38 protein-coding genes are annotated in these 43642 nt (G+C 69.3%); 17 read left to right on the top strand and 21 right to left on the bottom strand.

Annotated features, from left to right (window positions below; genetic code table 11):
* Positions 1-71: 71 nt before the first annotated feature.
* Positions 72-1106: an NAD(P)H-dependent amine dehydrogenase family protein gene (locus AC559T_RS26330; RefSeq protein ID WP_112104749.1), complete on the bottom strand. Its 1035-nt coding sequence runs from the start codon at positions 1104-1106 to the stop codon at positions 72-74.
* A 337-nt stretch (positions 1107-1443) separates the two neighbouring features.
* Between AC559T_RS26330 and AC559T_RS26325 the strand changes: the two genes are divergently transcribed.
* A complete protein-coding gene (locus AC559T_RS26325; protein WP_498870434.1) occupies positions 1444-1905 on the top strand; it encodes a DUF4190 domain-containing protein in 462 nt (153 codons plus the stop codon).
* Between the two features lie 108 nt (positions 1906-2013).
* Here AC559T_RS26325 and AC559T_RS26320 read toward each other — a convergent pair whose 3' ends face one another.
* From AC559T_RS26320 to AC559T_RS26300, 5 genes are all read right to left on the bottom strand, one after another.
* Positions 2014-2667: a DUF1361 domain-containing protein gene (locus AC559T_RS26320; RefSeq protein ID WP_112104751.1), complete on the bottom strand. Its 654-nt coding sequence runs from the start codon at positions 2665-2667 to the stop codon at positions 2014-2016.
* Positions 2668-2723: 56 nt separating this feature from the next.
* Positions 2724-3164 (bottom strand): ArsR/SmtB family transcription factor, encoded by a 441-nt coding sequence (locus AC559T_RS26315; protein ID WP_235013592.1) that lies wholly within the window; start codon positions 3162-3164, stop codon positions 2724-2726.
* On the bottom strand, positions 3161-3622 hold the full coding sequence (locus AC559T_RS26310; RefSeq protein ID WP_248830015.1) for an SRPBCC family protein: 462 nt from the start codon (positions 3620-3622) through the stop codon (positions 3161-3163). The genes AC559T_RS26315 and AC559T_RS26310 overlap by 4 nt, the downstream gene beginning before the upstream one ends.
* Positions 3623-3747: 125 nt before the next feature.
* Positions 3748-5979: a catalase/peroxidase HPI gene (gene katG / locus AC559T_RS26305; RefSeq protein WP_498870433.1), complete on the bottom strand. Its 2232-nt coding sequence runs from the start codon at positions 5977-5979 to the stop codon at positions 3748-3750.
* Between the two features lie 84 nt (positions 5980-6063).
* Complete coding sequence (locus tag AC559T_RS26300; RefSeq protein ID WP_498870436.1) at positions 6064-6498, bottom strand: Fur family transcriptional regulator; 435 nt, start codon at positions 6496-6498, stop codon at positions 6064-6066.
* 331 nt (positions 6499-6829) lie between these two features.
* Here AC559T_RS26300 and AC559T_RS26295 point away from each other — a divergent pair, with 331 nt between their 5' ends.
* The 4 genes from AC559T_RS26295 to AC559T_RS26280 all read left to right on the top strand — a co-directional run bounded on the left by AC559T_RS26295 (position 6830) and on the right by AC559T_RS26280 (position 9878).
* The gene (locus AC559T_RS26295; RefSeq protein WP_498870432.1) at positions 6830-7711 is read left to right on the top strand and encodes an SAM-dependent methyltransferase; all 882 of its coding nucleotides are present in this window, start codon (positions 6830-6832) and stop codon (positions 7709-7711) included.
* A 52-nt stretch (positions 7712-7763) separates the two neighbouring features.
* Positions 7764-7961, top strand: a complete 198-nt coding sequence (locus AC559T_RS26290) for an HAD family hydrolase (protein WP_498870435.1) — start codon at positions 7764-7766, stop codon at positions 7959-7961.
* Positions 7962-8043: 82 nt separating this feature from the next.
* Positions 8044-9045 carry an NAD-dependent epimerase/dehydratase family protein gene (locus AC559T_RS26285; RefSeq protein ID WP_112104755.1) on the top strand — a complete coding sequence of 334 codons (1002 nt, stop codon included), beginning with the start codon at positions 8044-8046 and terminating at the stop codon, positions 9043-9045.
* 269 nt (positions 9046-9314) lie between these two features.
* Positions 9315-9878, top strand: a complete 564-nt coding sequence (locus AC559T_RS26280; protein WP_498870431.1) for a dihydrofolate reductase family protein — start codon at positions 9315-9317, stop codon at positions 9876-9878.
* 28 nt (positions 9879-9906) lie between these two features.
* On the opposite strand, the gene AC559T_RS26275 is transcribed toward AC559T_RS26280, so the two are convergent.
* Positions 9907-10764, bottom strand: coding sequence for an acyl-CoA thioesterase (locus tag AC559T_RS26275; protein WP_071064666.1), 858 nt, complete (start codon positions 10762-10764; stop codon positions 9907-9909).
* Positions 10765-10988: 224 nt separating this feature from the next.
* On the bottom strand, positions 10989-11423 hold the full coding sequence (locus AC559T_RS26270; RefSeq protein ID WP_235013594.1) for a PH domain-containing protein: 435 nt from the start codon (positions 11421-11423) through the stop codon (positions 10989-10991).
* A gap of 2496 nt (positions 11424-13919) precedes the next feature.
* On the opposite strand from AC559T_RS26270, the gene AC559T_RS26265 reads away from it, so the two are divergent.
* A complete protein-coding gene (locus tag AC559T_RS26265; protein ID WP_498870430.1) occupies positions 13920-14132 on the top strand; it encodes a hypothetical protein in 213 nt (70 codons plus the stop codon).
* On the opposite strand, the gene AC559T_RS26260 is transcribed toward AC559T_RS26265, so the two are convergent.
* Together AC559T_RS26260 and AC559T_RS26255 are read right to left on the bottom strand one after the other, a co-directional pair.
* Positions 14125-14997 carry an alpha/beta fold hydrolase gene (locus AC559T_RS26260; protein ID WP_112104760.1) on the bottom strand — a complete coding sequence of 291 codons (873 nt, stop codon included), beginning with the start codon at positions 14995-14997 and terminating at the stop codon, positions 14125-14127. The genes AC559T_RS26265 and AC559T_RS26260 overlap by 8 nt on opposite strands.
* Positions 14994-15416: a helix-turn-helix domain-containing protein gene (locus tag AC559T_RS26255; protein WP_498870429.1), complete on the bottom strand. Its 423-nt coding sequence runs from the start codon at positions 15414-15416 to the stop codon at positions 14994-14996. Before AC559T_RS26255 ends, AC559T_RS26260 begins: the two co-directional genes overlap by 4 nt.
* 168 nt (positions 15417-15584) lie before the next feature.
* Between AC559T_RS26255 and AC559T_RS26250 the strand changes: the two genes are divergently transcribed.
* Positions 15585-16106, top strand: coding sequence for a MarR family winged helix-turn-helix transcriptional regulator (locus tag AC559T_RS26250; RefSeq protein WP_112104762.1), 522 nt, complete (start codon positions 15585-15587; stop codon positions 16104-16106).
* 169 nt (positions 16107-16275) lie between these two features.
* Entirely contained in the window at positions 16276-17238 is a 963-nt protein-coding gene (locus AC559T_RS26245) for an NAD(P)H-dependent amine dehydrogenase family protein (protein ID WP_498870428.1), read from the top strand.
* A 21-nt stretch (positions 17239-17259) separates the two neighbouring features.
* Here the strand turns inward: AC559T_RS26245 and AC559T_RS26240 are convergent, their stop codons facing one another.
* Positions 17260-18630 carry an MFS transporter gene (locus AC559T_RS26240; protein ID WP_112104770.1) on the bottom strand — a complete coding sequence of 457 codons (1371 nt, stop codon included), beginning with the start codon at positions 18628-18630 and terminating at the stop codon, positions 17260-17262.
* Positions 18631-18892: 262 nt separating this feature from the next.
* Between AC559T_RS26240 and AC559T_RS26235 the strand changes: the two genes are divergently transcribed.
* Positions 18893-19576: a TetR/AcrR family transcriptional regulator gene (locus AC559T_RS26235; protein WP_112104771.1), complete on the top strand. Its 684-nt coding sequence runs from the start codon at positions 18893-18895 to the stop codon at positions 19574-19576.
* A gap of 415 nt (positions 19577-19991) precedes the next feature.
* On the opposite strand, the gene AC559T_RS26230 is transcribed toward AC559T_RS26235, so the two are convergent.
* Positions 19992-20990 (bottom strand): 2-hydroxyacid dehydrogenase, encoded by a 999-nt coding sequence (locus AC559T_RS26230; protein ID WP_498870427.1) that lies wholly within the window; start codon positions 20988-20990, stop codon positions 19992-19994.
* A 401-nt stretch (positions 20991-21391) separates the two neighbouring features.
* Positions 21392-22240 (bottom strand): NAD(P)H-binding protein, encoded by an 849-nt coding sequence (locus AC559T_RS26225; protein WP_131627874.1) that lies wholly within the window; start codon positions 22238-22240, stop codon positions 21392-21394.
* Between the two features lie 87 nt (positions 22241-22327).
* Between AC559T_RS26225 and AC559T_RS26220 the strand changes: the two genes are divergently transcribed.
* Together AC559T_RS26220 and AC559T_RS26215 are read left to right on the top strand one after the other, a co-directional pair.
* Positions 22328-22810, top strand: coding sequence for a MarR family winged helix-turn-helix transcriptional regulator (locus AC559T_RS26220; protein ID WP_200835146.1), 483 nt, complete (start codon positions 22328-22330; stop codon positions 22808-22810).
* Between the two features lie 31 nt (positions 22811-22841).
* Entirely contained in the window at positions 22842-23411 is a 570-nt protein-coding gene (locus AC559T_RS26215) for a hypothetical protein (protein WP_498870426.1), read from the top strand.
* Between the two features lie 137 nt (positions 23412-23548).
* On the opposite strand, the gene AC559T_RS26210 is transcribed toward AC559T_RS26215, so the two are convergent.
* Positions 23549-25075 carry a DUF2252 domain-containing protein gene (locus AC559T_RS26210; RefSeq protein ID WP_498870425.1) on the bottom strand — a complete coding sequence of 509 codons (1527 nt, stop codon included), beginning with the start codon at positions 25073-25075 and terminating at the stop codon, positions 23549-23551.
* A 128-nt stretch (positions 25076-25203) separates the two neighbouring features.
* Positions 25204-25551 (bottom strand): carboxymuconolactone decarboxylase family protein, encoded by a 348-nt coding sequence (locus AC559T_RS26205; protein ID WP_071064698.1) that lies wholly within the window; start codon positions 25549-25551, stop codon positions 25204-25206.
* A 256-nt stretch (positions 25552-25807) separates the two neighbouring features.
* Here AC559T_RS26205 and AC559T_RS26200 point away from each other — a divergent pair, with 256 nt between their 5' ends.
* Positions 25808-27190: a hypothetical protein gene (locus tag AC559T_RS26200; protein WP_498870424.1), complete on the top strand. Its 1383-nt coding sequence runs from the start codon at positions 25808-25810 to the stop codon at positions 27188-27190.
* Positions 27191-27242: 52 nt separating this feature from the next.
* Here the strand turns inward: AC559T_RS26200 and AC559T_RS26195 are convergent, their stop codons facing one another.
* Positions 27243-28505: a diacylglycerol/lipid kinase family protein gene (locus AC559T_RS26195; protein ID WP_498870423.1), complete on the bottom strand. Its 1263-nt coding sequence runs from the start codon at positions 28503-28505 to the stop codon at positions 27243-27245.
* A 738-nt stretch (positions 28506-29243) separates the two neighbouring features.
* On the opposite strand from AC559T_RS26195, the gene AC559T_RS26190 reads away from it, so the two are divergent.
* Complete coding sequence (locus tag AC559T_RS26190; protein ID WP_235014276.1) at positions 29244-29963, top strand: hypothetical protein; 720 nt, start codon at positions 29244-29246, stop codon at positions 29961-29963.
* Positions 29964-30171: 208 nt separating this feature from the next.
* On the opposite strand, the gene AC559T_RS26185 is transcribed toward AC559T_RS26190, so the two are convergent.
* Positions 30172-30873: a TetR/AcrR family transcriptional regulator gene (locus tag AC559T_RS26185; protein WP_498870422.1), complete on the bottom strand. Its 702-nt coding sequence runs from the start codon at positions 30871-30873 to the stop codon at positions 30172-30174.
* A 102-nt stretch (positions 30874-30975) separates the two neighbouring features.
* Here AC559T_RS26185 and AC559T_RS26180 point away from each other — a divergent pair, with 102 nt between their 5' ends.
* The 3 genes from AC559T_RS26180 to AC559T_RS26170 all read left to right on the top strand — a co-directional run bounded on the left by AC559T_RS26180 (position 30976) and on the right by AC559T_RS26170 (position 34489).
* Entirely contained in the window at positions 30976-32010 is a 1035-nt protein-coding gene (locus AC559T_RS26180) for a zinc-dependent alcohol dehydrogenase (RefSeq protein ID WP_112107610.1), read from the top strand.
* 111 nt (positions 32011-32121) lie between these two features.
* Positions 32122-32934 carry a sugar phosphate isomerase/epimerase family protein gene (locus AC559T_RS26175; protein WP_498870421.1) on the top strand — a complete coding sequence of 271 codons (813 nt, stop codon included), beginning with the start codon at positions 32122-32124 and terminating at the stop codon, positions 32932-32934.
* Positions 32935-33094: 160 nt separating this feature from the next.
* Positions 33095-34489 carry a nitrate/nitrite transporter gene (locus AC559T_RS26170; RefSeq protein ID WP_498870420.1) on the top strand — a complete coding sequence of 465 codons (1395 nt, stop codon included), beginning with the start codon at positions 33095-33097 and terminating at the stop codon, positions 34487-34489.
* Positions 34490-34537: 48 nt separating this feature from the next.
* Here AC559T_RS26170 and AC559T_RS26165 read toward each other — a convergent pair whose 3' ends face one another.
* The 3 genes from AC559T_RS26165 to nirB are packed head-to-tail and all read right to left on the bottom strand — an operon-like array spanning position 34538 to position 38615.
* On the bottom strand, positions 34538-35689 hold the full coding sequence (locus AC559T_RS26165; protein ID WP_498870419.1) for a uroporphyrinogen-III synthase: 1152 nt from the start codon (positions 35687-35689) through the stop codon (positions 34538-34540).
* Positions 35686-36078 (bottom strand): nitrite reductase small subunit NirD, encoded by a 393-nt coding sequence (gene nirD / locus AC559T_RS26160; protein ID WP_498870418.1) that lies wholly within the window; start codon positions 36076-36078, stop codon positions 35686-35688. The genes AC559T_RS26165 and nirD overlap by 4 nt, the downstream gene beginning before the upstream one ends.
* Positions 36075-38615, bottom strand: a complete 2541-nt coding sequence (nirB, locus tag AC559T_RS26155; protein WP_498870417.1) for a nitrite reductase large subunit NirB — start codon at positions 38613-38615, stop codon at positions 36075-36077. Before nirB ends, nirD begins: the two co-directional genes overlap by 4 nt.
* Before the next feature lie 246 nt (positions 38616-38861).
* Here nirB and AC559T_RS26150 point away from each other — a divergent pair, with 246 nt between their 5' ends.
* Complete coding sequence (locus AC559T_RS26150; RefSeq protein WP_498870416.1) at positions 38862-42968, top strand: bifunctional nitrate reductase/sulfite reductase flavoprotein subunit alpha; 4107 nt, start codon at positions 38862-38864, stop codon at positions 42966-42968.
* Here the strand turns inward: AC559T_RS26150 and AC559T_RS26145 are convergent.
* Entirely contained in the window at positions 42962-43411 is a 450-nt protein-coding gene (locus AC559T_RS26145) for a Tgt2/MlaC family protein (RefSeq protein WP_160144307.1), read from the bottom strand. The genes AC559T_RS26150 and AC559T_RS26145 overlap by 7 nt on opposite strands.
* Between the last annotated feature and the right edge of the window lie 231 nt (positions 43412-43642).

Raw genomic sequence — 43642 nt, 5'->3', positions numbered from 1 at the left:
GGGTGGCGGCCCACGCCCCCGTCGCCTGGCGACGGCCCCGGAACGGGGCTCGTCGCCAGGGTGGGCAGCTGTCAGTGGAACAGGCCGCGCGATCTTCCCAGCGGAAGGTCAAGGTGCGTCTGAATGCCGGGTGGGGCCGCGACGACGTCGTGGATCATGTTGACGACTGACATCGCGGTCCAGGTCTGGCCGGGATGGGCCGAGCCGCCGGACGGATTCGCTTCGATCGTGAACGTGGTGGCCGGCTCGCCGAAGAACTCGACGATGTACCGACTCGCGCCGTTCACGATCTCCGGAGTGAGATCGTCCGCCATCTTCCACTTCGATTGGAAGACGATCGCGGAACGCCCGTCGACGACCGCTTCCCAGCGCCGGCACATTCCCGCCACCTTGCCGGTCGGGATGACCCCCGAGGCGACGACGAGGTCCTCGTCGCTGACGGCAACCGTGAGGCCACACTCGTACCGGTCGACCGTAAGGCCGAGGCCTGCGGCCAGCAGGCCGATGGACTGGCTGTACGCGTCCAGGGCGAGCCGGTGCGTCCGATGGGCCTCGTCCGGGTCCCGCCCGAACCCGAAGGCTGTGAGCATCTCGCTCGCCGGCGCGCCGCTGAAGTCGACCACCTCGGTCACGACCACCTGGTCGAGGCGGCTGTGCAGCCGGGAACCGACGAGCGCGAAGATGTCACCGACGAAACCCGGGTGGATGCCACCGGCGTGGAAGCTGGTCCCGCCCGCCCGGCAGGCCGCCTGTAGCCGGATCGTCTGCTCGTCGTCCGGCCGCGGGAACGTGAAGCCCAGCGGTGTGACGACGTTCTTCCCGGAACGCAGGAGGGCCTCGAGGTCGTCAAGGTCGGGCCGTAACGGCGCGTAGTGCACGCAGTCGGCGTCGATGGCGAGGAGCTTCCCCTTGTCCGTGGTCGCTGTGACGCCGAGCGGGGCGATCCCGGCGAGATCGCCCGCGTCCGCACCGTCCTTTGCCGCGGAAGTCGTGTAGACACCGACCAGCTCGAACGCGGAGTTGGCCGCGAAATGACGAATGGAGATCTGGCCGATACGACCGGTGCACCACTGAACGACACGTACGGGGCGCGACGGGTTGACCATTCGGTCGCCTCCTTCTCGAAGGGTGCCAGGCTGCGGCGGGAACACCGGCCCTCATGGTGTCAGAACAGGCCCTGCGCCGAACGTGGCCGAGCGGCACGATCACGGCATGCCGGGTCGTCCACGCCAGGGCCGCGGGCCATGCGGCAGGCGTGACGACATCCGACCGTCGCGCTCCGCCCGCACCCGCAGCGCACCCAGGGAGATCCGGCTGCTCTCGGCGGTGTCCTTCCGAATGCGATGTCGTGGGTGAGTCCGGCGGTAAACCGGGTAGGAGCTGTTTCAGGTCCGGCCGCACCGGCCCGACGCCAGCAGAAACCGTGGAGAGAACGGAGTCGTGATGACGAGGCCGACAACGGTCCACAACACCGGGAATCCCCAGGTCACAGGCGACAGCCCCTACGCGCCGCCAATGCCGGAGGCCGGTCGGAACCCCACGCCGCGGGCCGGGCACAATGCCACTGGCCAGGCTGCCCCGCAGGGTGCGTACCCGCAGCCATCGGCTGACCAGAGCGGTTATCTGCCGTATCCGGAAAACGGACAGACGCAGGCGCAGTTCGGCCGCCCGCCGTACCCGCACGGCCCCGGCCCGGCTGGTGAAACCTCTGGTGTCCGCACGCTGTGGATCCTGGGATTCGTCCTGGGCGCGGTCGGTGTGCTGTTCCCGGTCGCCGGAGTGGCCGGCATCGTCTGCGGCGCGGTGGCCTGGAGCAGGCGAAGCAGCCGGGGGAAGGCGGCGACAATCGTGGCGATCGCCGGGACGGCGATCGGTCTCGTGATCGGGATAATGCTGTACGCGTGATACACGGCCGCCTCCCCCTGCGCGACGCGGCGGTCCGCCTCCTGACAATCGACGACGCCCGAGCCGGATTCACCCGGCCCGGGCGTCGTCGTCTCGCCAGCCGACAGGTCACAGGACGCGCAGCAGGCGGGCTCCGCGCAGGGCGGCGTCCCAGGCGGCTCCGGCCACCGCCCTCGTCACGAAATGGCCGATCCAGACCACCAGAAAGGTGGCCAGGATCAGGATCGGCGCCCAGCTCCAGGACAACTGGAGGACGATCCGCTCGAACGTGCCGTGCGGGTCGACGACCGGTTCCCAGCTGTTCAGCCGGGCCCACCGCCCCAGGAAGATCCCGACGGCGCACAGGGCGTGTGCCGCCACGGTGACCCGGCCTTGCCACTCCGCCCGGCCTACGCGGCCGAGATACCGGCGCAGGCCGGCCAGTGACAGGTAATAGGCGAGGAAACCCGACCCGATGAACACCGCGTAGACAGGCAGCACCGCGGTCACCACGGGACCGTCGCCGCCCGCCACCAACACATCGTCCCGTAGATGGACGAGGTCGGTCACAACGTACGGGGCGTTGGGCAGGAACAGCGCGAACAGCACGAGCCCGGCCCACCACAGGGGCGAACGCGGCGGATGCCGGTCGGCGCCACCCAGGAACAGTCCGCAGGCCAGGACGACCGGAGCCCAGGCCAGCAGGGTGTTCCACATCATCCACCGCGCGTTGCCGCGGACGACCTCAGTCAGACTCGGCGCCACCACTTCCAGCACACCCATGGTTGCATTGTGCGTATCAGGCGCACCCGAGCGGCCGCTTTCACGGCCGCCGCGGGCTACCGGTGCTCGTTCTCCTCCCTGGCATGGCCCGGACGGAGCATGTCCCCTGCCTGGTGAGCAGGGCCGTCCTCATGATCCTCGAAGACGACGGCGCGTTGGGTGCGCTGGATCGACTCGGCGATGTGCCTGATCCGCTGTAGTCGGGCGTCCCACGCCGACCCGACGGACGACAGCTGGGCCACCGCGCGGGCGAGCTGGGCGCCGTCCACCCGATACTGCTTCTCCCGGCCTGCCGGGGTCGCGTGGACGAGGCCGACCCGGTCGAGGACGACGAGGTGCTTGGCCACCGCCTGGCGGGTGACCGGCAGCCGCTGGCTCAGCGTGGTCGCGGTGCCGTGGCCCTCGCTGAGCAGCAGGTCGAGCATCCGGCGCCGGGTCGGGTCCCCGATCGCGGACCAGAGGTCGTCGTCGACGTTCTCGGCCACGGCGGTTCTCATGGCCGCAGCTGAAGCGTCGCGACGTACGGCGCGAGCCGCGGCAGGTAGAAGTCCCAGCCGGTGACGTGCTCCTGGTACTGCTGCTCGAGGACGGCGACCTCCCAGCCCATCTCGCGGAAACCGGTCTCGGTCATCCGGAGCACCGTCCCGGCGCCCGACGGGGTCAGCTCGAAGGTGACCAGAAGCGAGTTGCCCTCCACCGCGGCCTCGCCGGCCGGGTGCGTCCAGCGGAACGAGAACGTCCGCGGCGGTCGGGCGTCGACGACGGTGAACGCCACCGCCGTCCCGCCGGCATTGCAGTCACCGAAGACGATCTGCCCCGTCGAGCCGGGCGTCGGCTCGTAGCGGGCGTCGTCCGGCCACCACTGCCTGAGGTGATCGGGGCTGCTCACCACCTCGAAGACGATCTCGGGCGCCGCCTCGACGTAGATCTCCCGCTCGATTGTGCCGAGTTCCATGACATCCTCCTGCAACGTTTGGTTGCTCGTCAGGTTACCCGGCAGGGCGACATCCAGCAACCATCGGTTGCTTCTCGCCTCGACGGCCGCCTGGGTGGCCCGGCGGGGCCACCCAGGCGGTGGGATCAGGCGAGGTCGTAGCGGTCGAGGTTCATCACCTTGACCCAGGCCGCGACGAAGTCGCGTACGAACTTCTCCCGCGCGTCGTCGCTCGCGTACACCTCCGCGAGCGCACGCAGCTCGGAGTTCGAGCCGAAGACGAGGTCGACGCGGCTGCCGGTCCAGGTCAGCTCGCCCGTGGCGGCGTCGCGGCCCTCGAAGACGTTGTCGTCCTCGCCGCTCGGGCGCCACGTCGTGCCCAGGTCGAGCAGGTTGGCGAAGAAGTCGTTGGTCAGCACCCCGGGCGTCGCGGTGAGGACCCCCAGCGGTGACTGCCGGAAGTTCGCCCCCAGCACCCGCAGGCCACCGACAAGGACCGTCAGCTCGGGGGCGCTCAGGGTCAGCAGGTTCGCCCGGTCGAGCAGCAGGTACTCGGCCGGCAGGCGCTGGCCCTTCCCGAGGTAGTTACGGAACCCGTCGGCGGCCGGTTCGAGCGCCGCGAACGACTCGACGTCGGTCAGTTCCTGGGACGCGTCGGTCCGTCCCGGCGTGAACGGGACCTCGACGTCGAACCCGGCGCCGCGGGCGGCCTGCTCGACGGCGGCACCACCGGCGAGCACGATCAGGTCGGCGAGCGAGACCCGCCTGCCGTCGGTCCGGGCGGCGTTGAACTCCTCCTGGATGCCGGTCAGCGTCCCCAGCACCGCCGCCAGCCGGTCCGGCTCGTTGACCTCCCAGCCGCGCTGCGGCTCAAGGCGGATGCGCGCGCCGTTGGCACCGCCGCGCTTGTCACCGCCACGGAACGTCGAGGCCGACGCCCACGCGGTCGCGACCAGCTCGGAGACCGACAGGCCCGACGCGAGGACCCGGGCCTTCAGCGCGGCGACGTCCGCGGCGTCGACGAGCTCGTGGTCCACCGCCGGCACCGGGTCCTGCCACAGCAGCGTCTCGGCCGGGACCTCCGGGCCGAGGTAGCGCGCGACCGGTCCCATGTCGCGGTGGGTCAGCTTGAACCACGCCCGGGCGAACGCGTCCGCGAGCTCGTCCGGGTGCTCCAGGAACCGCCGGGAGATCGACTCGTACACCGGGTCGAACCGCAGGGCGAGGTCGGTCGTCAGCATCGTCGGGGCGTGGCTCTTCGCCGCGTCGTGGGCATCGGGGACGGTGCCGGTGCCGGCGCCGTCCTTCGGCTTCCACTGGTAGGCCCCGGCCGGGCTCTTCGTCAGCGCCCACTCGTAGCCGAAAAGCGTCTCGAAGAAGCTGTTGTCCCAGCTCACCGGGGTGGGAGTCCAGGCGCCCTCGAGCCCGCTGGTGATCGCGTCCGCGCCCTTGCCGGTACCGAAGGCGTTCTTCCAGCCGAGGCCCTGCGCCTCGAGGGGGGCACCTTCGGGCTCCAGGCCGACGTTGTCCGGGTCGCCCGCGCCGTGGGTCTTGCCGAACGTGTGGCCGCCGGCGATGAGCGCCACCGTCTCCTCGTCGTCCATCGCCATGCGGCGGAACGTCTCGCGGATGTCGCGGGCCGCGGCCAGCGGGTCCGGGGTGCCGTTCGGGCCCTCCGGGTTGACGTAGATGAGGCCCATCTGGACCGCCCCGAGCGGATTCTCGAGCTCCCGGTCACCGGTGTAGCGCTCGTCGCCGAGCCAGGTGGTCTCCGGACCCCAGTAGACGTCCTCGTCCGGCTCCCAGACGTCCTCGCGGCCACCGGCGAAGCCGAAGGTCGTGAAACCCATCGATTCCAGGGCGACGTTGCCGGCGAGAATCATCAGGTCTGCCCAGGAGAGCGCCTGGCCGTACTTCTTCTTCACCGGCCACAGCAGGCGGCGCGCCTTGTCCAGGTTCCCGTTGTCCGGCCAGCTGTTGAGCGGCGCGAAACGCTGCTGCCCGGCGCCGCCGCCGCCACGGCCGTCGCTGATGCGGTAGGTACCCGCGCTGTGCCACGCCATCCTGATCATGAACGGGCCGTAGTGACCGTAGTCGGCCGGCCACCAGTCCTGCGACGTCGTCAGCACCTGCGCGATGTCCCGCTTGACGGCGGGGAGGTCGAGCGTCCGGAACGCCGCGGCGTAGTCGAACTCCTCACCGAGCGGATTGGCCACCGCGGGATTCTTGGCGAGGATCTTCAGGTTGAGCCGGTTCGGCCACCAGCCGCGGTTCCCGCCGCCCTGGGTGGGATGCGGGGCCCGCTCATGCGCGACCGGGCAGCCGCCACCGCTTTCCTCGTTCAGTTCGGAAACAACTGTCTCGTGATTCTCGGACACAGGATCCTCCGTCGTTGGCGGATCAGCAGCGGATCGAAAGCGGACAGGGACGGATCAGGAACGGTCTGGACGGATCGGAAGGAGTCAGGTGCGGTCAGGGGCGACTCGGGGGCGGTCAGGCGTCGCCGGTGGGGAGCAGTCGGGGCACCGGCCCCAGTAGAAGACCTCGGCCTCGTCTATCGAGAAGCCGCGGTCGTCGGACGCGGCCAGGCAGGGCGCCGAGCCGACCGCGCAGTCGACATCGGCGATGGCACGGCAGGACCGGCACACGACGTGATGGTGGTTGTCCCCCACCCGCGACTCGTAACGGGCCACCGAGCCGGCCGGCTGGATACGCCGGATCAGGCCGGCCGTCGCGAGAACCCGCAGCGAGTCGTACACCGCCTGGTGGGACACCTCAGGAAGCTCCTCGCGCACGGAACCGACGATCGAGTCGGTGTCCGCGTGCGGATGCGCGTAGACCGCCGTCAGCACCGCCACCCGCGGACGGGTGACGCGCAACTCGGCCCCGCGCAACATCCGCTGGAACTCCTCCGCCGTGGCCACCACCACATGGTCACCCGTTTTCTGGAACCAGTCAAGAAAACCAGAAAGTAACCAGGGCACCACTCCAAGTTCCCGATATGCTCCCCGCTACAGGACCCTGGCCCCGGCGCCGTGGGCTCGAAGCAGGTGCGCGAGCCTCTGAGCTGGGCGTTTGCGGTGACCCGAGCCACCAGATGCCACGATGCGCCACAGTTCGTCTCGAATGCGTAGTATTCGGCTGTCTGACGCCACCGTCCCCGCCCGGAGTACCGATCAGCGGTGTCCAGCGCGATGCCCCGACGGATGCTGGAAGGACCGAGAGTAATTGGCCAAGAGCGGTTTCCCCGGAGACAGGTCGTGGGACTTCAAGTCGGTCACGACCAGCGACACGGTCCAGGGCTTCAACGGTGAGCCGGTCGACCTGCGCACCGACGTCGCCCACATCGCCCGGGTCTACGACCACTGGCTCGGCGGGAAGAACAACTTCGCGGCCGACCGGAAAGTGGCGGAGGCGGTCATGGCCGCGATGCCCACGGTCACCGAGAGCGTCCGCGCAAACCGCTCTTTCCTGCGCCGCGCCGTGAACCTGCTCGCCACCGAGCACGGCATCCGCCAGTTCCTCGACATCGGCACGGGCCTGCCCGCGGCCGACAACACCCACGAGGTGGCCCAGCGCGCCGCTCCGGACTCCCGGATCGTCTACGCCGACAACGACCCGATCGTGCTCGCGCACGCCCGAGCGCTGCTCACCAGCAGCCCCGAGGGCCGCACGGCCTACGTGCACGGCGATGTCCGCCAGCCGGCCGAGATCCTCGCCAAGGCCGCCGAGACCCTCGACTTCACCCAGCCGATCGCCCTGATGCTCATCGCGGTCATGCACTGCATTCCCGACGAGGACGATCCGTACGCCATCGTGCGCACCCTGACGGATGCGATGCCCCCCGGCAGCTACTTCGTCCTCACCCATCCGATCCCCGCGACCGACGCACCGTCCGGCGACGTACCGGCCGAGGATCTGGCGGCGGCGTACGCCCTGATGCGGGAGGCGTCCACCGGCAGTTTCCACGCGCGGACAGCGGATCAGATCACCCGGTTCTTCGACGGCTGGGAGCTCCTCGACCCCGGCGTCGTCCTCGCGACGCAGTGGCGGGCGAACGAGCCCGAATCCACCGTGATCCGGGTCGGCATCGGCCACAGGCCGGCCTGACGCGCTCGTCGACCGAGACACAGCCGCGCCGGATTCACGCAGCCCGACGCGGCTGCTCGGGCTGCCCCCCGACGCCGTGCTCCACATCGGCGACTCGCTGACCTCCGACGTCGCCGGCGCCCACACGCTGGGCATCCCCACCATCTGGGTCAACCGGTCAGGACGGCCCCGCCCCGCCGACCTGACCTCGATCGCGGAGGTCGGTGCCCTCACCGAAGCGCTCCCGCTGCTGCAACAGGCGCGCTGGTAGCGCGCCGCGGCGACAATGGGCCCAGGGAAGGCAATGGGCGCAGGGGAAATGGGCCCGAGGAATGCGGAAGGGTGGTCATTTCATGGTCGGCACACACCTGGTCATGGGAGCGAGCGGTTTCCTCGGTTCGCACGTCACACGGCAGCTCGCGGAGCGCGGCGACGACGTCCGCGTGTGGATTCGCCGATCCAGCTCCACGCGGGCTTTCGACGACTTACCGGTGCAACGTTGCTATGGCGAGCTGGTCGACGACGCGGCGATCCGCGAGGCGATGCACGGCGTCGACACCGTGTACTACTGCGTCGTCGACACCCGGGCCTGGTTGCGCGATCCGGCGCCGCTGTTCGCGACGAACGTCGACGGCCTGCGGCACGCACTGGACGCGGCGCTCGAAGCCCAGGTGCGGCGCTTCGTGTTCTGCAGCACCGTCGGCACGATCGGCCTCTCGCCGGACGGCCGCCCGGCCGACGAGAGCGTTCCGCACACCTGGGAGCACCTGGGTGGGCCGTACATCCAGGCGCGCGTCGCCGCCGAGAACCTCGTCCTGCGCTACTGCCGTGAGCACGGGCTGCCGGGGATCGTCATGTGCGTGTCGACGACCTACGGAGCGCCCGACCACGGCTCCCCGCACGGCCGCATGGTGTCCGACGCCGCGAAGGGCAGGCTGCCGTTCTACTTCGGCAATGCGGCGATGGAGGTCGTCGGCATCTCCGACGCCGCCCGCGCGTTCCTGCTGGCCGCGGAGAAGGGCCGCGTCGGCGAGCGGTACATCATCAGCGAGCGTTACATGACCTGGAAGGAACTGGTCACGACGGCGGCCGAGGCCGGTGGGGCGAAACCGCCGCGCTTCGGGATCCCGCTCACCGTGATGAAGGCTGTAGGCCGCCTCGGTGACGTGGCGGGGCGTGTGCTGCGCCGCGACGTCGTGATGAACAGCGTCAGCACCCGGCTCATGCACTTCATGCCGCCGCTCGACCACAGTAAGGCCACCCGGGAACTCGGCTGGGATCCGTCCCCGACACCGGATGCCGTCCGCGCGGCCGCGAAGTTCTACCTCGAGCAACAGCACCAGACCGGCCGCTGACGGTAGGGGGTAGGCCCCGGTCTGGCGCGTTCCGGGAGCGAAGGCGAGGTTGCGGGTGCGGCTCCGTCCAAAGCGGGCTGCGGGAACCTGGGTCCGCCCGCCACGGCCACGGGACGGAGTTGTCCCGGGCGCCCGTCGTCATGCTGTGGCTCGGCACCGATGAGTTCCGTGCGCTGGGTCGGTCCAACCAGAGCACACACCGGGGTGGACGGCACGGCCGCGAGCGAGGCGGAGCGGGACGTCCACGACATGGCTGAGGAGAGTTCAGGATGCGCACACTGATCGTGACCGCTTTCGTGTCCGTCGACGGAGTCATGGAAGCGCCGGGCGGGGAGGCGGGGTACCGCAACACCGGCTGGACCTTCAAGGACATCGACTTCGACCCCGCCGCCTACGAGATCAAGGGCCGGGAGCAGGAGGAGACCACGGCACTGCTCCTGGGACGGACCAGCTACGAGGCCTTCGCCCCGGTCTGGCCGACGATGGACGACTTCGCCGGCTACAACGCGATGCCGCGGTACGTCGTGTCCAGCACGCTCACCGAGGACGACTCGCGGTGGCCGGCGACGATCCTGCGTTCCGTCGACGACGTCGCGAAGCTGAAGGAGACCGAGGGCGGCCCGATCGCGGTGCACGGCAGCGCGACGCTGGGAAAGAGCCTCGCCGACGCCGGGCTGGTCGACCGTTACCACCTGTTGGTGTTCCCGGTGCTGCTCGGCGCGGGAAAGCGGCTGTTCAGCGAGGCCGACAAGGACAAGACCATGCTGAAACTGGTCGAATGCGACGCCTACCCGAACGGTGTCCAGAAGCAGGTGTTCGAGGTCGTCCGCTGACCCGGCGCCCACCGGCGGCGGGCGGGCCTCAGCGGCGGAACAGGCCGACCTCCTGGATCGCGGAGGCGACGAGCAGGCCGTCCCGGGTGAAGAACATGCCCCGGGAGAGGCCTCTCCCGCTGTCGGCGCTCGGGCTGTCCTGCGCGAACAGCAGCCAGTCGTCCGCTCGGAACGGCCGGTGGAACCACATCGCGTGGTCGAGGGAGACGATGTCGAGCCGCCCCGGAAGAGCCATATAGGGCAGGTTCGCGGTACTGGCCAGGGTCAGGTCGGACAGGTAGGTCAGCGCGCAGACGTGCAGCAGCGGATCGTCCGGCAGCACCTGGTCGACCCGTACCCAGACGTTCTGCCGCGGCATCCCGTCGGCCGGGCCGGGCGCCGCGGCGATCGGTGGGGTCGCGGCCCTCCCGGGGACACCGGTCGTCGAGCGGATGTCGATCAGGAGAAACGGTCGGTATTCGGGGGCTTCGTCGATCGGCCCCCACCACCGCCGCAACGTCTCGGGTTCGGGCACATCCGGGGCCTCTCGCTGGTGCGTCTCGTCGGCGTCGCGTGGCCGCTGGAACGACGCGGACATCGAGAAGATGGTCTCCCCGTCCTGCACGGCGCTGACGCGGCGGGTGGTGAACGACCGACCGTCCCGGATGCGCTCGACGAGGTACACGATTGGTGCGTCGGTGCGGCCGGGGCGGAGGAAATAGCCGTGCAGCGAATGCATCCGCCGGTCGGGCTCGACGGTCCGGCCGGCGGCCACCTGGGCCTGCGCCGCGACCTGCCCGCCGAACGCGCGCATCGGCGCGCCGTCATGGCACAGACCACGGAAGATGTCGCGGTCCACGGACTCCAACATCAGCAGGTCCGCGAAGTCGGGCTTGCGTTCGGTCATCGACGTCCGCCGCCAGACACCAGGTCGGACGTCGCACACCGGCGCGGCGCGCGGCTCACCGGCGTCACGGCGGTGCGCCGCTCGACGGCCGGGTTCGCGGGCAGGGCTGCCACCAGCCGAAACGGCGGGATCAGGGACACCGTGCGAGGCTACGCCGTGCTCCGTGCCGCCTGCCGCCGATTCCACCCCGGGCCCGGGGCCGACAGGAGCCGATGGCCGGACGGTCAGTCGCCCGCGGCCGGCTCGGGGGAACCCCCGAAAATGCTGTTGCAGAGCAGCAGGTAGAACCGGTCGGGCCGGGGAACGTGATCGATTTTCTCCAGCTCGCTCGCGTGGTCCCCTTCGGTCTCCATCGCGAACTTGCCGTAGCCAAGCACCCGGCCGTTGGGATCCAGGGTGTACGAGATATCCGTGATCTTCGACAGCGGGATGCTCTGGACCCGCAAGGAGATGATCCCGGACACTTTGATCATCCGCGAGCTCGTGATCAGCAGGTTGGTGCGGTGCCAGTCGAGCAGGCGCCACAGCAGTCGTACGACCGCGGCCAGCGCGACCCACCACAGCAGCGTGAGCAGGAAACCGGCACCCGCGCCATGGGCCCTCGAGTAGATGGAGAGGGCCAGGACACCGACGAGGATGGCCGCCGTGCCGAGAACCAACCGGGCAATTACCACCCAGTGCAGTCGAATCTGAACAATTGTCTGCTCATTCGCAGCCAGGTATCTATAGTTCCGCACGCCGACCCCCCGGGTTTCCCTCGACGTACGGTCGCATGTTTAGCTGCGCGGCAACCCTGACAGGGATCGGTTTTCAGTTCGACTTCTTCACCAGTCCCCAGAAGATCGACGTTGGCCGCGAGAATCGTCGGCGCGCGGCGTCTATCAGGGGCACCCGACGGCTGATGCCGAGCCCGCCTCACGCCGACGGGCCCTCCCCCCGCCCGCTGCCTGCTTGACGCCGGCAGAGGCGAAGGGAGGGCCGTTGGTCAGCGCGGTCTCAATCATCCACGCGATTTTCAGCCGGCGACGGTCGTACCACCCACAGTCGGCCCACCAACCGCCGTACCGCCGCCATCGGCCACGGTCGTACCACCCACAGTCGGCCCACCAACCGCTGTACCACCGCCACCGGCGCCACCGGCGACCGTCGTACCACCCACGGTCGGCCCACCAACCGCCGTACCGGCACCACCAGCCACGGTCGTACCACCCACGGTCGGCCCACCAACCGCCGTACCGGCACCACCAGCCACGGTCGTACCACCCACAGTCGGCCCACCAACCGCGGTACCGGCGCCACCAGCCACGGTCGTACCACCCACGGTCGGCGCACCAACCGCTATGACACCGATCGGGATGCCGATGCCCCGACCAGCGACGGTCGTACCACCCACGGTCGGCGCACCAACCGCGGTACCGGCGCCACCAGCCACGGTCGTACCACCCACAGTCGGCGCACCAACCGCGGTACCGGCGCCACCAGCCACGGTCGTACCACCCACAGTCGGCCCACCAACCGCTATGACACCGATCGGGATGCCGATGCCCCGACCAGCGACGGTCGTACCACCCACGGTCGGCGCACCAACCGCGGTACCGGCGCCACCAGCCACGGTCGTACCACCCACGGTCGGCCCACCAACCGCGGTACCGGCACCAGCGCCGCCGGCGACCGTCGTACCACCCACAGTCGGCCCGCCAACCGCCGTACCGGCACCACCAGCCACGGTCGTGCCACCCACAGTCGGCCCACCAACCGCGGTACCGGCACCAGCGCCGCCGGCGACCGTCGTACCACCCACAGTCGGCCCGCCAACCGCCGTACCGGCACCACCAGCCACGGTCGTACCACCCACGGTCGGCCCACCAACCGCGGTCTGAGCAGAGGCGGGCGCTGCGAAGGCGAAGGTCACAGCCGCCGGAACCGTGGCTAGCATTGCATAAACGCGGCTCTTGTTGAGAGTCATGACACTCCTCTGCTCATTTTCTGGCAGGGCCGTCGAGGTAACTGCGCTACTAGGCTCGGACCGCTCAACGGCGACCTGCGCTTCACCATCAGATGGAGGACGGGCGATGCATGGCCCGGCCGCCAGTATCCCCGCCAGATGCAGAAAGAATGTCGATGGAATGAGAAAAGATCTATCGAATATCATCCTGGCCATCCACCGCACCAGCCCTCGGTGCGGCCGAAAGCGCCGCCGGCTCGCATCTTTCGCCTGGCCTGTATGGCGGGCTGGTGGATTATCCGGAGCCGCGTTCCGCCGGTTGGTTGTGTCGCCGTGGCGTGACGATCCTGGTGGCTGTCGCGCGGAGGCGCCGGTCCGGGGCCGGTGTCCTCGGGTCGCCGGGGCAGGGTGTCTGTAGGCCCTACCCGAGGCTGGACAGGGCCCACGCCGGACGGCGACTACCCACCCCGGCGTAGTGAGCGGGTGGGTGCGGCACGGCGGTCCGGGCGCGGCGGTCGAGACCGCCGCGAGACCCAGACCGGGACTAATGATCATAAGGTGACCCTCAAGTCACCAGCACCGTCCGCACCCGCTCGACATCGGAGTGTCGCAGCCGCAGGACGGGTACACACAAAGCCTACGGACACGCAGCGGAGGGGGCGGACGAGCGTGATGGGACACAGGCGGCGGACCGCGATTCCACGATGGCAGCCGGCCTTCCGTGCGGGCCCCGATGAGGTCGGAGCTCCAGCCGGAGCCGCCCGGGCTGGTGTGACCGCCACGGCCGCGCTCATGCTGTTGCTCGCCGCCCCGGCCTCCGCCCAGATCGCCGACGCCCCGTCAGACGGCTCAATGCCTGGGACCGCGTGCGTGACGAGGATGACCCCGACGGACCCACCGAGGTTCATCCAGTCCGGCCCCGGGTGTGGGCGCAGCTGAACCACGAGTCGATGTCGACCAGGAAGAATCCGTTCGGTTCGGGACCCTTACCCAACCAGCTTGTCGCCGATCATTCCGGAATCTGCCCCAGGAACCGTTCCCGCCCGTCGGTGGCGAGTTGCGTACAGATAGGCGGATTCACTGAATGGCGCCAGTATGGTGGTTTCCAGAAAATCGCAGTGGAATCCACCGAAACCCGGACTTCCGGAAATACAGACCAGGAGGAAGGACGCTGCGAGGTGATGATCGACCTAGGCGGGCCGGAGGCGACGTGCTCCGCGAGCTCAGCCCGACCGGGGAGCCGGTCACCATCCACCGGTGCTCCTTCGAGGACGGGCTCTACGACGCCGCCGTCAACGCCGCCGAGTTCGCGAACACCTGCGAGATCGACTGTCCCCGACCACATGCGCCCTGGATTTCCCGGGGGAGCCGGTCGGGCCTTCGCCGTCGAGGGGAGATCAATGCGGAGCGCGGGATCAGCTGAGCAGGAAATCGAGGATGGGCTGGGTCTGGCCGGTGATGCTGTGTGCCACGCCGGGGAGAACCGTGGCGATGGCGTGCGGGATGGTGCGAGTCACTCGCTGGGCAGTCTCATGGGAGTCGAGCATCGCGTCGCGCTCGCCGACGATCACGAGCGTCGGCATGGTCAGGTGACGCAGGGCGTCGTCGGAGAACAGGGGCAGGCGCTCGGTGCGGGGCCTGAAATGGCGGTGGGTCAATACCATGTAGTCGAGGAACTCCTGGGTACGCGACGCGTCCAGGCCGCTGGCGGTCTGGATCGCCGTGAAGTCGAAGCCGGCTACCGTTTGCAGCGTCTTTCGCAGGCCCCACTCCCCGAAGGGGCGCAGCATGATCGCCTTGGGCACCCAGCCCACCTTCTGCCTGCCGAGGCCCCCGGGGCACATGGCGACCAGACGCTCCACCCGATCCGGCCGTCGCGTCGCGTAGTCCAGCGCCAGCCACCCGCCGAGCGACGCTCCGACGACGGCTGTACGTGTGATCCCCAGCGCCCCGAGCACGTCGTCCAGCCACAGCGCACAGGCCTCCGAACTCAGCGGGGGACGTCTGGGCTCACTCAGGCCCGGCTCGCCGATCAGGTCGACCGCGTGGACGCGGAAGTGCTCCGCCCATGCCGGGATGTCACTCATCCACATCGCCGCGTTGGTGCCCGAGCCGTGCAGCAGCAGAAGGGGCGGCGAGCCCGGAGCACCGGACGCCACGACGAATGTCTCCCCTTCTCGCGTCGGGAGGCGCAGGTGCTCGGCCGGCACCGGCCAGCCGCTGAGGATCTCGGCGTAGCGCCGCCGGACCTCGTTCCCGCCCGCCTGGGTCCGGTAGATGGCGGTCATGACTCGAGGACCGCCTTGACGTGCTCCAGCAGCCACACGGTGTCGTCGATCCCAGCCAGAATAATGATCTTCATGCGCGCCCGTTCCTCGTCGTAGACCGTCTCGATCCGCACGGGTGCGTCGCGCCGATGGGCGGTCGCGGCGGTGAGCAGGGTGCTCACCCGGCTCGCCGTGTCGGGGCTGATCGCCTCGACCTCGACGATGCTCGACACCCCGACGTGCCGCTCACGTGCGACCGTCTCCCGGGCGGGCGGCGACAGCGAACGGCCGGTGAAGACCTCGAGGTCCTCATGCGCGATCCGGTACTGCTTGCCGATCCGCACCGCCTTCAGCTGCCCGCCACGCACGTATCCGCGCACCGTCCGCACGTGCAGGCCCAGCAGGTCAGCAACTTGATCAACCGAGTAGAGACGCTCCACAAACGCAGCTTAACACGACCATTAGAACGTTTGTTTAGGTAATGATAAAGTAGTTTGAAGCGAGAGATGCGAGCCAGCGGAGCTGGGTCATCGGGAGCGAGGGCCGCCACCGCAAGGCGAATCGTGGATTTCCTTAATTAAGTTAAGTAAATTGACTACACTGCCTGCATGTCCGCGCAGCAACCCGTGATCACCGACTCGGCCGTATCCCCGGAGACGATCGAGCTTGAACAAGCAGTCAACCGGATGGCACATCTGCTCACCCGGACCAGACGGCACGAGCGGATGAAGATCGCTTCCGGGGTGCCGCTGGATCGGGCCACCATGGCCGTCCTACGTCAGCTCGATGAGTCCGGGGCCATGCGCCCGGGAGAGCTCGCGGCCCTCCTGCAGGTGGAGGCCCCGCACGTCACCCGGCAGGCGCATCTCCTCGAAAAGGCCGGCCTCGCCACGCGCGTCCCTGACCCCGACGACCGACGGGCACAGCTCATCGAGCTCACCCCCTCGGGACGGGCGGCGGCGGACCGGATCCGGGCAGCGAGCCGACGCGCGGTGCAGGCCGCCCTGGCGCAGTGGTCACCGCGGGAGCTGCACGACTGCGGGACTCTTCTCCACCGGCTGGTCGACGACTTCGTCGCCCACGCCGCCGAGGAGGCGAGCGAGGCGGCCGGAAACGCCCTGCCCGCCTGACTTCCAGGCAGTATCGCCCGTCCACCAGCCGGAGCCCGGGCTGCAGACTCCGGGCCACCGAAGCACCGTACCCACGGACATCACAACAACGAGGTGAGACATGGACACAGGTCGGTATCGAGTCGCGCAGTGGGCCACGGGCCACACCGGGATGAGTTCACTGCGATCCGTGATCGAGCACCCAAGGTTCGACCTCGTCGGCGTGTACGTGTACTCGGACGCGAAAGTCGGCCGTGACGCCGGCGAGTTATGCGGCGTGGAACCGACCGGCATCACCACGACCAGGGACATCGAGGAGATCCTCGCCGCCCGGCCGGACTGCGTCATGTACATGCCGCTGCTCGATCACGAGTCGATCGACGACATGTGCCGGTTACTGGCGTCGGGCGCGAACATCGTGACCACCATCACCACCTTTCACCACCCCGGCAGCGTGGACCCGGTGGTCCGGGCCCGGATCGAGAAGGCGTGCGAGCAGGGCGGCACGTCGCTCTACGACACCGGATCATGCCCGGGGTTCATCACCGAGGTCCTCCCGCTGGCGCTGACACTGATGGAGCGCCGTCTCGACCGCTTCACGATCGACCAGTTCGCCGACCTCTCGACCCGCAGGTCCCCGGAGTTCCTCGGAAAGTTCTTCGGGATCTACCCGGACGGCGCGGACCTCAAGGACGGCGCGGACCGGACGGCGAGTACCGACGGGGCGTCCCTGCGGCAGATCGCCGATGCGATGTCGGTCCCTCTCGACGACCTGACGGCGACGTCGAAGGTCGCGGTGGCGGTGAACACCGTGGAGATCGGCGTCATGACGATCAGGGCCGGGACGGTCGGGGCCTGGCGGCAGCGGATCGTCGGGTACCACCAGGGGAAACCGCTGCTCGAGTACTCACGAACCATGTACGTGACGAAGGACCTGGAACCGGCCTGGGACGTGCTTGACACCGGATGGCACATCACCGTCCGGGGCGATGCTCCGATGGACCTCGACCTCCGCTTCGCGACGGAGAGCTACGGCTGGTACTCCCCCGGTATCAACGCCAACCTCCCCGTGAATAGCGTGCCCGCGGTGTGCGCGGCACCGCCGGGCATCCTCACCACCGCGGACCTGCGGCTGATCCCCAGTTTCGGCTGATCCCCGGCGTTGGCGGCGGGGTCACGCGTCGGCGGAGGCCGGCGGGCGGCGGCGGGGCACGAACGTGGTGATGGCCAGGGCGAGCAGGGCCGCGGCACCGCCGATGACCATGGCCACCCGCAGGCCGTTCTGCCCGGGGACGGTGGCGCCGGCGACTGTGATGGTGATGCCGGCCAGTACGGCTCCCCCGACCGCGCTGGCAATGGCGGCACCGACGGTCCGCATGAGGCTGTTGAGACTGTTGGCGGCGCCGGTCTCGGAGATCGGGACCGCCGCCATGATGAGCGCCGGCATGGCGCCGTAGGCGAGCCCGATCCCGGCGCCGATGACGGTGGTGACCATCATGAGCTGCCAGATGGCGGACATCAGCCCGACACCCAGGCCGTAGCCGGCGGCGATCACGACGGCGCCGGCCATCAGGGTCGTCTTCGGCCCCCTGGCGGCGGAGATGCGCGCGGACAGCGGGGAGACGGCCATCATCACCAGACCCGTGGGCGTCAGGACCAGGCCGGTGACCAGCAGTGACTTCCCCAGTCCGTAGCCGGTGGCGGTGGGCAGCTGCAGTACCTGGGGCTGCACCAGCCGGACCGGCATGGTGGCCACCCCGAACATGACCGAGGCGAGGTTGGTGACCAGCACCTGACGTCGCGCGCTGGTGCGCAGGTCGACCAGCGGCTGCCGCGCGCGCAGCTCCCAGCGCCCCCACGCCACCAGGACCGCGACACCCACGACGGACAGGCCGAGGGTGCGACCGCTGGCCCAGCCCCAGTCGGCCCCCTGGGAGATCGCCAGCAGCAGGCACACAAGCACGGTCGACAGCCCGGCCGCGCCGACCAGGTCGACGCGCCCGCCGGTGCGGGCCTGGGATTCCGGGACCAGCCGCAGCACGAGTGCCGTGGCGAGGACACCCAGCCCCGCCGAGATCCAGAACAGCAGGTGCCAGCTGGCGTGGTCGGCGATCAGGGCCGCCGTGGGCAGTCCCACCGCACCGCCGACGCCGAGCGAGGAGCTCATCGTCGCGGTCGCCGAACCGAGGCGCTCGGGTGGCAGCTCGTCGCGCATGATGCTGATCCCCAGCGGGATGACTCCGGCAGACAGGCCCTGGAGTGTCCGCCCGACGACCAGCGGGATCAGGGTGGTGGACAGCCCGGCGACGGCCGAGCCGACCACCAGCAGGCCGAGGCTGGCCAGCAGCATGCGCCGCTTGCCGTACATGTCCCCGAGCCGGCCCGCCACCGGGGTGGCGACGGCGGAGGCGAGCAGCGTCGCGGTGATCGCCCACACCGTCCCGGACGCCGATGCGTGCACCAGCCCGGGCAGCTCGGGAAGCAGCGGGATCACCAGGCTCTGCATCGACGCGACCACGATCCCGGCGAACGCCAGAACCGCCACGACGGCACCCGGCCGCGGTCCCGTGGCGACGACGACGGCGTCATCGGCAGCTGTGTCAGCGGCGTCGGCAGCAGCGTCGGCGGAACTGGCAAGATCGGCGGGTCCGGTGAGGGGGTGGGACACAGACGAGCCTCCGGCCAGGAGAGCGACGTAAGATCAATTAATTCACACGTTTTATCGGATTAAATCAGATGACTAAATTCGCTGGCGCGAACGGCAGATCGATCATGTCGCCACGGCCGGTTCGCGGGAGGTGCCGACGATGACGGGTAGGGCGGTGCGGCCGGAGCGGGGCAGCGCGACCCGCGAGATGATCCTGAACACCGCAGAGCGGCTGTTCGCCGAGCGTGGAGTGCACGCGGTGTCCAACCGCCAGGTCAGCGAGGCCGCGGGGCAGAGCAACAACGCCGTGGTCAGCTACCACTTCGGCACGAAGGCCGACCTGGTGCGCGCGATCGCCCGCCGGCACTCCGACCAGATGGAGCAGGTCCGGGTGAACCTTGTCGCCGAGGCCGCCGGCTCCGGCGACCTCCGCGACTGGGTGGCCTGCCTGGTTCGGCCGTTCACCGAGCACCTGGCCGCCCTGGGCAGCCCCACCTGGTACGCACGATTCCGCGCCCAGGTCGTGAGCGACCCCGCCCTTCGCAGGATCACCGTCGAGGAATCGCTCAAATCCGCCTCGCTGCGCCTGCTCCTGGTAGGCCTGAACCAGTGTCTGCCCGACCTGTCGGCCGACATCCGCGCCGTTCGGTGGGTCATGGCACGTCACCTGATCGCGCAGATGTGCGTCGAACGTGAACGCGCCCTCGCCGAGGGCACCCCGACCCTCGAGCCGAGCTGGGACGCCCTCGCCGCCAGTCTGATCGACGCGCTCGTCGGCCTGTGGCAGGCCCCGGTGACGCCGGTCCCGCCAAAGGAAAACGCAGCCGACAAGACAAAGCGGTAGTGACGGCCGGCGCACTGAACTGCCGCCGGGAGCGAAGTCAGGTGGCCACGATCGTTGCCGCGAGTGCCGCCCGATGGTCCGTGGAGCAGGTGCGGGCCGCCCTCGTGGTGGATCGGCACCGTCGGCAGGCCGGGCTCGATCCACTCGATCCGTTCCCGGCGGCATCGGGGTCGTCGGTTTCGGTGGGCAGACGGGTCATACTGGCCCCAGCGTAAGGATGTTCCAGCCATCGCACTACCGCGGACGGGGCCGGGGTTTCCGGGATGCGACCAATGGCGGGAACTGCCGCGGAGTGGGCGGCGGCTCAGGTCGCGGGGGTGCGCGATCACCCTGGCAAGGGCTGCCTCAGGGGATGAACGCGTCACTGCTTATGAGGGCCGGCGTGGCAGGGGTCCGTGTCGAATTACGGCCGTTCTCAGTCGCTTGTTCTGATCGGGAACTGTGGTCCTTCGCCTCGTTCGAAACCCTGGAGATTGGCGATCGTGACCTCAGCGATCCGCGTCAGCGCATCGGTGGTGAAGAAACCCTGATGCCCTGTCACCAGGACATTCGGGAACGTCAGTAGCCGCGCGAAAAGATCGTCGTCGAACGCCCCTCGTTCCGACCTGTCCTCGAAGAAGAGGGCGTTCTCCTCCTCGTAGACATCGATTCCGAGATAGCCGATAATCCCGCTCTTGAGGCCGGAGACCACGGCGACTGTGTCCAGAAGACCGCCACGACTCGTGTTCACGAGCATCACACCGCGCTTCATCCGAGCCAGCGCATCGGCATCGATGATGTGGTGTGTAAGCGGGGTCAACGGGCAGTGCAGTGATATGATGTCCGACTCGTCGAGAAGCTGGTTCAGTGCGACGTATCCGACGCCGAGTCGTTCGCATTCCGGGTTACGTCTGACATCATGTGCGATCACTCGACATCCGAATCCCGTCATGATCCGCGCGAAGACGGTGCCGATCGCCCCAGTGCCGACCACTCCTACGGTGCGTCCGTGGAGGTCGAAACCAAGTAGGCCGGTGAGAGCGAAGTTGTAATCACGCACCCGGTTGTAGGCCCGGCACACATGGCGGTTCAGGGCCAGGATCAAGGCGACTGCGTGCTCGGCGACTGCATGCGGACTGTAGGCCGGCACGTGGGCGACGACAATACCGAGCGAACGAGCACAAGTAAGGTCGACATTGTCATACCCAGCCGAGCGCAGCACCACCAGTCGGATGCCGTCCGCGGCGAGCCTGGTCAGCACGCCGGCCGACACCTCATCCTCAACGAACACGCAGACCGCGCCATGTCCCTGCGCTAGACCCGCAGTCTGTTCGGTCAACCGGTGCTCAAAAAAATTGAGCTCCAGGCTACCGGTCTGAGCGCCACTCAGGAAGCGGCGGTCATAGTCCTTCGACGAGAAGACCGCGACCCGCACGTTTCGTCCCCGTTCTTTCGTCATGCGCCTGTGTCTTTCCGAGCAATACCGACGCAGAGACGGCGGCAGCACACGACCTGGCCACGATCATCCTTGCTGGGCGTCATTTTACCCGATGTCATTACTCACGGCGCCCATCCCCCAGGCCTGCCCGGCGTGTCGGCCGGAAAGCATGCAGGTGATGCGCTGGCCCCTGAGACCGCCAGGCATAGCGGGACGCGGTTGAGCGCCCTGGTCGACCCTGACCAACCGGCGATCCCCGGCGACGGGCTCCCCTACGCACAACTGGCCCGCGAATGCGACGGTGACGGCCACGGCCAGCCGAGGCAGGAGCGATGCCGAGAGGCATCCACGGATTGTGACCGACCCTCCAGATCCTCGACGACGATGCCGACCAGTCGTCAGCGAGGCTGGAAGTGCCTCCGGTGGGCTTCGGCCCAGGAGCGGAACGGCCGGGCCGGATGACCGGTGATCCGTTCGACCGTGTTGTTCACGGGGGCTGTCAGGCCGACGCTCGCCGCGGCCACGTCGAGCAGGGTCTCCAGGATCGGGCGGGGGATGCCGCCGTCCTCGCGTTCCAGCGCCTGCTCACGGGTCAGATCGTCCACGGGGATCTCGACGCCGAGGACATCGCCGATGACCGCGACCGTGTCCCGTAGCCGAAGCGACCGCGGGCCGGTGAGGATCTGCATCCGAGACCGGTGGGTGCCGCGGGTGAGCAGGTCGGCGGCGACCTCCGCGATGTCGTCGGGATGGATCGGTGTGAAGGAGGCGTCCCCGAAGGCCATCGCGACCCGCCCGGTCGTCCGGATCTGGTCGGCCCAGTCCCGCCGGGCATTGGTGGCGAGCCAGCTCGGGTAAAGCACGGTGTGCGCGATCCCGGACTCGGCGACGGCCCGCTCGACCGCGCGGTGCACCAACCCGATGGGCTGGTCGAACTCCCCGACCTCATAGGCCGCCGGCGAGGACAGCAGCACCAGATAGCGCACGCCGACCTTCGCGGCCATCTCCAGGAACGCATCGACCGAGCCGATGACCGGATAGAGGAAAACGGCGTCGACGCCGCGCAGCGCGTCCGCTCCGGCGACGCCCGGGTCGGTGAGGTCGAGCTCGACCGGCTCGGCTCCGCCAGGCAGCCGTAGGGTCGTGCTGTCGCGGGCCGACCCGCGGACCGGATGACCGGCGGCGTCCAGTCTGGCTGTCAGGCGTGACCCGATGTTGCCGCGTGCGCCGGTGACAAGAATGGCCATGACACTCCTGCGGTGAGGTCAGAGGTACACATTACCTTTGCTAGCAAAGCATCTTTCATGGCAAAGCTAACTACGCGAGGGAGGGGCGTGTCAACCAACCCCGGGCACGGCGACGAGGTCGACGTAGACGAGGCCGTCCGAGCACTCCTGCTACTGATGCCGCAGCTGATCGGACGGATCAAGCGGACACCGCCGCCGGACGAGCTGGCCGGGCTGGCCCTCGGCCCCCGGCACCTGTCGCTGCTGTCCTACCTGCTCTTCGACGGCCCCATGACCGTGAACGCCCTGGCCACACGGTTGGAGGTGGCACCAACGACAGTCAGCCTCATGATTGCCGACCTCAGCCGCGGCGGGGTCGTGGAACGCCACGAGGATCCCGACGACCGGCGGCGCCGCATCGTGAGCATCGCCGACGCCAGCCGCCCGGCGATCGAGGGATGGCTCGGTCCGGGCGCCGCCGCCTGGCGCGAAGCCCTCCAACCGCTGACCCCGGCCGAGCGCAGCCTGTTCGTCGAGACCCTGCGCGTCTATGAACGCGCCTCCGGCAGGCGAGCCTCACCGGCCAGCTGAGCTGGAACCATCAATCGACGGGGGGCTCGAGGTGACGATCGAGACGCTGGTGGCCGAGGGTGACAGATTTGAGGATGGCCGTGTCGTGCTGCGGATCTCCGTCACACGCGAGGGCTCGGGCGCCGTCTTCGATGATCCGTCGCACGCGGTGCGATGCTACGCGTACGGGTTCGACCCTCGCGTCCACCGCGACCCGCCCGACCACATCGACTGCCCCGACCTTCCCGCGCTCGTCCTTCCCGAGCCGTCGCCCGCCCCTTCGCTCCCGCTCGGCACCCTGGAAATCCTGGCCAGGACGCTCGAGGAGATCCCCGCGCAGCAGCGGCTGGACGACACCGCGGTGCGCCTCGCGGTCGAGAAGTCGTTCTCGGACACCGACGTTCGCGTCGAGGTGGCGCGGCCCGAGGGCAGCACCCCGACGTCACCGCTCGGCATCGCACTCGCCGCCGGCAAGGACGACTGCGTGCTCGGACGGGTGGCCGTGGACCAGAACGCCTCCGTCACGGTCTGGTACGTCCCGCGTGTACTCGCGCAGCCAGGCGAGCTGGGCCGCCACGCTGCCGATGGCGCACTCGAACCGGGTCAGCGGCCACCGCACTGACCTGGTCACCCCCGTCCCCGCGATGAAGAGCACGTACAGCCACAGGAGAAATCCGAAGAACAGCAGCATCGTCCAGAAGGCCGACAGAAGTGGGTAATCCATGACGGAGGCCCCTTACGTACGTCAACAGCGATTTGTCAACGACGTCTCGTTGGAGACCTATCTGAACCTCGCGCAACCACACGGTTCGCTCGTTGACCTGCCGTACTGATCCGTCCGGACCGCGCGGCCTCGGCGAGCGCCGCGAAATCACGTTCGTTCTGGTCCGCATAGGCCTCGGCGAACCGGACGATCGCCCGGTCGAAGGCGTCTCCGGCGCCGAGGTAGGCCCCGATCGCCACACGGTCACCCGAGCGGGCGTGGGCCCGGGCGAGGGTCGCCCCGCACAGCCGCGCGAACAGGGCGAGGCCCTCGGGGTCCATGCGTTCGGGGAGCGCGACGCCCTTCCAGTCCTGCAACTGGCGGATGTAGAAGTCACGGCACTGCCCGTCGATGCCGTCCACCCGCTGCCAGCCCAGAAAGATGTCCCCGGCAGCCTGCATCAGACGTTGCCCGGCGACGACCCGCTCCCCCTGGTTGCCATACCGACTGCCGGGCAGATGATCAGCCAGGACCGACGCCTGCGCCTCCTTGACCTGCAACAGCAGCGGGTCGTCACGGTCACGGCCCAGCAGCAGCGCCACCCAGCAGCGGGTACCCACACTGCCGACACCGACGACCTTGCGCGCGACATCGACGAGCCGATACTGGGCGAGCAACGAACGCCGGTCATCCGCCAGGGTGGCGCCGTACCGGTCGATGACGGTCGTGAGCTGACCTGTCAACAGGTCATGCTCGGCCCCGCGGAGCAGCTCGCGGACCGGGACGAGCAGCGGCGGGTCGGAGACGAAACGAGGCTGGCCCTCGGTCACCTCGGTCAGCCGGGCGAACGCCCGCCGCCGGTCACGGGACCGGGCACTGATCGCCGCACGGGACAGACGCCGGGAGTACCGCCGACCCAACACGCCCGCGAACCGACCCTGCAGCTGATCCACGTCGACGTGGGCGTACCAGACATCGAGGTTGGTCATGGCCGCGAACCGGCGCATCCAGGCCCGGTACGCACCGATCGCCGCGATGACGGCCGCCTGTCGGCCCGCCGGCGCGAACCCGTTGCCACGGCCGGCGATGACCAGGCTCGCGGCCAGCCGTTTCACGTCCCACTCCCACGGGCCGGGAAGCGTCTCGTCGAAGTCGTTGATGTCGAACACCAGGTGACGCTCAGGCGACGCGAGCAGACGGAAGTTGAGCAGGTGCGCGTCGCCGCAGAGCTGGACGTCGATCCCCGAGACCGGCGTGCCGGCGAGATCCGCCGCCATCACCGCGGCAGCACCGCGAAAGAACCGGAACGGAGACTCCAGCATGCGCTGATAGCGCAGCGGGACAAGCTCAGGCAGCCGCGCCCCCGACTGCCGTTCGAGCAGGTCGACCGGATCGACCCGGCCCGACGCCGGCGCATACTCGCCATGAATCCCGCGCGGCGCGCGCGTCCTCGCGTCCTTTCCCCGTGCCGCACGTTCGATCGGCGTGAGTTGTTCGGGTTTCGCGGACAGTCGTGTGGATTTCGCGGACAGCCGCGGCCGCGAACCAGCCGCGACCGGCGGCGAGCTGACGACAGCTGCCATGCTCTACCTCACACCGTATCGGCGGGCCGGTCGGAGGCGACGTCGGCGGCGGAGCCGGCGTCGAGGGTCGTGCCGGTGCTCGCCCGACCGTAGTCCCGACCGGCCCGGACCGCTCTACCAGGTTCCCGCTACGCCGGGTTCTCGTTCAGGATCTCGTCCAGGCCGAGCGCGCGCAGGACGTTCCCCGCTGCCGACACGACCCGGGCACTTCCGACGATCGGTGCGATGGCGGTGGTCACACCCTGCGCGTCGGCGGCGGTGAGGCCTGCCTCCTTGGCAGCGGCGAGATTCATCAGGTAGGAGACGGGCGCCGAGTCCAGGGCGATAAGCGCCGCCAAGCGCACGAGATGGTAGGTGCGCTCGTCCAGGCCTGACCGCTCGAGTGTGTTCAAGTGCATCTGCACGATCTCTTCGAAAACCGGCGCATCGCCCTGCGCGATCGCGCCGAGCGTCCGCTCAGGAGCCTGTGTCGCCATTGTTCTCTCCTTTGTTCTGACCGATTGCATCTCAACGATATTTTCCTATGATTGGTTGCCCGGGACCGGCAAGCCGCAAACATGCAACGCCGACAGATCAAGGCGACGAAGCCGAATTTCGACATTTTTCCAGAATTTCGCGGCGCCACATCCCCGGCTCGCCTGCAGACAGATTTCTGCTTCACTCCTCTCCGGGAAGGGCGCGGCGCGGGACCGTGATGGCGGCCTCGCAGGCAAAAGCGGGAGGAACTGCGCCATGGTCGAAAATGCTGGCCGCGACGTCGACGGCCCCGCGCGTTCGGACGGCGGGCGTCCCCTGTCCGTCGGGGAGCGTGCGGAGTACGAGCGGCTGCGCAGCGCGGCAACGGTGCGGCACGACCGGCTACGGACCGTCGGGGCGTCCGTCCTGCTCCTGGTAGCCGCTCTGCTGGCGCCACTCGGCGTGGTTGCCGCCTGGGCAGACACGACGGTCTCCGACACTGACCGGTACGTGGAGACCGTCGCCCCGCTTGCCACCGATCCCGCGGTGCAGAACATGGTGATCGACCGTCTGACCAACCGGGTCGTCAGTAACGTCAACGCCGATCAGGTCGCCGCGTCGCTCGCCGACGCCGTCGCAAAAACCGGTGCTCCCCCCATTGTCGTGGACCACACCGACGCGCTGGCCGGCGCGCTCAAGGCCGCTCTGACCAGCGCGGTTCATCAGGTGGTTCAGGGGGTGGTCACCAGTGACCAGTTCCCCCAGGTATGGGAAAATGCGAACCGCCGGGCACACGCCGCAGTGGTGAAGGTCCTCACCGGTGAGGGAGGTCGCGCGGTCCAGGCGAAGGACGACACGATCGTGTTGGACATCGGCCCGATCGTCGACAGTGTGCAGAATCGGCTGGTCGACGCCGGCTTCGAGAAGGCCGGCAAGATTCCCGACGTCGACCGGCAGATCGTGCTGCTGCAGACCGACAAACTGACCAGGGCTCGGGATGTCATGCGTCTGCTCGGCATCCTCGGTCTCTGGCTGCCGGTTGCCGTTGTGGCACTCGCCGCGCTGGGCGTGTGGCTGGCGCCCTCGCACCGCGCCGGGCTCATGGCCGCGGGCATCGGGATCGGCGTGATGATGGTCGTGCTGCTGGTGGGGCTGGCTGTCACACGCCAGATCTATCTGGACTCCGTCCCGCCCGACGCCCAGCCTCGGGATGCGGCAGCAGCCATCTACGACACTCTCGTCCGTTTCCTGCGGAACAGCGCGCTCACCGGGCTGACCATAGCCGTCATCATCGTGGTCGCCGGATATCTCTACGGGCCGGGACGCGGCGCACGCGCCATCCGCTCCGGTGCCGCCCACGCCACCGGCGCCACCGGTCGGGCCATGGCCCGCGTGGGTCTGCGCACCGGCGGCCCGGGACGCTTGTTGGACAGGCACCGCCGCCTCACCAGCGGGATCGTCATCGGGGCAGGGGCTCTGGCCCTGGCGTTGTGGAACTCTCCGACCCCGTCATCGGTCGCCCTCGTCCTGCTGATAGTCGTCGTCGCCCTGGCCGCGCTGAGTGTCGTTGCCGCCGCCGCCGCACCGAGCCCCGACGGCAGGCCCTCCGATGGCGCCGCGGCGCCGCCGGCCGCTCCGATCGGGCAGACGAAGCCCTGAGAACGATGACCGGGTCGGCTGTCAACCCACGCCGAGGCCGCATGGGCGGGGCTCATGCCGGCGACCGGCCGCCCGCGATGCGGATCAGCGCGGGGAACATCTCCCAGACACCCGGCCGCACGGTCGGGACCCCGGGCGCGTGCAGCGGAATCCGAACGCGCACAGCCGCCGGAAGCGAGCGCAGCTCCAGCGGTGGCGGCAGGCACAGCGCCTCCCCGTCCACGCCGACGCTGACCGGTCGCGCGGAGTCGACCCGCATCGTGGGGCTGGTCCACTGGTGGAAACCACGGAACCGGCTGATGGCACCCACGGACTCGAGCGCGACGAGTACGGGTAGGTCGCGGGCGCGATCGACGCGCAATGCCACCATGCCAAGCCGGCCGCCGTCGAGCCGGGGCCGGGTGCCGAAACCACCAAGGCTGTGCAGTTGGTAGGCGTTGTTGGACACGAGCAGAACGTCCGCGGTCGATCCGGCGCGACCGTCCGGGCCGGTGAAGCGAAGATCCGGCGGAGCGCGGTCCAGGCCCAGAAGGTCAGGCAGCCTCGCGGCCGCCGTTCCCACCTTGGCGTCACGGTAGCTGTCGGACTGCACGATCTCGGCGTAGACGCCCAACGAGACGTTGTTGACGAACACGCGGTCACCGAGCTGACCGAGGTCAACGCGCTGCTCGACAGCCAGGTCGAACGCGTCGAGCGCCCCCGCGACATCCTTCCGATCGAGGCCGAGGTCAAGGGCGAAGTGGTTACGAGTACCGGCTGGGACACAGACGAAGGCCATCCCGCGCCGCCGCGCCACGTCGGCGACGACCGCCTGCGAACCATCGCCACCCGCCATGCCCACCACGTCGGCTCCGCGGTCGGCGACGTCCTCGGCGAGGGAGCGCAGATCAGCGCCTGGCGTGAGGGTCACGACCGCGATCCCGCGCCGGGCGGCCTCCTGGGCGAGATTGTGGCGGTCGGCGGCGCCGCCCCCGGAGCGCGGGTTCACCAGCAGGACACCGCGGCGGGCGGCTCCAACCATGATCCCTTTCGGCCGGTGCCGCCCGAAGGCTCCGCGCGCCGCGGTTCCCGACGTGACGAGCAGGCACACGGTGACCAGCACGGTGGTCAGGCCGACCACCCCCGCGAAGACGATCAGGCCGCCGAGCGCGAAGGCCGCCACGACAGCCGCGCTCAGGCGGCGCAGCCCCCGTCCGACCAGCGCCGTCCAGCCCGCTACCAACGCGATCGTCACAGCGGCGACCGAAACCGGCAGGGCAATCGGCCGGTCGATCAGCCGGGCGACAATGACCGCGACCGCCGCGGTGAAGCTCACCAACGCCACTGAAGCCGCCGCCCGCCGGGATCGGGACACCGGTGCTCCCGCACGCCGCCCCGACCGGCGAACCATCCCGGAACGCACGATTTCCCATCCTTCCGCGCTTCATGACAGCACCGCCGCGATCAGGTCCTCCTGACGGCGCGCACCACCCAGCTCTCGGTGTTCACCAGGAAGAAAGCCACCCCGTCCTCAACCACCCAACCAGTTCCCGGCCACGGAGAAGATCGGCGAGAGCATAAAAGGAAACACCGGCCCACAGAAAGACGGAAAGCATGTCCCGGAAGGCGCCGAACATCGACTGGTCACAAGCCCGGAAGTAACCTGCCATCCCGTTTCCCACCAACCTCTCGCGGCTTTATCTCCATCATCCCAGCCGAAACTATCGTGGGCAACTCGATCAGGAGCGGATGTCTGCTGCCAGCCGGGCGGTCCAGCCCGCTCGCGCGAGACGGCGACACTCCGGCCGCGTCGACGGACCGGAAGGACTTGTCGTCGGGTTTCTGTGGCAGACCAGTCATACTGACCCTGCGTGGAGATGTTCCAGCCATCTCATACCGCGGACGGGGAGAGGTTTCCGGGATGCGACCAATGGCGGGAACTGCCGCGGAGTGGGCGGCGACTCAGGTCGCGGGGGTGCGCGATCACCCCCGGGGGCGGATGGCGCTTCTGTCACGCACCTATCACGGACCGGTCGGGCGCGCGCCGCGACACCTGCCTTTCCGGAGAGCGGCGATGTCGTTCATGTACTGGCAGATCGAGCGGGGGGTGCTCAATCCTCCGGACGCAGACCCTCCAGGGAGCCGGTGGTGGCGGGAGGTCAATGACCGGCTGCTGCGCGACGGTTGTGAGGCCATGGCGCGCTCGGGTGGCCTGCGGGGGGAGCAGTCCTCGCCGGCGATCGACCTGTGGTCGGCGTTCATCAGTGCACCGACCTCCTGGAGCTGGTACCGCGCCCACAACGCGAGCATCGTCTCCGCCTACCTGGACAACCGTGATCTCGCCGAGTTGGAGTCAACGACCGAGCGCTTCTTTCTCAACGTCGTCCTGCTCCGTGTTCTGTATGCGCACGCGCTGGTCGCGGCGCCGCGGCTGTCGCTGGGCCGGCTCGCTGTCCTGGGCCGGGCCCTTGGGGATCCGCGGCTCGGGATGGCGGGAATATTCCTCTCGCTCGGCCGGGTCCTTCCCGACCGCTACCCACCCGACGCGGATCTGCAGGTTTACCTCGCGGATGAGCATGGTCTCGGGCGGATACTCGACTACGGCGTGATCCAGCCGCGGCTTCAGCAGTTGTACGAGTGGTCCGCACTGGAACTCGGTCTTCCCGGGCTACGCGGCCTCATACGGGACGGCAACCCGACCTACGCGTGGTCCTACGAAGAACGACACGTCTGGGCATCCGGCCACGCGTCGCTGCCGGTGCGCGTTCTGCGACGGGCGACGTCGCCACGGTGAACGAGGGCCCCGGCGCGCAGCGACGATTCCGCCGCCGGGGTCACCACGGGTTCGATCCCGGTCCCGTGGTGACCCGGCCGCGCGCACCTGTGGGTTCAGGGTTCTGCGAGCATATGAACGCGCCTCCGGACGGCATGCTTCACCCGTGAGCCGAGTCGATGCTCGCAGCGTTGTGAGCACGCTCGTGCCGCCGTGGATGATGCACCGTTCAATGCTGAGCTCGGTCTGGCGCCCCTGCTGGTCCCTTGACTGGGGAGGAGGTTTCGCCGCAGGTGCCGAGTACGGCGGTGATGGCTTCACCGCAGAGGGTCCGCACCAGCTCCAGGTCGGCGGTGCCGGGTTGGGTGAGCGAGAGCGCGGCGACACCGCGGGCCATTCCCGTGATCATGGTGGCGCCGGCGTCGGCGTCGATGTCGTCCCGGATCGATCCGTCCTGCTGGCCGGCGCGGATCGTGTCGGCGAGCTGCTCGTGCGTCTGCCGGTCCGCCTCGAGGACGGTCGGTAGCGGTGACTCGGCGGGAAAGGTCGCACCCCACAGGACGACGACGGCGCGCTCCTCCGGGGAATCCGCTGTGGTGAAGACCTGGAGGTAGGTCTCGATGGTCGCCCGCAGCACCTCGAGGCTGGAGAGCTCGTCGATGCGTTGGTGCGCCTGCCTGAGCGCCTCCCTGGTCGCCTCCAGCGTCCGTTCGTGCGCCCGCTCGGCGAGCCGGGTGATCAGGACGTCCTTCGACCCGAAGTGGTAGGCGGGCATCGCACGGCTGATCCCGGCGCGGGCGCCGATGCTGCGCAGTGACGCGCGCTCGAGCCCACGCTCCGCGATCAGCTCGGCGGCGGCCCGCAGCACCGCCTCCTCGGAGGCCGCGCGCCGCTCCGCCTGGGTCCGCCTCGCCCCGTTGGCCGCCGTCACGGTCCGTCACTTTATGAATCTGTCAGTCGACTGTCAAGTATTGACTTGCCTGTCGGCTGACAGATAACTATGAAGCTCACTTCGTTGCGAGGAGACGTTGACGTGCCACGTGCGATCGTGTTCAAGGGTGACGAGACCTGGGAGCTTCGAGAGGTCCCGAAGCCGGCGTTAAGGCCGGGATGCGCGGTGCTGCGGGTCGAGGCGGTCGGCATCTGTCACAGCGATGTCGACCAGTTCAGGGGGCACGCGCCGGTGCCGTCGGGTGGGGTGTTCCCCGCCGTTCCCGGTCACGAGATCGTCGGTCGGATCGACGAGATCACACCGGAGGCGCAGGCGCAGTTCGGCGTCCGGGAAGGCGACCGGGTCGGGGTCCGTTCAGTGGTGCGCGGACCAACCGGGAGCAGGGTTTACGGGTTCGACTTTCCTCTTGATGAGGGATCCGGACTCTTCGGCGGCTATGCCGACTACATGGAGCTCGTGCCCGGCTCGGAGGTCCACCGGCTTCGCGACGACCTGCCGGCGACCGAGTTGACGGTCTACGAGTGCCTGACCAACGCGATCACCTGGATCCGGTCCGTGCAGCCCGGCCAGACTCTGGTGGTGGAGGGCCCTGGCCACATGGGGCTGGCCGCGATCGTCGGCGCCCGCGCGGCCGGCGCCGGAACGATCATCGTGACCGGGCTGGCCGGCGACCGGCTCCGACTCGACACCGCGCTCAAGGTCGGCGCGGATCACGCCATCGATGTGGAGAACGAGGACGTGGTCGCCCGCGTCGCCGAGATCACCGGTGGAGCGATGGCGGACGTCGTCCTCGACGCCGCGTCAGGCAACCCGGTGACGCTGAAGACCGCCATGCGGATCGCCCGGACCGGCGCCACGATCGTCGCGGCCGGGATGAAGGACCGGCTTCTCGACGGATTCGACGTCAGTCAGATCCCGCTGCGTCACCTGACCATCGCGCCCGGCGGCGGCCTCGACCTGGCCGGCGCCTGCACAATGATCAACGAGGGGAAGGTGCCCACCGGCGTGCTCCACGGCGCGTCGTTCCCGCTGGAACAGTTCGAAGACGCGCTGGCGCTGGCCGATCGACGCGTGCCCGGCCAGGACGCGGTACGCGTTTCCCTCCAGGTGGCCTGAGCGACGGCCACGCACGTCCCTGTCGAGATATCCCGCGACCCGCGCCGCCCCCGCGACGCCGTCGGCTCCGGCACGGCAGAGCCCTGCCACCACAGAAAGAAGGCGAAACCGATGGAAAGCTTGGGTATCGAGTTTCTCAGCGTCTTCGGAATGCCACCGGTGGACTTCGTCTCCCTGGCCGCCGACCTCGGCTGCCGGCACATTTCCACCGGCCTGGAATCCAATCCGTACAGCTCACTGGGCTACCCTCCCTTCTCGTTACGCGAGGACGCCCCGCTGCGACGGAACATGATCGCGGCGATGCGTGACCGCGACATCTCCATCTCGCTCGGCGAGGGTATGAACGTCCGCGCGGGCTCTGATGTCCGCGACCGGGTTCCCGATCTTGAGCTTATGGCGGAGCTGGGTGTCCGACGAGTCAACACCGTCTCCCTCGATCCCGATCCGGACCGCAGCGTGCAGCAGTTCGGACTTCTCGCCGAGCTGGCGGCGTCGTTCGGTATGGAGACGACCATCGAGCCGGGCCCGGGCCTGACAATCGGAGATCTACCGACGGCGCTCCACGCCATCCGCCAGGTCGGGCGGCCGGACTTCCGTCTCCTCATCGACACGATGCACATCATCCGGTCCGGTTCCACTCCCGACGACATCGCGGCACTGGACTCCGACGTCGTCGGCTACATCCAGCTCAGCGACGCGCCGCTGGTTCCCGCCACCTCCGACTACATGACGGAGGCGATGTTCGAGCGGATGGTGCCGGGCACGGGTGAGCTGCCGTTGCTCGACCTGCTCACGGCGCTGCCCCGCGACCGGGTGATCGGACTCGAGGTACCGGTTCGCTCACAGGCAGAAGCCGGCGTCAGCCCCCATGACCGGCTCGTCCGGTGCGTCGAGGCGACTCGCGGCCTCCTGGCCCGGCTGTAGTTCGTTCTGGCCGCCAACCAGCCCCGGCTGAACCTCACCAGCCGCTACCGCGCACGGTGTGGGATCCGTTGCGACGTCGCCCCCGCACGCGAACGCCCAGGCAATCCGCGGTTCCTAGGGTCATCACGGTAACCGGACTACGCAGCCGACCGGAGGAACGATGACCACGACGTTGGATCCGATTCCGACTGCCACCACCGCACCGTCGACTGGTGGACTGATCCGGGGGCGATGGCTGGAGGACTGGCGTCCCGAGGACGAGCGGTTCTGGGACGGAGGAGGCCGGGCGGTCGCCAGGCGCAACCTGCTCGTGTCGGTGTTCTCCGAGCACATCGGGTTCTCGATCTGGTCACTGTGGTCGGTGTTCGTGCTGTTCCTCGGCCCGAATTACGGGATCTCCGCTGACCCGAAGCAGGCCGCCGCCGAGAAGTTCATGTTGACGATAGTGCCGACCGCGATCGGTTCCGCTGTGCGGCTGCCGTACACGTTCGCCGTCGCGAAGTTCGGCGGACGCAACTGGACGGTCATCTCGGCAGCGCTTCTGCTCGTCCCACTGATCGCCACCGGGATCGCGTTGAAGCCCGGGACGAGCTACGCGACGCTGCTGATCCTGGCCGCACTGGCCGGCGTCGGGGGCGGGAACTTCGCCTCGTCCATGACCAACATCAACTCCTTCTTTCCGCAACGGCTCAAGGGCGCGGCGCTCGGGCTCAACGCCGGCGGGGGCAACATCGGGGTCGCGACTGTCCAGTTGATCGGATTGCTCGTCATCGCGACCGCGGGGAAGGATCATCCGCGGGTCATGGTCGCGATCTACCTGCCGTTGGTGGTGATCGCGATCGCGGCGGCCGCACTGCTACAGGACAACATCACCAACGTGCGGAACGAGAAGCGGGCGATGCGCGACGCCTGTGCCGACGTGCACACCTGGCTGATCTCGCTGCTCTACATCGGGACGTTCGGCTCGTTCATCGGCTTCGGCTTCGCGTTCGGGCAGGTGCTGTCCAACGAGTTCGGCTCCCATTTCCTCTCCACGGCAACGGGCAGGGTCGACCCGGTGAAGGTCATGTATCTGACGTTCCTCGGGCCGCTGACCGGCTCGCTCGTCCGCCCGGTCGGCGGCTGGCTGGCCGACCGCCTCGGCGGTGCGCGGACGACGCTGTGGAACTTCGCCGCGATGGCGGCGGCCGGCATCGTCGTGCTCGTCGCCTCGGAACAGGGCTCGCTGCCGCTGTTCCTCGTCGGGTTCATGGCGCTGTTCGTCTTCAGCGGGATCGGCAACGGCTCGGTCTACAAGATGATCCCGGCGGTGTTCCGGCTACGCATGGGCGGAGACCAGGAGGCGCGGCGCATCGCGAACGCCGTGATCGGCATTGCCGGCGCGATCGGCGCCTTCGGCGGTGTGCTCGTCAACATCGCGTTCCGCCAGTCGTTCCTGAGCAGCGGCAACGGCGACGCGGCCTACGTCGGCTTCATCGCCTTCTACGCACTCTGCCTCGCGGTCACCTGGGCCGTCTATGTCCGTCCGTCCGAGAATCGCGCCGCCGGCATCTGAGACACCGGGATGGCCTGGACACCGGGACAACCTGGACGCCGAGACGGCCTAGAGGCACCCGGAGGAGGCGGATACCGGCTCACAGTCGAGCCGGTATCCGCGCTTCACCACGGTCCGGATGAGGGCGGGGTCGCCGAGCGACGTGCGCAGGCGGCCCACGGCGACCTCGAGCGCGTGCTCGTCGGTCGTGCCGGTCAGGTTGAGCAGGTCCGCCCGGGAGACGACATAGCCAGGCCTGGCCGCCAGGGCGCGCAGCAGGGTCATCGAGGCGGCGGGCAGCGCGACGAGCACACCGTCGACGGCCACGGCGTGGCCACGGACGTCCAGCGCGCGCTCGCCGACGCGCAGTCGCAGGCCACGCCGGATGGGCACCTGCTCCACGATCTCCCGGACAAGCGCACCCAGACGTCCCCGCGACGGGATCACGCACGGAATCCCAGCCCGCCCGAGGGGAGCGGCCGTCACCGGGCCGACGCAGGCGGCGACAACCGGGCCGCGCATCGCCTCCGCGACGGCGGATCGCAGCGCCATCTCGTCGGCTGTCTGCAGGAAGCTCGCGGCGGCGGGCGCGCTCGTGAACGCGACCGCGTCCAGCGACCGTGCCGCGACGCACTCCACCACGCGGCGGACGGGAGCCATGTCCTGCGCCGGGACCCACCGGTAGACGGGAATCTCGATGACCTCGGCGCCGGCCGCGCGCAGCGTCTGGAGCATGTCCGGCAGTGGCTCGCCGTGCAGCTGCACCGCGATCCGCTTGCCGTCCAGGCCGCCGTGGGCGGTCAGGTGTGACATGACCTCGGAGGATGACTCCGACTCGGGTGACCACGCCTCACGCAGCCCGGTCGCCCGGATCGCACCGCGCGCCTTCGGCCCGCGTGCCAGCAGGTCCGCCGACTCGAACGCCGCGACCAGCCGGTCGGCGAGACCCCACGTCTCGGCTGCGTCGACCCAGCCCCGGAAGCCGATTCCGGTGGTGGCGACGACGACGTCCACGGGTGCGGCGATGCAGCGTTCGGTGGCCTCCCGCAGCCGGGCGTCGTCCGCGAGCGGCACGATGCGTATGGCGGGGGCGTAGACGACCTTGGCGCCGCGTCGCTCCAGAGCCGCGCCGAACTCCTCACGCCGGCGCGCCGCGGTGAGCGCGACCGTGTAACCGGCGAGCGGCTCGACGGGCGCCGTCACCGGGCCGGAGTCGGTCACCGTGACGCTCGCCCGGCTTCCGTCCCGACGTGGACCTCCACGTAACCGTCACGTTCCCGCACCGGGTAGGTCGGGATGACGACGCCGTCCGAGTCGAGGCAGCGACCGGTGCGCAGGTCGAAGACCTGCTTGTGAAGTGGGGAGGCGACAGTGGGAGTCTCTCCCCGGGAGCCCACGATGCCCCGGGAGAGCACGAAGGCTCCGGTGAACGGATCCTGGTTGCCGACGGCGAAGAGCGCGCCGTCGTAGGTCCGGAAGATCGCGACCTGGACGTCACCGAGCAGAGCGGCGACGCCCCGCTCGACGGGGAGGTCGCGGGAGCCGCAGACGCTGTCCCACACGTCGGTCTCCACGGCCTTCGCGGCCTCCACGGCCTCCACGGTCCTCACGACACCACCTCCAGGGTCGGGCCGGCGATCAGCGGTTTGATCTGGCCGCGCTCGGGCGCCCACTGGATGGACGGGTCCGGCACCTCCGGTGCGTTCACGAAACTGACGAACCGCCTGAGCCGCTCGGGGTCGGCCAGGGTGTCGGCCCACTCGTCAGAGTAGTGCGCGACGTGCGATTCCATGGCGGCGTCCAGTTCGGCGCAGATGCCGAGGCTGTCGTCGACGAGCACGCCGCGCAGGTACGCCAGTCCGTCCTGACCGTCCGCGGACAGCGACTCGACCCAGGTGGACGTCCGCTGCAGACGGTCGGCGGTCCGGACGTAGAACATGATGAACCGGTCGATGGCCCTGACGAGGGTCCCGGTGTCGACCGAGGTGAGGAACAGGTCGGCGTGCCGCGGGCGCGCTCCCCCGTTGCCGCCGACGTAGAGGTTCCAGCCGGCATCCGTGGCGATCACGCCGATGTCCTTGCCCTGCGCCTCGGCACATTCGCGGGCGCAGCCGCTGACACCAGCCTTGATCTTGTGGGGGCCTCGGATGCCGCGGTAGCGCAGTTCGAGGTCTATGGCGAGGCCGGCCGAGTCCTGGACACCGTAGCGGCACCACGTCGAGCCGACGCAGCTCTTCACGGTCCGCATCGCCTTCCCGTAGGCGTGGCCGGACTCCATCCCGGCGTCGACCAGACGCCTCCAGATCAGCGGCAGCTGCTCGACCCGCGCCCCGAACAGGTCGACGCGCTGCCCTCCGGTGATCTTCACGTAGAGACCGAAGTCACGGGCCACCTCGCCGATGACGATCAGCTTCTCCGGCGTGATCTCCCCGCCCGGGACGCGGGGCACCACCGAGTAGGTGCCGTTCTTCTGGAGGTTCGCGAGGAAGTGGTCGTTGGTGTCCTGCAGGGCGGCCTGTTCTCCGTCCAGGACGTAGCCGTGCCCCAGGCTGGCCAGGATCGAGGCCACGGCGGGCTTGCACGTGTCGCAGCCGCGGCCACGTCCGTGCCGCTGGACGAGCTCGGTGAAGGTGCCGATCCGTTGACTGCGGGCGATCTCGAAGAGCTCGGCCCGGGTGACGTCGAAGTGCTCGCACAGCCCCGTGCCGACCTCGACGCCGGCCTCGGCCAGCAGTGGCTTGAGCAGGGCCACGCAGGATCCGCAGGTCGTGCCGGCCCGCGTACACGCCTTGATCCCCGCGACGTCGGTGAGACCGTGCTCGACGATCGAGTCCAGGATCGCGCCCTTGGAGACGTCGTTGCAGGAGCAGATCTGCGCCTCGCGAGGCAGGGCCCCCGCGTCGAGGTCGACTCCGCCGGTCGGGGCGATCATCGCGACGGGGTCCGCCGGGAGCCGCCGCCCGACCAGCGGGCGCAGTGCCGCATAGCGGCTCGCGTCACCCACGAGGATGCCGCCGAGCAGCGTGCTGGCGTCGTCGGAGACGACGATCTTGGCGTAGGTGTTCTCCACCGCGTTCTCGACTCGGACCTCCAGCGCACCCGCCGTGGCCGCGAGGGCGTCACCGAAGCTGGCGACGTCGACACCGAGCAGCTTGAGCTTCGTGCTCAGGTCCGCGCCGGTGAACGTGGCGTCCCGGCCGAGCAGCTGCTCGGCGACCACGGAGGCCATGTCGTAGCCCGGGGCGACCAGGCCGTACACATGACCGTCGACGACGGCGCACTCCCCGATGGCATAGATGGACTCGTCGGTCGTGCGGCACCGTGCGTCCACCGCGACGCCGCCGCGCGGCCCGACAGCAAGGCCACACTCACGCGCCAACTGGTCGCGGGGACGGATGCCGGCGGAGAAGACGACGACGTCCAGGTCGAGCTCGGTGCCGTTGGCCAGGGTGGCGAGCAGCCGTCCGCCGCTGGGCTCGACGGCGGCCACGGACGTCGCCGTGTGGACGGTGACGCCGAGGCGCTCGATCAGTCGGCGGAGCACCGCGCCGCCGGGCTCGTCCACCTGCAGCGGCATCAGCCGCGGCGCCAGCTCCACCACGTGCGGGCTCATGCCGAGCAGGCGCAGCGCCCGCGCCGCCTCGAGCCCGAGCAGCCCACCGCCGACGACCAGCCCGGCCCGGCGGCCACGCGTGTGTTCGGCCGCGGCCGCGGCAGCGGCGCGGATGGCGTCCAGGTCGTCGAGGGTCCGGTAGACGAAGCAGCCTTCGAGGTCCCTGCCCGGGACAGGAGGAACGAACGGGTACGAGCCGGTGGCCAGCACGAGGACGTCGTAGTCGAGGGTGCGACCGCGGCTGGTGGTGACGGTCGAGGCGGCCCGGTCGATCGCCGCGACGGACTCGTCCAGATGCAGCGTCGCGTGCGGGCTGTCGTAGGTGCCCGCGGCCACGAGGTCCAGTTCGGCGGCGCTCACTCCGTCGAAGTAGGACGAGAGCGCGACGCGATCGTACGCACGGCGCGGCTCCTCGCCCACCACGGTGATCGAGAACCGGCCCCCGGTGTCGCGTTGCCGCAGTGTCTCCACGAACCGCTGGCCGACCATACCGTTACCGACGACGACGACGTGCTTCCGGCGGGTTGCGGGCATGAAGCAGTCCCCTCTCCGCTCTGGGTTGGTGCCACCTTGACCACCGCGAGTTATCCCGGGCGGTCGGCACGGTTACTTCGCCGAAACGGATTGCTCGCCACGCGCCGTCCGCCGTGGTGAGGGGACGGTTGCGCGACCGCAACCCGACACGCGAGTCCGGGTAACCCGGCTCTGGAACCGTCGCCCTGTGCCAGCGCCGCCCATCACCCCACCCACAGGACACCGCAGAGTGCACCTGGTGCTTCGGTGACCACGAAGGTCGCGCTGGACCGGGTCCGCACCGTGTGCGCGTACTGCGGTGTCGGCTGCGGGATCGTCCTCGAGGTCGACCGCGGTGGGGACACCCCGCGGGTCGTCCGTTCCACAGGGGATCCCGATCATCCGGTGAACCGTGGCCGGCTGTGCACCAAGGGCGCGACCACAGCCGAAATGCTCAACGCGCCCGGACGGCTCACCACCGCGCTCGCCCGGGCCGGCCGCGACGAGGAGCCGGCCCCGGTCGACGTCGGCACGGCGCTCGACCTCGCCGCCGCCCGCCTCGCGGCGCTGCGCGACGAACACGGCCCGGACGCCATCGGCATCTACACCTCCGGCCAGCTGAGCATCGAGGCGCAATACCTGATCACCAAGCTCGCCAAGGGCTTCCTGCGCACCCAGTACCAGGAGTGCAACAGCCGGCTGTGCATGGCCAGCGCCGCCTCGGGCTACAAGCTCAGCCTCGGAGCGGACGCTCCCCCCGGCAGCTACGACGACTTCGACCACGCCGACGTGTTCCTCGTCATCGGCGCGAACATGGCCGACTGCCACCCGATCCTGTTCCTGCGGATGATGGATCGCGTCAGGGCCGGCGCGAAGCTCATCGTGGTCGACCCCCGCCGGACGGCGACGGCGGACAAGGCCGATCTGTTCCTCCAGCTCCGGCCGGGCACGGACATCGCACTGCTCAACGGACTGCTTCACCTGCTGCACGCCTCCGGCGCGGTCGACGAGTCGTTCGTCGTCTCCCACACCGAGGGCTGGGCCGCCATGCCCGACCTCCTCGCCGGCTACGATCCGGCCACCGTCGCCGACATCACCGGCGTCCCGGAGGACGACCTGCGCACCGCCGCGGCACTCATCGCGGCCGCCGGGAACTGGATGAGCTGCTGGACGATGGGACTCAACCAGTCCACCCACGGCACCTGGAACACCAACACCCTCATCAACCTCCACCTCGCGACCGGCGCGATCTGCCGCACCGGGAGCGGGCCGTTCTCGCTCACCGGACAGCCCAACGCGATGGGCGGCCGCGAGATGGGTTACATGGGGCCGGGCCTACCCGGGCAGAGGTCGCTCCTGGATCCCGCCGACCGCGCACACATCGAGCAGCTCTGGGGCCTGCCGGCGGACACGATCCGCGCGGACCACGGCAACGGCACGATCGGAATGTTCGAGCAGATGTCGACCGGGGCGATCAAGGCAGCATGGATCATCTGCACCAACCCGGTCGCCACCGTGGCGAACCGCCGCACCGTCATCGAAGGCCTGGAGACGGCCGAGTTCGTCCTCGTCCACGAGGCCTTCACCGAAACGGAGACCACCGGTTACGCCGACGTCGTCCTGCCCGCGGCCGTCTGGGCGGAGACGGCCGGCGTGATGGTGAACTCCGAACGGAATCTCACCCTCACCCAGCCCGCGGCGGACCCGCCCGGCCAGGCACGCGCCGACTGGCAGCTCATCGCCGGGATCGCCGCCCGTCTGGGATATGCCGACCACTTCACCTACAACAGTGCGCAGGAAGTGTTCGACGAACTGCGTCAGGCGTGGAATCCGGTGACCGGATGGGACCTACGCGGCATCACCCACGACAGACTGCGGGACGGGCCGATGCAGTGGCCCGCACCGCCAGGCGCCGGCGCTCGCAACCCGATCCGTTACCTGACCGACGACGGCCCACGGTTCCCGACTCCGTCCGGGAGGGCGAAGTTCTGGCCGCGGCCGCACGCCGACCCACAGGAGATGCCCGACGAGCAGTACCCCTATCTCCTCAACACGGGCCGCCTCCAGCACCAGTGGCACACCCTGACCAAGACCGGGCGCGTCGGGCGACTCAACAAGCTCAACCCGGCCCCGTTCATCGAGATTCACCCGGACGACGCCGCGGCACTCGGAATCTCCGAAGGGGACCAGGTGGAGGTCGCCTCGCGGCGAGGGCGCGCCGTCCTGCCCGCCGCCGTCACCGACCGGGTCCAGCCGGGCGACTGCTTCGCCCCGTTCCACTGGAACGACATGTTCGGCGAGTACCTCGCGGTGAACGCCACGACCTCCGACGCGGTCGACCCTGTCTCCCTGCAGCCCGGGTTCAAGGCCAGTGCCGTCGCGCTCACGCGCGTCCACACGCCCACGACGGCCCAGCCTCCGCCCACCGTCACGAACGACGTACTTCCGGCGGGCAACGTGGCCTCCGCCCTTCAGGCGGGCGACGTGGCCTCCGCCGCACCCGTCGCGAGACTGCTCGGGCTCGCCGGGACGGCCGCCCCGGCGCTGAACGACGACGAGAGCACCTATCTGGCTGGCTTCGTGGCTGGTCTGGGCATCGATCTCGCGCGCGGACCGCTCACCTCGGTACCCACGCTCCCGCCGTCGGCACCAGTCACCGCGCGGACGGCCCTGTGGGTGAACGGCGTACTGGCCGGTCTCTGGTCACGCCTTCCGGCCGAAGGACACGAGATCTCGTCGGGGACAGGCGAGCGCCGGGTGCTGCTCGGCTGGGCCTCCCAGACCGGCAACGCGGAACGGGTCGCCGAACAGGCCGAGGCGAGGCTGACCGAGTCCGGCGCCGCCGTCACCAGGGTGTCCCTCAACGAGATCGACCACATCGCCCCGCGCACCGACCTCGTGGTCGTCACGAGCACCTTCGGCGACGGGGAGTCCCCCGACAACGGCTCCGAATTCCTGGCGAGGCTGCGAGCTCGCTCGATGCCGCTCGACGACGTCCGCTTCAGCGTGATCGCCCTCGGTGACAGCAGCTACAGCGACTTCTGCGGCCACGGCCGGCGCATCGACGAGCTGCTCGCCGAACTCGGCGGACTGCGCCTGGCCGACCGGGTCGACTGCGAGCCGGATTTCGACGAGGCGGCCCAGGCCTGGCTCGACCGGGTGCTTGCCGCTCGCGCAGGGGCCTCCCCCGCCAGACCCGAGCCTGCGCCTGCGCCTGCGCCTCCGACGGTGTCGCGGCCCTCGGGCGCGTCCCGGGCCCCGCGGGTGAGCGAGACGCACCGGGTGATCCTGGCGGGCAACCGGCTGCTCAGCGGCGCGGGTTCAGCCAAGGAGGTTCGCGAGTTCCTGATCGACCTGGGGGACAGCGACCTCACTTACGAGACCGGTGACGCCCTCGTCCTGCGGCCCAGCAATCGCGCCGAGCTGGTCGACGAATGGCTCAGCACGACAGGTCTGCGCGGCGACACGATCGTCGAACTGCCCCAGTTCGGCCAGACAGAGCTCGCCGTCGCCCTACGCGACCATCTTGAGATCGCGAAGCCATCCCGCGCGTTTCTCGCCTTCGTGGCTGAGCGCAGCGGCTCACGCCACCTCCAACGTCTGCTGCGCGGCGACCGTGCGGATCTTGACGGGTGGCTGTGGGAACGGCAGACCGTGGATGTGATCGCCGAGACCGGCACGCACGCCTCCGCGCAGGAGTGGTGCGAGCTCCTCAGGCCCCTACGTGAACGCCGGTACTCGATCTCGTCGTCGGCTGAGGTCTCGCCTCGGCGGATTCGGACGCTTGTGTCCGTGGTGCGCTACGACGCACCCTCGGGCGCGGCACGCACCGGCGTGGCGTCAGCGTTCCTCGCCGATGCTCCGGCCGGTACGCCAATACAGGTCGCCGTCGCCCGCTCCTCGGGATTCGCCCCACCGTCCGACCCGGAGACGCCGATGATCATGATCGGCCCGGGCACCGGGCTGGCCCCGTTCCTCGCCTTCCTGGACACGCGCCGGGCCCGCGGTCACACCGGTCGCAACTGGCTCTTCTTCGGCGAGCAACGCAAGGCGACCGACTTCTACTACAGCGATGAGCTTGCCGAGTTCGCGCGGTCGGGACTGCTGACCCGACTCGACACGGCCTTCTCCCGCGACCAGCGGGCCAAGATCTACGTGCAGGATCGTATGCGTGAGCGAGGCGCGCGGCTGTGGCGCTGGCTGCGCGAGGGCGCCGTGGTCTACGTGTGCGGAGATGCGGCGCGGATGGCCAAGGACGTCGACACCGCTCTGCGCGACGTCGTGGTGAACCACGGGGATATGAGCGCCGGACAGGCCGGCGACTATCTCCGACAGCTCACCGCCGACGCGCGCTACCTTCGCGACGTCTACTGACAACAGTCGACTGGCGCGGGATCGTGCTGTCGGTCATGTCCCCAAGCGTAGGGACCGGACGGATCGTCAGTACCTTCGGAAGGCGTCGATCCCTGATTCATGACCTGCGCGAACTGCTGCCGGTAGGTCGTCGTGATCCACAGGCTCTCGATGGCGAAATCCGCGCGCTCCAACCCGTCCGCCTGCTTCACCCACCGGAACGCGACGGAGCTCGTCTCCGGGGCGGCGGTGCTGCGGAATGTTCCGTGGACCGTCCCAGGCTCCTCATTCGGCCTGGTCGGCAGGATCTTGAACGTGGTGACCTGGGCGAGAGCATCCGCGAAGAACCGCCCGGCCACCTGCGTGAACAGCTCGGTCAGCTGCTTCCTCTGTTCCGGATTCGCGATCCTCCACGGTTGGCCGACCGCTGCCCGTGGATGGTTCGACCGGGCGACGGCGGCCACAAAGCTCGTCGACGGCCAGATAATATTTCTGGATCGTCTGGACGCACACCTACTGTGGCATTAGGGTCATAGCGCCCGCCAAGCTCTTTACACGCGGCAGCGGCCTCTGCCGTGCACAAATATCAGGAGCGCGCATGAGACGACGCCGGCCAGGTCGATTAGCCCCGCTTCTGCTCTCCCTCGTGGCGGTCACGGCTCTGACCTACATCCGTCAGTAACGACGGTTGGCGC

The organism is Frankia sp. Hr75.2 (genome assembly GCF_949319125.1).
Classification (GTDB): domain Bacteria; phylum Actinomycetota; class Actinomycetes; order Frankiales; family Frankiaceae; genus Parafrankia; species Parafrankia soli.
This window is presented reverse-complemented; position numbering and strand designations above follow the sequence as displayed.

What these genes read in the sequence shown, in the direction of transcription:
- AC559T_RS26330 (WP_112104749.1), bottom strand. Translation starts at nt 1,106, where the DNA reads ATGGTCAACCCGTCGCGCCCCGTACGTGTCGTTCAGTGGTGCACCGGT.
- AC559T_RS26325 (WP_498870434.1), top strand. Translation starts at nt 1,444, where the DNA reads ATGACGAGGCCGACAACGGTCCACAACACCGGGAATCCCCAGGTCACA.
- AC559T_RS26320 (WP_112104751.1), bottom strand. Translation starts at nt 2,667, where the DNA reads ATGGGTGTGCTGGAAGTGGTGGCGCCGAGTCTGACTGAGGTCGTCCGC.
- AC559T_RS26315 (WP_235013592.1), bottom strand. Translation starts at nt 3,164, where the DNA reads ATGAGAACCGCCGTGGCCGAGAACGTCGACGACGACCTCTGGTCCGCG.
- AC559T_RS26310 (WP_248830015.1), bottom strand. Translation starts at nt 3,622, where the DNA reads ATGGAACTCGGCACAATCGAGCGGGAGATCTACGTCGAGGCGGCGCCC.
- AC559T_RS26300 (WP_498870436.1), bottom strand. Translation starts at nt 6,498, where the DNA reads ATGTTGCGCGGGGCCGAGTTGCGCGTCACCCGTCCGCGGGTGGCGGTG.
- AC559T_RS26285 (WP_112104755.1), top strand. Translation starts at nt 8,044, where the DNA reads ATGGTCGGCACACACCTGGTCATGGGAGCGAGCGGTTTCCTCGGTTCG.
- AC559T_RS26280 (WP_498870431.1), top strand. Translation starts at nt 9,315, where the DNA reads ATGCGCACACTGATCGTGACCGCTTTCGTGTCCGTCGACGGAGTCATG.
- AC559T_RS26275 (WP_071064666.1), bottom strand. Translation starts at nt 10,764, where the DNA reads ATGACCGAACGCAAGCCCGACTTCGCGGACCTGCTGATGTTGGAGTCC.
- AC559T_RS26260 (WP_112104760.1), bottom strand. Translation starts at nt 14,997, where the DNA reads ATGACCGCCATCTACCGGACCCAGGCGGGCGGGAACGAGGTCCGGCGG.
- AC559T_RS26250 (WP_112104762.1), top strand. Translation starts at nt 15,585, where the DNA reads ATGTCCGCGCAGCAACCCGTGATCACCGACTCGGCCGTATCCCCGGAG.
- AC559T_RS26235 (WP_112104771.1), top strand. Translation starts at nt 18,893, where the DNA reads ATGACGGGTAGGGCGGTGCGGCCGGAGCGGGGCAGCGCGACCCGCGAG.
- AC559T_RS26225 (WP_131627874.1), bottom strand. Translation starts at nt 22,240, where the DNA reads ATGGCCATTCTTGTCACCGGCGCACGCGGCAACATCGGGTCACGCCTG.
- AC559T_RS26210 (WP_498870425.1), bottom strand. Translation starts at nt 25,075, where the DNA reads ATGGCAGCTGTCGTCAGCTCGCCGCCGGTCGCGGCTGGTTCGCGGCCG.
- AC559T_RS26205 (WP_071064698.1), bottom strand. Translation starts at nt 25,551, where the DNA reads ATGGCGACACAGGCTCCTGAGCGGACGCTCGGCGCGATCGCGCAGGGC.
- AC559T_RS26200 (WP_498870424.1), top strand. Translation starts at nt 25,808, where the DNA reads ATGGTCGAAAATGCTGGCCGCGACGTCGACGGCCCCGCGCGTTCGGAC.
- AC559T_RS26190 (WP_235014276.1), top strand. Translation starts at nt 29,244, where the DNA reads ATGTCGTTCATGTACTGGCAGATCGAGCGGGGGGTGCTCAATCCTCCG.
- AC559T_RS26175 (WP_498870421.1), top strand. Translation starts at nt 32,122, where the DNA reads ATGGAAAGCTTGGGTATCGAGTTTCTCAGCGTCTTCGGAATGCCACCG.
- AC559T_RS26170 (WP_498870420.1), top strand. Translation starts at nt 33,095, where the DNA reads ATGACCACGACGTTGGATCCGATTCCGACTGCCACCACCGCACCGTCG.
- nirB (WP_498870417.1), bottom strand. Translation starts at nt 38,615, where the DNA reads ATGCCCGCAACCCGCCGGAAGCACGTCGTCGTCGTCGGTAACGGTATG.